This is a genomic window from Microcoleus sp. bin48.metabat.b7b8b9.023, from assembly GCF_013299185.1.
Taxonomy (GTDB): Bacteria; Cyanobacteriota; Cyanobacteriia; order Cyanobacteriales; family Microcoleaceae; genus Microcoleus.
In genome coordinates, this window is the sequence record NZ_JAAFKG010000007.1 from 1 (window position 1) to 57,671 (window position 57,671).

The 57,671-nt window shown below is 44.6% G+C and carries 58 protein-coding genes and 1 pseudogene (1 of these 59 running past the window's edge); 28 read left to right on the forward strand and 31 right to left on the reverse strand.

Translation table 11 applies throughout. From position 1 onward, the window contains the following. Positions 1–87 (reverse strand): annotated as a pseudogene (locus QZW82_RS06065) (IS1 family transposase); the annotation flags it as partial. Between the two features lie 43 nt (positions 88–130). On the opposite strand from QZW82_RS06065, the gene QZW82_RS06070 reads away from it, so the two are divergent. Continuing rightward, the gene (locus QZW82_RS06070) at positions 131–517 is read left to right on the forward strand and encodes a hypothetical protein (RefSeq protein WP_293146126.1); all 387 of its coding nucleotides are present in this window, start codon (positions 131–133) and stop codon (positions 515–517) included. 317 nt (positions 518–834) lie between these two features. Beyond that, on the forward strand, positions 835–1,320 hold the full coding sequence (locus QZW82_RS06075) for a hypothetical protein (RefSeq protein ID WP_293146128.1): 486 nt from the start codon (positions 835–837) through the stop codon (positions 1,318–1,320). Between the two features lie 243 nt (positions 1,321–1,563). Here QZW82_RS06075 and QZW82_RS06080 read toward each other — a convergent pair whose 3' ends face one another. The 8 genes from QZW82_RS06080 to QZW82_RS06115 all read right to left on the reverse strand — a co-directional run bounded on the left by QZW82_RS06080 (position 1,564) and on the right by QZW82_RS06115 (position 7,685). Continuing rightward, positions 1,564–1,779, reverse strand: a complete 216-nt coding sequence (locus QZW82_RS06080) for a hypothetical protein (protein ID WP_293146130.1) — start codon at positions 1,777–1,779, stop codon at positions 1,564–1,566. A gap of 75 nt (positions 1,780–1,854) precedes the next feature. Then, positions 1,855–3,243, reverse strand: a complete 1,389-nt coding sequence (locus QZW82_RS06085) for a UDP-glucose/GDP-mannose dehydrogenase family protein (RefSeq protein ID WP_293146132.1) — start codon at positions 3,241–3,243, stop codon at positions 1,855–1,857. A gap of 207 nt (positions 3,244–3,450) precedes the next feature. Further along, positions 3,451–4,389, reverse strand: a complete 939-nt coding sequence (locus tag QZW82_RS06090) for a UDP-glucuronic acid decarboxylase family protein (RefSeq protein WP_293146134.1) — start codon at positions 4,387–4,389, stop codon at positions 3,451–3,453. 340 nt (positions 4,390–4,729) lie between these two features. Beyond that, positions 4,730–4,966, reverse strand: a complete 237-nt coding sequence (locus QZW82_RS06095) for a DegT/DnrJ/EryC1/StrS family aminotransferase (RefSeq protein ID WP_293146136.1) — start codon at positions 4,964–4,966, stop codon at positions 4,730–4,732. Between the two features lie 7 nt (positions 4,967–4,973). Then, positions 4,974–5,387, reverse strand: a complete 414-nt coding sequence (locus tag QZW82_RS06100; protein WP_293146138.1) for an aminotransferase class I/II-fold pyridoxal phosphate-dependent enzyme — start codon at positions 5,385–5,387, stop codon at positions 4,974–4,976. A 375-nt stretch (positions 5,388–5,762) separates the two neighbouring features. Next, positions 5,763–6,710, reverse strand: coding sequence for an NAD-dependent epimerase/dehydratase family protein (locus tag QZW82_RS06105; protein WP_293146140.1), 948 nt, complete (start codon positions 6,708–6,710; stop codon positions 5,763–5,765). 177 nt (positions 6,711–6,887) lie between these two features. Further along, entirely contained in the window at positions 6,888–7,238 is a 351-nt protein-coding gene (locus tag QZW82_RS06110; RefSeq protein WP_293146390.1) for a glycosyltransferase, read from the reverse strand. A gap of 237 nt (positions 7,239–7,475) precedes the next feature. Then, positions 7,476–7,685 (reverse strand): hypothetical protein, encoded by a 210-nt coding sequence (locus QZW82_RS06115; protein ID WP_293146142.1) that lies wholly within the window; start codon positions 7,683–7,685, stop codon positions 7,476–7,478. A gap of 194 nt (positions 7,686–7,879) precedes the next feature. On the opposite strand from QZW82_RS06115, the gene QZW82_RS06120 reads away from it, so the two are divergent. The 3 genes from QZW82_RS06120 to QZW82_RS06130 all read left to right on the forward strand — a co-directional run bounded on the left by QZW82_RS06120 (position 7,880) and on the right by QZW82_RS06130 (position 8,824). Then, the gene (locus tag QZW82_RS06120; protein WP_293146144.1) at positions 7,880–8,077 is read left to right on the forward strand and encodes a helix-turn-helix transcriptional regulator; all 198 of its coding nucleotides are present in this window, start codon (positions 7,880–7,882) and stop codon (positions 8,075–8,077) included. 157 nt (positions 8,078–8,234) lie between these two features. Next, positions 8,235–8,519, forward strand: coding sequence for a type II toxin-antitoxin system ParD family antitoxin (locus QZW82_RS06125; protein ID WP_293146146.1), 285 nt, complete (start codon positions 8,235–8,237; stop codon positions 8,517–8,519). Further along, the gene (locus QZW82_RS06130; protein WP_293146148.1) at positions 8,519–8,824 is read left to right on the forward strand and encodes a type II toxin-antitoxin system RelE/ParE family toxin; all 306 of its coding nucleotides are present in this window, start codon (positions 8,519–8,521) and stop codon (positions 8,822–8,824) included. The genes QZW82_RS06125 and QZW82_RS06130 overlap by 1 nt, the downstream gene beginning before the upstream one ends. 80 nt (positions 8,825–8,904) lie before the next feature. Here QZW82_RS06130 and QZW82_RS06135 read toward each other — a convergent pair whose 3' ends face one another. Both QZW82_RS06135 and QZW82_RS06140 read right to left on the reverse strand, forming a co-directional pair. Further along, entirely contained in the window at positions 8,905–11,568 is a 2,664-nt protein-coding gene (locus QZW82_RS06135) for an ATP-binding protein (RefSeq protein ID WP_293146150.1), read from the reverse strand. Positions 11,569–11,919: 351 nt separating this feature from the next. After that, the gene (locus tag QZW82_RS06140; RefSeq protein ID WP_293146152.1) at positions 11,920–13,005 is read right to left on the reverse strand and encodes an ATP-binding protein; all 1,086 of its coding nucleotides are present in this window, start codon (positions 13,003–13,005) and stop codon (positions 11,920–11,922) included. 157 nt (positions 13,006–13,162) lie between these two features. Between QZW82_RS06140 and QZW82_RS06145 the strand changes: the two genes are divergently transcribed. Continuing rightward, entirely contained in the window at positions 13,163–13,432 is a 270-nt protein-coding gene (locus tag QZW82_RS06145) for a hypothetical protein (protein WP_293146154.1), read from the forward strand. 88 nt (positions 13,433–13,520) lie between these two features. Here the strand turns inward: QZW82_RS06145 and QZW82_RS06150 are convergent, their stop codons facing one another. From QZW82_RS06150 to QZW82_RS06165, 4 genes are all read right to left on the reverse strand, one after another. After that, positions 13,521–13,910: a type II toxin-antitoxin system VapC family toxin gene (locus QZW82_RS06150; RefSeq protein ID WP_293146156.1), complete on the reverse strand. Its 390-nt coding sequence runs from the start codon at positions 13,908–13,910 to the stop codon at positions 13,521–13,523. Positions 13,911–13,936: 26 nt separating this feature from the next. Then, on the reverse strand, positions 13,937–14,509 hold the full coding sequence (locus QZW82_RS06155; protein ID WP_293146158.1) for a hypothetical protein: 573 nt from the start codon (positions 14,507–14,509) through the stop codon (positions 13,937–13,939). A 181-nt stretch (positions 14,510–14,690) separates the two neighbouring features. Beyond that, positions 14,691–16,505 carry a translation elongation factor 4 gene (lepA, locus tag QZW82_RS06160; protein ID WP_293146160.1) on the reverse strand — a complete coding sequence of 605 codons (1,815 nt, stop codon included), beginning with the start codon at positions 16,503–16,505 and terminating at the stop codon, positions 14,691–14,693. 75 nt (positions 16,506–16,580) lie between these two features. Next, positions 16,581–17,771, reverse strand: coding sequence for a transposase (locus QZW82_RS06165; RefSeq protein WP_293146171.1), 1,191 nt, complete (start codon positions 17,769–17,771; stop codon positions 16,581–16,583). A 968-nt stretch (positions 17,772–18,739) separates the two neighbouring features. Here QZW82_RS06165 and QZW82_RS06170 point away from each other — a divergent pair. From QZW82_RS06170 to QZW82_RS06180, 3 genes are all read left to right on the forward strand, one after another. Beyond that, a complete protein-coding gene (locus QZW82_RS06170; RefSeq protein WP_293146173.1) occupies positions 18,740–20,008 on the forward strand; it encodes a transposase in 1,269 nt (422 codons plus the stop codon). Between the two features lie 25 nt (positions 20,009–20,033). Then, on the forward strand, positions 20,034–20,261 hold the full coding sequence (locus QZW82_RS06175) for a type II toxin-antitoxin system CcdA family antitoxin (RefSeq protein WP_293146178.1): 228 nt from the start codon (positions 20,034–20,036) through the stop codon (positions 20,259–20,261). 858 nt (positions 20,262–21,119) lie between these two features. Continuing rightward, positions 21,120–23,096, forward strand: coding sequence for an ATP-binding protein (locus QZW82_RS06180; RefSeq protein WP_293146180.1), 1,977 nt, complete (start codon positions 21,120–21,122; stop codon positions 23,094–23,096). Here the strand turns inward: QZW82_RS06180 and QZW82_RS06185 are convergent. Together QZW82_RS06185 and QZW82_RS32185 are read right to left on the reverse strand one after the other, a co-directional pair. Next, positions 23,021–24,157, reverse strand: coding sequence for a transposase (locus tag QZW82_RS06185; RefSeq protein ID WP_366664980.1), 1,137 nt, complete (start codon positions 24,155–24,157; stop codon positions 23,021–23,023). The genes QZW82_RS06180 and QZW82_RS06185 overlap by 76 nt on opposite strands. After that, entirely contained in the window at positions 24,123–24,221 is a 99-nt protein-coding gene (locus tag QZW82_RS32185; RefSeq protein WP_366664974.1) for a helix-turn-helix domain-containing protein, read from the reverse strand. The genes QZW82_RS06185 and QZW82_RS32185 overlap by 35 nt, the downstream gene beginning before the upstream one ends. A 1,005-nt stretch (positions 24,222–25,226) precedes the next feature. Between QZW82_RS32185 and QZW82_RS06190 the strand changes: the two genes are divergently transcribed. Beyond that, complete coding sequence (locus QZW82_RS06190) at positions 25,227–26,039, forward strand: GAF domain-containing protein (RefSeq protein WP_293146181.1); 813 nt, start codon at positions 25,227–25,229, stop codon at positions 26,037–26,039. Positions 26,040–26,668: 629 nt separating this feature from the next. On the opposite strand, the gene QZW82_RS06195 is transcribed toward QZW82_RS06190, so the two are convergent. After that, positions 26,669–28,207, reverse strand: a complete 1,539-nt coding sequence (locus QZW82_RS06195; protein WP_293146183.1) for a PAS domain S-box protein — start codon at positions 28,205–28,207, stop codon at positions 26,669–26,671. 669 nt (positions 28,208–28,876) lie between these two features. Between QZW82_RS06195 and QZW82_RS06200 the strand changes: the two genes are divergently transcribed. The 4 genes from QZW82_RS06200 to QZW82_RS06215 all read left to right on the forward strand — a co-directional run bounded on the left by QZW82_RS06200 (position 28,877) and on the right by QZW82_RS06215 (position 34,072). Beyond that, positions 28,877–29,527, forward strand: a complete 651-nt coding sequence (locus QZW82_RS06200; protein WP_293146185.1) for a DUF3386 domain-containing protein — start codon at positions 28,877–28,879, stop codon at positions 29,525–29,527. Between the two features lie 324 nt (positions 29,528–29,851). After that, on the forward strand, positions 29,852–31,063 hold the full coding sequence (gene tnpB / locus QZW82_RS06205) for an IS200/IS605 family element RNA-guided endonuclease TnpB (protein ID WP_293146187.1): 1,212 nt from the start codon (positions 29,852–29,854) through the stop codon (positions 31,061–31,063). Positions 31,064–31,128: 65 nt separating this feature from the next. Then, on the forward strand, positions 31,129–31,368 hold the full coding sequence (locus QZW82_RS06210) for a NifU family protein (RefSeq protein WP_193975189.1): 240 nt from the start codon (positions 31,129–31,131) through the stop codon (positions 31,366–31,368). 457 nt (positions 31,369–31,825) lie between these two features. Beyond that, positions 31,826–34,072 carry a glycoside hydrolase gene (locus QZW82_RS06215; protein ID WP_293146189.1) on the forward strand — a complete coding sequence of 749 codons (2,247 nt, stop codon included), beginning with the start codon at positions 31,826–31,828 and terminating at the stop codon, positions 34,070–34,072. Positions 34,073–34,302: 230 nt separating this feature from the next. Here the strand turns inward: QZW82_RS06215 and QZW82_RS06220 are convergent, their stop codons facing one another. Continuing rightward, a complete protein-coding gene (locus QZW82_RS06220; RefSeq protein WP_293146191.1) occupies positions 34,303–34,455 on the reverse strand; it encodes a hypothetical protein in 153 nt (50 codons plus the stop codon). Between the two features lie 304 nt (positions 34,456–34,759). Here QZW82_RS06220 and QZW82_RS06225 point away from each other — a divergent pair, with 304 nt between their 5' ends. The 5 genes from QZW82_RS06225 (at position 34,760) to QZW82_RS06245 (ending at position 39,491) form a co-directional block, all read left to right on the forward strand. Beyond that, complete coding sequence (locus QZW82_RS06225; RefSeq protein ID WP_293146193.1) at positions 34,760–37,378, forward strand: PAS domain S-box protein; 2,619 nt, start codon at positions 34,760–34,762, stop codon at positions 37,376–37,378. A gap of 440 nt (positions 37,379–37,818) precedes the next feature. Continuing rightward, the gene (locus QZW82_RS06230) at positions 37,819–38,244 is read left to right on the forward strand and encodes a hypothetical protein (RefSeq protein ID WP_293146195.1); all 426 of its coding nucleotides are present in this window, start codon (positions 37,819–37,821) and stop codon (positions 38,242–38,244) included. 82 nt (positions 38,245–38,326) lie between these two features. After that, positions 38,327–38,719 carry a response regulator gene (locus QZW82_RS06235; protein WP_293146197.1) on the forward strand — a complete coding sequence of 131 codons (393 nt, stop codon included), beginning with the start codon at positions 38,327–38,329 and terminating at the stop codon, positions 38,717–38,719. A gap of 233 nt (positions 38,720–38,952) precedes the next feature. Further along, positions 38,953–39,171 (forward strand): hypothetical protein, encoded by a 219-nt coding sequence (locus tag QZW82_RS06240; RefSeq protein WP_293146199.1) that lies wholly within the window; start codon positions 38,953–38,955, stop codon positions 39,169–39,171. Positions 39,172–39,278: 107 nt separating this feature from the next. After that, entirely contained in the window at positions 39,279–39,491 is a 213-nt protein-coding gene (locus tag QZW82_RS06245; RefSeq protein ID WP_293146201.1) for a hypothetical protein, read from the forward strand. A gap of 195 nt (positions 39,492–39,686) precedes the next feature. Here QZW82_RS06245 and QZW82_RS06250 read toward each other — a convergent pair whose 3' ends face one another. Next, positions 39,687–39,830, reverse strand: coding sequence for a chlorophyll a/b-binding protein (locus QZW82_RS06250; RefSeq protein ID WP_325314842.1), 144 nt, complete (start codon positions 39,828–39,830; stop codon positions 39,687–39,689). A gap of 650 nt (positions 39,831–40,480) precedes the next feature. Between QZW82_RS06250 and QZW82_RS06255 the strand changes: the two genes are divergently transcribed. Both QZW82_RS06255 and rnc read left to right on the forward strand, forming a co-directional pair. Continuing rightward, positions 40,481–41,065 (forward strand): NYN domain-containing protein, encoded by a 585-nt coding sequence (locus QZW82_RS06255; RefSeq protein WP_293146203.1) that lies wholly within the window; start codon positions 40,481–40,483, stop codon positions 41,063–41,065. A 152-nt stretch (positions 41,066–41,217) separates the two neighbouring features. Then, positions 41,218–41,931, forward strand: a complete 714-nt coding sequence (gene rnc, locus QZW82_RS06260) for a ribonuclease III (RefSeq protein WP_293146204.1) — start codon at positions 41,218–41,220, stop codon at positions 41,929–41,931. A 420-nt stretch (positions 41,932–42,351) separates the two neighbouring features. On the opposite strand, the gene QZW82_RS06265 is transcribed toward rnc, so the two are convergent. Then, complete coding sequence (locus tag QZW82_RS06265) at positions 42,352–43,287, reverse strand: polysaccharide deacetylase family protein (protein ID WP_293146205.1); 936 nt, start codon at positions 43,285–43,287, stop codon at positions 42,352–42,354. A gap of 269 nt (positions 43,288–43,556) precedes the next feature. Here QZW82_RS06265 and QZW82_RS06270 point away from each other — a divergent pair, with 269 nt between their 5' ends. Then, positions 43,557–43,985 (forward strand): DUF1824 family protein, encoded by a 429-nt coding sequence (locus QZW82_RS06270; protein WP_293146207.1) that lies wholly within the window; start codon positions 43,557–43,559, stop codon positions 43,983–43,985. Further along, positions 43,978–44,196, forward strand: coding sequence for a hypothetical protein (locus tag QZW82_RS06275; RefSeq protein ID WP_293146209.1), 219 nt, complete (start codon positions 43,978–43,980; stop codon positions 44,194–44,196). Before QZW82_RS06270 ends, QZW82_RS06275 begins: the two co-directional genes overlap by 8 nt. Before the next feature lie 56 nt (positions 44,197–44,252). On the opposite strand, the gene glgA is transcribed toward QZW82_RS06275, so the two are convergent. Continuing rightward, on the reverse strand, positions 44,253–45,686 hold the full coding sequence (glgA, locus tag QZW82_RS06280) for a glycogen synthase GlgA (protein WP_293146211.1): 1,434 nt from the start codon (positions 45,684–45,686) through the stop codon (positions 44,253–44,255). A gap of 191 nt (positions 45,687–45,877) precedes the next feature. Between glgA and QZW82_RS06285 the strand changes: the two genes are divergently transcribed. After that, positions 45,878–46,000 (forward strand): hypothetical protein, encoded by a 123-nt coding sequence (locus QZW82_RS06285; RefSeq protein ID WP_293146213.1) that lies wholly within the window; start codon positions 45,878–45,880, stop codon positions 45,998–46,000. A gap of 626 nt (positions 46,001–46,626) precedes the next feature. Here QZW82_RS06285 and QZW82_RS06290 read toward each other — a convergent pair. Further along, on the reverse strand, positions 46,627–46,842 hold the full coding sequence (locus QZW82_RS06290) for a hypothetical protein (RefSeq protein ID WP_293146215.1): 216 nt from the start codon (positions 46,840–46,842) through the stop codon (positions 46,627–46,629). Continuing rightward, positions 46,835–46,978: a hypothetical protein gene (locus QZW82_RS06295; RefSeq protein WP_293146217.1), complete on the reverse strand. Its 144-nt coding sequence runs from the start codon at positions 46,976–46,978 to the stop codon at positions 46,835–46,837. Before QZW82_RS06295 ends, QZW82_RS06290 begins: the two co-directional genes overlap by 8 nt. Positions 46,979–47,255: 277 nt before the next feature. Here QZW82_RS06295 and QZW82_RS06300 point away from each other — a divergent pair, with 277 nt between their 5' ends. Beyond that, complete coding sequence (locus QZW82_RS06300; protein ID WP_293146219.1) at positions 47,256–47,498, forward strand: DUF4926 domain-containing protein; 243 nt, start codon at positions 47,256–47,258, stop codon at positions 47,496–47,498. A 477-nt stretch (positions 47,499–47,975) separates the two neighbouring features. Here QZW82_RS06300 and QZW82_RS06305 read toward each other — a convergent pair whose 3' ends face one another. From QZW82_RS06305 to QZW82_RS06325, 5 genes are all read right to left on the reverse strand, one after another. Then, on the reverse strand, positions 47,976–48,806 hold the full coding sequence (locus QZW82_RS06305; protein ID WP_293146221.1) for a S1C family serine protease: 831 nt from the start codon (positions 48,804–48,806) through the stop codon (positions 47,976–47,978). A 350-nt stretch (positions 48,807–49,156) separates the two neighbouring features. Beyond that, on the reverse strand, positions 49,157–50,128 hold the full coding sequence (gene hemC, locus QZW82_RS06310; protein WP_293146223.1) for a hydroxymethylbilane synthase: 972 nt from the start codon (positions 50,126–50,128) through the stop codon (positions 49,157–49,159). 71 nt (positions 50,129–50,199) lie between these two features. Further along, a complete protein-coding gene (locus QZW82_RS06315) occupies positions 50,200–50,586 on the reverse strand; it encodes a hypothetical protein (RefSeq protein WP_293146225.1) in 387 nt (128 codons plus the stop codon). Positions 50,587–50,823: 237 nt separating this feature from the next. Further along, positions 50,824–51,828 (reverse strand): hypothetical protein, encoded by a 1,005-nt coding sequence (locus QZW82_RS06320; RefSeq protein ID WP_293146227.1) that lies wholly within the window; start codon positions 51,826–51,828, stop codon positions 50,824–50,826. A gap of 264 nt (positions 51,829–52,092) precedes the next feature. Further along, positions 52,093–52,653, reverse strand: a complete 561-nt coding sequence (locus QZW82_RS06325; protein WP_293146229.1) for a hypothetical protein — start codon at positions 52,651–52,653, stop codon at positions 52,093–52,095. Between the two features lie 192 nt (positions 52,654–52,845). Between QZW82_RS06325 and QZW82_RS06330 the strand changes: the two genes are divergently transcribed. From QZW82_RS06330 to QZW82_RS06340, 3 genes are all read left to right on the forward strand, one after another. Further along, complete coding sequence (locus QZW82_RS06330) at positions 52,846–53,931, forward strand: RNA ligase (RefSeq protein WP_293146231.1); 1,086 nt, start codon at positions 52,846–52,848, stop codon at positions 53,929–53,931. 389 nt (positions 53,932–54,320) lie between these two features. Further along, positions 54,321–55,169 (forward strand): AAA family ATPase, encoded by an 849-nt coding sequence (locus QZW82_RS06335; RefSeq protein ID WP_293146233.1) that lies wholly within the window; start codon positions 54,321–54,323, stop codon positions 55,167–55,169. Then, a complete protein-coding gene (locus tag QZW82_RS06340; RefSeq protein WP_293146235.1) occupies positions 55,153–55,479 on the forward strand; it encodes a hypothetical protein in 327 nt (108 codons plus the stop codon). The genes QZW82_RS06335 and QZW82_RS06340 overlap by 17 nt, the downstream gene beginning before the upstream one ends. A 282-nt stretch (positions 55,480–55,761) precedes the next feature. Here the strand turns inward: QZW82_RS06340 and QZW82_RS06345 are convergent, their stop codons facing one another. Then, positions 55,762–57,297 carry a mercuric reductase gene (locus QZW82_RS06345; RefSeq protein ID WP_293146237.1) on the reverse strand — a complete coding sequence of 512 codons (1,536 nt, stop codon included), beginning with the start codon at positions 57,295–57,297 and terminating at the stop codon, positions 55,762–55,764. 16 nt (positions 57,298–57,313) lie between these two features. Continuing rightward, positions 57,314–57,671: the end of a TVP38/TMEM64 family protein gene (locus QZW82_RS06350; protein WP_293146239.1), read on the reverse strand. 374 nt of this gene lie beyond the right edge of the window; 358 of the gene's 732 nt are visible here — the last part of the coding sequence; the start codon falls outside the window, past its right edge — the gene reads right to left on this strand; its stop codon occupies positions 57,314–57,316.

Consider the following 57,671-nt stretch of genomic DNA (forward strand, 5'->3'; position numbering starts at 1 on the left):
ACTGCATTGGACACAAATGTGATTTTGTTTTCCTTTCTTCTTGCCGTTTTTACGGATATGGGTTGATTTACATTCAGGGCATTGCATAAATTATTCCTCCTATTCATACTCTAACTCAGCAACGCCGTAAATGTTAGATGCCATTTTTGAGAGATTTGTCAAGATCAGTCCTGTCAGCGTCATGGTACGAAGTTTAATGGAACGAGTATTGAACGCAGAACAACTTGATGCAATATTTGAGAATCACGCCAGGAGCCAGTACACGAGAGAACTACTATTCTCCAGCGTCGTAGATTTAATGAGCCTGGTAGTTTGTGGCATCTATCCTTCAGTCAATGCTGCATATCGAGCCAAAGCATCGGAGCTTAATGTGAGTCGAACTGCTGTTTATAACAAACTTAATGGCATCGAACTAGATGTGAGTGCTGCACTATTAAGAGAAACGGCTGCCTCTATGACTGATGTGATGCAATTTCTGGGAGATATAGCCTTTCTCAAAAAGATGAGGTATGATTGACAGCTTATATAACCCTTAAATTAAGAGGGTTCTCTTCCCAACAACGTCCGCGAATATGAGAGCTAGATCCGCTATAGTTCACCAAAGTTACTAGCTCCTTATCAAATCATAATCATTGATGGCAATTGTTTGGCTGCTACAGATCATCGTTTAGAAGTCCTGACGCCCTATGCAGCTAAAGCTTTGCCGGCAAGTCTTTGGTGGTGCTTGACCCAGACTTGAAAATGGCGATTGATGTGTTTCCTTGTGAGGATGGTCACGCAAGGCGAACGTTCTTTATTTGAGTCGGTATTGCAGCGGGTAAAACCTGGTGAATTATGGATTGCCGCAATATGTGTACTCAAGGGTTTCTATTTGGTATCTGTAACGCCTCTGCTGATTTTTTGCTCCGAGAATATAAATCTGTGCCACAGGAAGCCATCAGTGAATTGGAATGCAAAGGCGATGTAGAAACAGGCTCTGTTTTTGAACAAACAGTTGCTCTAACTTATGAGGGTATCTGTTTAAAAGTACGACGGGTGGTATTGCGTTTGAAGAAAGTTACTTGTAATGGTGAGCGGGAAATTGCCATACTTACTAGCCTACCTCAAGCTGTTCCCAGTGCGATCGATATTACTGATTTATACCGAGGATGTTGGAGTGTTGAAACTCTCTTTCAAATCGTAAATAAGAACTTTGAGGGCGAAATACAAACCTTGGATTATCCGAAAGCTGCTTTATTTTATTTTTGCCTCGAAGAAGGTTTCTTACAATATTTTAGCCGTTGTCCGAAGAGCTATCGGCAGTGTACATGGTGTCGGTAAAATTGAGTCGAGTCTTCCGAAATTCTACGAAAGTTGATGAAATTCAGGGGACTTATCGGGGTATGACGATCGCTACTGAACCTGATAATTGGGCGTATATTCAGGCTTGGTCATTGTCTCAATTGGCCCAATTTCTATTGGATTTGGCCGGGCGAGTGAATTTAAAGTATTTCCTCAAGCAGCCACGCTCCCCCAAAAGGAATAAACCACTTTTGATCGTTGACTCAAATCACCGTCATCTTTCTACAGCAAGGCTTTTAGACCAGGATCGGCTGTCACCTTGACAGGGCTAGGGCGCCGGTTCAGTATCAGGAGTTGACACTCCTCGACATAGTATGTATGTTGATGTAGACCTTGGCCCGGAGTTGCATGAGGACAAAAAAATGGTTGGCGATCGCGATCTACTGTCGCCCTCATGCGATCGCCCCTACATAATACATATTTTGTTCTTTTTGTCAAAATATTCTACTGTACCGACGCTCTAGGTGCGCATTGCGCACCTTACAGGATAGAGGTTATCCTCCAAACTCTTTCTTATCTTCCAATCCCGACATATTGGAAACCAGCCGCTTCTAAAGCCTTCTTATCTAAGAAATTGCGGCCGTCAATCATCACCGCATGAGCCATCAATTTGCCCATTTTATCGTAATCTAAATTACGAAACTGTTCCCAGTCAGTCACCAACACCAAAGCATCGCAACCGTCAGCCAATCTTTCCGCATCGGTTTCCACCAAAACTCCCGACAAACCGTGACGCATCCCAGTTTGAGAAACAATCGGATCGTAAGCTTTAACTTTCGCTCCCAATCTGTTTAAATTCTCGATTAAATTCAGGGAAGGAGCATCCCGCAAATCATCAGTATCCGGCTTGAAAGTCAAACCCAAAAGTCCGATTGTTTTACCTTTAAGAATCTTCAAAACTTGCTGCAACTTTTCAATCGCAATCGAGCGCTGGCGTTCGTTCACTTCCACCGCCGCTTTCAGCAAATGCGCTTCATATCCGTAATCGTCAGCAGTGTGAACTAAAGCCGAGACATCTTTAGGGAAACAAGAACCGCCCCAACCAATGCCAGCCTGCAAAAACTTACTACCAATTCGCGAATCTAAACCGATACCTTTCGCTACTTGGGTAACATCTGCACCGACTCGATCGCAAATATTAGCAACTTCATTAATAAAGCTAATCTTGGTAGCCAAAAAAGCATTAGCTGCGTACTTAATCATTTCTGCGGAACTGATGTCAGTCATCACCACAGGTACCACAGGCAAAGACGGATTTTCTGCAAACTTGCGATCGACAATTGGTGTGTATAATTGTAGCATCAGATCCATCGCCCGCTGAGAGTTGCTGCCCAGAACAATGCGATCGGGATTAAACGTATCGAAAACAGCACAACCCTCGCGCAAAAACTCTGGATTGCTAACCACATCAAAATCAGCACCAATTTTTGCTGCTACTTCCTCACCCGTAGCGCCCTCACCGCTTTGAGCTTTTTGACGTTCAGCCAAACCGTCTAATACAATCCTCCGCACCCAATCTCCCGAACCGATGGGTACAGTTGATTTGTTTACGATCACTTTGTAATCGCCGTCGAGGTGAGCGCCAATGCCGCGCGCCACCGCTTCCACGTAGCGAGTATCGCTTTCCCCAGTGGGCAAAGGAGGCGTCCCCACCGCAATGAATAAAATCTGCCCATGAGCCACTCCTGCTGCTAAATCTGAAGTAAATTCTAAATTTCCCGATTGAGAAGCAGAGGACATTAATTCTGACAGTCCCGGTTCAAAAATAGGTGACTGTCCCGACTTCATTAATTTAACTTTTTCTTCGTTGTTGTCTACACAAATGACATGATGTCCGATGTGGGCCAAGCAAGTGCCGGTAACTAAGCCAACGTATCCTGTACCGATGACGCAAACACGCATAGAAATCTCCTCAAAGTTAGTTAATAGTTGACAGTTGACAGTTGACAGTTGACAGTTGATACTTGATACTTGATAGTTCTTATTAGTCAGATGGCAGATTGAGGAAGCAAAAGGGAATAGGGAATAGGGAATAGGGAATAGGGAAGAATGAAGAATGAAGAATTAAGAAGGAAAAATACTCCCCCTCTCTCCTCTCTCCCCCCTTCTCTACTTTTGGTTTCCCTCGATGCGATCGCGAAAATCTTTCACAGTTAACTCTAAACCTTTATCCAGCGGCACAGTTGGCTCCCAACCCAACCAGTTTTTAGCAAGAGTAATATCCGGTTGTCGCTGTTTTGGATCGTCTTGTGGCAGGGGTTTGAAGATGATTTCCGCCCCTGGATTAATCATATTTTGAATTTTCTGTGCTAACTCCAAGATAGTGTATTCGCCGGGATTCCCCAAATTCATCGGCCCGATTTCGTTGCTATTCATCAACCGAATAAATCCTTCTACCAAATCAGAAACGTAGCAAAAACTCCGCGTTTGAGAACCGTCGCCGTACACAGTCAGAGGTTGATTTCGCAAAGCTTGCACAATAAAATTGCTCACAACTCGGCCGTCATTTTCCAACATTCTCGGGCCGTAGGTGTTGAAAATTCGTACTACTCGAATGTCTACCCCATTCTGTCTGTGATAATCAAAAGATAGCGTTTCAGCTACTCGCTTTCCTTCATCGTAACAACTGCGAATACCTATACAATTAACGTTGCCGCGATAGTCTTCTGTTTGGGGGTGTACGTCAGGATCGCCGTAAACTTCTGATGTGGAAGCCAGAAAAAATCTGGCCTTCACCCGTTTCGCCAATCCCAACATATTCATCGTGCCGATGACGTTTGTTTTAATTGTCTTGACAGGATTGTACTGATAGTGTATGGGGGAAGCTGGACAGGCCAGATGGTAAATCTGATCTACCTCTAACCGAATGGGTTCCGTGATGTCGTGGCGGATCAGCTCAAAATAGGGGTTGTCCATCCATTTGAGGATATTGCGCTTAGTCCCGGTGTAAAAGTTATCCAGGCAGACTACCTCGTGTCCTTGGGCCATTAAGCGATCGATCAGATGGGAACCGATAAAACCCGCACCGCCTGTGACTAAAATTCTCATGGGGGAAACTGCCGTTCTGTTTAGAGGGTAAGACTGTGGTACAACAATTCAGTCGATCGAATCAAACTTGTTAATACAATAACAAAATATCGATCGACAATGTAAAGACTTATCCGCAACCTGGATCAAATCTTTAATTAACTTAGCATTGTCAGAATATATGCAACAGATTGCGATCTAGACTGGAGCTAACCTAGTTAATTTTACTTACACTTCTATAATTCCGAAAAAATACTGTTGACATTATCTGCAAAGTGATAGTATAATTGTATCTTAATTTTTAGTTAGAAAACGAAAGATCAAGTGCTTACTATAAACTTAATAAGGACTAAAGTCCTGACTACAAACCTAATATCGCGCTGGTGACTCGTTCTAAATCTTCTTCAGTTAAATTTGAGCCGGAAGGCAAGCAAAGACCGTACTCAAATAACTCTTCAGCAACTTCGCCTCCGATACATTCACAATCAGCAAATACTGGCTGCAAATGCAAAGGTTTCCAAACCGGACGTGCTTCTATTTTTTGTTTGGCAAGTGCGAGGCGAACTTGTTCTCTATCCGCTAGGGTCAATATCGGCACTTTGGCCCTAGAGGTTTACGATCGCCACAGCTTTCGGTAACTTTCCTAATTTTGCTCGTTTGTCCAGGGCTTCTCGCAATAAATCTGGATTCATGTTCCATGTAGTGCGATCGCTATCAATGAAAACAGGTTTTGCGCCTAAATAAGTAATGGGACTAGCCGTCGCAATAAACGTCAGAGTCGAGCAAAAAACTTCATCGCCTGGACTGACACCAATTAATTGTAGAGCTAAATGTAAAGCCGCAGTGCCCGAACTCAGAGCAGCCGCGTGACTAGAACCGACAATATGGCAGAATTCCCGCTCGAAAGCATCGACATGGGGGCCGACGGGGGCGATCCAGTTGGTGTCAAAGGCTTCTTGGGCAAACTTTTGTTCGAGTTCACCCATGTGCAGAGTTGAAAAGAGGATTTGTTTAGTCATATTATCTAAATTATTTTATGCTTTGCTGCCAACGGTGACTTGGTATAAGGTGCGGATCTGTGAGATTGTTGGTTTTTATTGAGGGATTGTTTATTTATTATCCACACCCTACGAATAATTTTGCAACAATTATGAAAATTGGTATAACTCCACCAAAAAAACATCACACCGAGAAACCGGGTTTCTCGGTGCGATCATATCCAGTAGTTTCATCCCTCATTGGATTTGATATAGCAATCCTAAATCATTTGCACAATTGTTGTAGGGCTCGAACCACGTTCGGTTGCCCGATAGATAGGGTAGGCAAAGAAAGGCACTACCCTACAAATTTATCTTAATTATTTAGGATTGCTATATGAGTAAGTTAAGCACACTCTAACCGTACAAAGACTGTACCCATTCCCATTCTTGCTTCAACCCTTCCTTCAAAGAAACCTGGGGCTGGTATCCCAAGATTTTCTGAGCTTTCGATGCGTCAGCGCTAGTATCTCGCGCATCTCCTTTGCTCGATTCTAGGTAATTGATGCGAATCGGGCGATCGACAATGCTTTCCATCGTCTGAATAACTTCTGCCAAAGCAACTCGACTTCCCCCTCCAATATTAAATATTTCCCCGACAGATTCCGGCACTTTAGCGGCAGTTAAATTAGCGGCAACGCAATCGCTGATAAATGTAAAATCTCGCGTTTGCAGTCCGTCTCCGTAAATTGAAATCGCTTCACCGCGCAAAATTGACTTAAAAAATATGTGAAATGCCATATCGGGACGCTGGCGAGGCCCGTAAACAGTGAAATAGCGTAGCATGGTTGCGGGAACGCCAAAATTGTGATGATAAAGCGAACACAAACGTTCAGCGGCTAATTTGGTAATTCCGTAGGGAGAAACTGGTTGAGGGCAGGCAGTTTCGGAAGTAGGAAAAGTTTCAGCATTGCCGTACACAGAAGAAGACGAAGCCAATACAAACTTTTTCAGTTGCGGTGCATCTTTTGCGGCTTCTAAGAGTACCTGAGTTGCATTAATATTGCGTTCCGTATAGCTGCGAAAACCGTCTCCCCAACTAGCACGAACTCCTGCTTGGGCTGCTTGGTGGTAAATGACTTCGGTATTGGCTAAGAGCGGTTTCCAATCCAAAGATAAGATATTGCCCTCAATTAGTTGAAAATTCGGATGTTTTTCAAAATGAGCAAGATTTTTTCTCTTCAATTCGGGATTGTAGTAATCGTTGACTTCATCCACACCGATTACTTGTTCACCTTGGTTTAAAAGAGTTTCGACTAAGTTAGAGCCGATAAAACCTGCCGCGCCTGTAACAATATTACTCATGGGTTGATTGTTGATTGTTGATTGTTGACTTCAGCATATAAAGCCTCGTATTGCTTTCAGGATATGTGGCAGGTCATAATTAACCATACATATTTTCTCGTCCGCGCTTGCTCATATGTTGAGCTTCCTCTGGATGGTCTAAAATCTATGCCATTGCTGTGCTATTCCGTTGATATCTCACAACTTTACCAGCAAACCATTGCCATTTTCTAATAAATCACGAGTGCCTCGAATTTCTATACCGATGACGGGAACTTCGATGCAGAAAGATTCCATGACGCAATTAGAAAGCCCTTCTTGAGAAGAAGCAATCAGAGTAGCTACTGAGGCACGAATCAAAATGGGGATATCTTGTCGCAAGCCCAAAAAATGTACTTGCTTTTGAATTCCTAATTCTGATGCTAGTTCTCGCATTTCCTCCAAAATTATGCCATCTCCGACCAAAGCTAAGTGTACTTGAGGTCGAGCTAGTTGGGCAAATGCCTTGAAAATATTGCCAGGGCGCTTGCGGGGAATAAATTGAACCACCGACAAGAATAAAGGGTTTTCCTACCCTAGTCATGGGCTGGAGATGAAACATCGGGGGCAACGACGGGGGATTGCCTGTAGGAAATGCTAGAAATAGAGTTGCTGAGTTTTTGCCACCTGTACCAGTTGGGTCAGTATTGTGCAAAAAGTGCGTGCGATCGCATATCTGATTTGGTTTAGGCTAAGACAGAAAGGGCGATCGATCTAATGCCTGAAGTGCGATCGCCCGATCGACCTCTAGTGGCTTTCGGTACTCCTAGGAACAGCCTCTAGATTGGCATCAGCATTAAACACAATGACAAAGTGAGCATTGGGGATTAACTGTCGGATAATCCGCAGATGGCCGTCAGCATCAGAATGCCTGAAAAACTGGGCTACAGTTATTCGCTGCATATTGGGCAGCAAACGAACTATCAGCCACCTGTTGAGGCGGTCTTTATAGGGCATAATTAACATGGTCTCCATTTAGTGTTGGATTTGTCTGCACGGAAATGGTCGCCAAAGCCAGTTCAATGCTTGTCGAGGGCGCGGACTGGCTTTTGACTTTTTTTCAGACTTTGTGTCTGTATCTAGATTAAGGCATCGACTACATATAGTCAACTGAATACATATAGTTAACTGAATTAAGTACGGGACAGATAATGACGCTGGGGCAAAAGCTAAGAGAAAGACGTGAAAGTCTAGGTTTAACTCGGATACAAGTGGCTAGGGCGTGCAATGTTGTGGAATCCACGGTAATCAACTGGGAGACTGACAGACACGTACCCAAGCTTTACCCAGTACAGATGAAGGCGCTGTGTGATTTGCTGAAATTCTCGATCGAAGATTTGGTGGAGTAGTCTGGGGAGTTGCAGCGGGTGGGTTGGGCGATCGCACTTTTGGCAGTAAGGGCGATCGCACTTCATTTTAGCTAAGCCTGCTAAAAAGTAAGGATTAAACTGTGCAACTGATATGAAAAGCGGTATCATAAAATTATCGATAGCTGAGCAAATTGTGATGAATATATCTTTGACTCCAGAACTCGAACGGTTAATCCAAGAACAGGTAAAAAAAGGTAGATATTCCTCAGTGAGTGAGATGGTAGGGGAATCTTTACGGTTGTTGTGGGAGCGCGATCGCATTCGAGAGAAACGTGTTGCTGAGTTGAGACAAAAAATTCAGGTAGGAATAGAAGAATTAAATCGCGGTGAAGGGATTGATGGCGAAGAAGTATTTGATGAAATCGAGGTAGATATCTGTCGAATAGAAGCTCAAATGCAAGCAATAGAGGAAGTTAGATAATGGCTGGGTATATTTTAGCACCTTCAGCAAAGCGTGATATGAAGGAGATTGCAGGCTATATTGCCCAGTTTAACCCCGATTCTGCTAGGAGACTCACACAAGCGATTAAGCAGCAGTGCAAATTGTTGGCTAATTTTCCAAACATGGGGCGAAATCAGGATGATTTTGAGTCGGGATTGCAGAGTTTTCCGGTAGAAAATTACTTGATATTTTATCGGGCTGTTGGTGAGGGAGTTGAAATTGTGCGGGTGTTGAGTGGCTATCAAGATTTAGAAGCAATTTTTTATGGTGATGAAGGAAAGTAAGTTGCATATTCATTCAGTGGGTGAGGGTGAGCTTATTGAACCTGTTTCGAGCTTTTAATTCTAGTTCACACTAATGTTAACTACCCGTTTTTTTCCAAAGATATCTGAACCCAGTGGCGAAATAGTTCTACAGCTATACAGTAGCAACCATTAATTTCTTTAACAACATCGTGGCGTTCCAGAGTTTTTAATGCTTCCTCTAAACTTGTCTCATCCATCCCTGTTACTTGACTCAAGCTGTCAAGATTCAATCCTGCTAAATGAGGTGCTAATGCTGTTAAAATCTCCTGTTGTCCCGGTGCACCTTCGGCTGCTTGACCCCAAACTCCTGTAAAATAGTAGCGAGCTTTGTTGAATAAATCTGGGTCATCGATGACAGTTGCTACATCTTCGATGGTAAATATTGGATCGCGGGGGCGTCCCATTTCAAATACTCGATCGTTGTAGAGGCGTACTAACAGGAATCCTACCAGTTGCGTGAGGTAGGGTTGGCCGTGAGTTAGTTCATAAATGCGATCGAGTGCTTCTGGTTTATAGTCTAGGAGAAAATCATCATCGGGATTCGCTAAAACTTGGCGAGTTGCACCTTGACTCAGGAAACCGACTTTGATCGGGATAATGCTAGCAAAAAGAGGATTGAAATAATCCTCGGTCATTTCATCCAAAGTGTGCAAGCCGGCAAAAGCTAAGGCAACTTTAGAACTCATTTGCAGTATTCCTCGCAAAAAGCCGATAAAGTCTCGATTGATTTTCCCAGCATGAATCAATTCTTCAATTTTTTCAAACTCGTCTAAAGCAACGATTAATCCACCTTCGATATTTGCTACTACTTGTTCGATGTAGCGTCCAAAGGTGAGATAGGGTAAATCGAGTAAATCTTTATCTGCTGGAGGTACAATCTTGACCGTTTTGGCGATCGCATCGGTGATGAATATTAGCAGTTCGCCGACTCCCTGAGAGCAATCTCCTACTCGCAGCAAGTTGACATAGGCCACCTGTACCTTTGCTCCTAAGCAGTTGGTAGCATTCAACAAAATCGAAGTTTTCCCCATGCGCCGATGACCGTAGAGAGCCACAGAGTGCAGGTTCTTTCCCTGTACCCACAACTCCTCTAGTCGTCCGATGATGACTTCGCGGCCGACAAACAGATTGCCTTGGACTGGATCGCCAATTACATAGGGGATACTCACAGGTTGAGTAATTGAAATATCTCCGATTTTACCCGCGATTTGCAGTAAAGATTCTTGCCATTTTTTAGCAGTTTCAATTATTAAATTTCGTTCCGCTTCTGGTATAACATCTGGAGTATCAAGGATAGTTTTAAGTTCACCTAATGCTCGGTTGAGGGCAAAGGAACGGGCAGAACGAGATACGCTATTCTGGACGAGTTGCACATCCGCAATTACCCGCCGTAGAGAGGCAATTGCTTGCCAAGTATTTTCGCGTAGCAGAGGTAGATTTGGGGAAAGTGGTAGTTTCAGAGAAGCAATTTCGGCTAGTTCTGCTGTTTGGTGAAAACCTGTGATAATTTTCGCTAAGGTAAACATCTCCTCTCCATAAAGCAAATCTCGGACTACAGCGAAAGCTGCTGTAGCTTTGTCTGGTTGTAGTGTGTGGAGATACCAGAAACCAGCGGCAGAGGCACGGGCAGGAGTATTTAAACGAATTGCCGTTTGAAAACGAGCTTGAATTTGTTGTTTCCAAGGTGCGATGATAAAAAAACCTGCTACTGCTTCTGATTTCATTACTTCGCTGAGAGAAGCTGAAGCAAATCGCACTAATTTCCAATCATAAGGATCTTCTGATAACTGAGCGACGCGATAGATGAGTTGGTCTTTTGGTGTCTCTGCTAGCACGCGATTTACAGCTTGAACAACAGGGATAAACTGAAGGGTAAATCGTAGTAATTGGTTAATGTTGTGTAATCCTGTTTCCCAATCTCGCCTCAGCCAATGAGCTATTTGAGAAGACAGGTAGGGAATGGGAAGTGGGGTAATGTGAGGAAATTGTCTATTTTGGTGTTGACGTTGGAGTAAGGTAAACGGTACTGCCAAAAGCCAATTTTCAGGACGTGCGATCGTCACGCCGGACGCTACGCTCAACGCCACGCCCGACGTCACGCCCGACGTCACGCCCGACATCACGCCCCACATCACGCCCGACGCCACGCCCGACGCCACGCCCAACATCACACTGAACGCCACGCCCGACGCCACGCCCGACATCACACTCAACGCCACGCCCACCGCCACGACCGGCGCCACACTCAACATCACGCCCGACGCCACGCCCAACATCACGCCCGACGCCACGCCCAACATCACGCCCGACGCCACGCCCGACATCACGCCCAAAATCACGCCCACCGCCACGCCCGACATCACACTCAACGCCACGCCCGACATCACACTCAACGCCACGCCTAGCCAATTGATAGGAACGCCTATCTGTTCAAAAAGTAAATTAAAACCTATAGGAATAACAATGATTAATACCAAGGCTTGTAAAATTAACTGACGGTGGAGGAGATTTTGACGCAACCATTCCCACTTTTCTCGCCAGGTTTTGGCATCTTCTAAGCTAGATTCACCGCCAAAGGTAGACTCATACCACCGCAAAGCTTGAGGAAAGTAAAACACCCAATATAATAATCGCAGGTAGTCTAAAGGATTCCACAAAGAAAGAGGACGTTTCAGTTTGGGAGCTAAATCTAAGCGAGGAATAGGGGGATGGTTTTGATTCATAAATAGGTGGGGATGAATAAAATTTAGGATTGGTTATATAAGACTTACGCGCGGGGGTTCAGAAACCGGGTTTTTGCGAAAATACTTCGCACTCACTCATAGATTCGGTAAAAACCCGGTTTCTTTGGCGGAGTGCACAATTCCTGGGGGCTCAGAAACCGGGTTTTTTGCGAAAATACTTCGTTACAACGCGAAATTTGCTAAAAACCCGGTTTCTTGCGTCGTAGCGCGTAAATCTCGACTCACATAACTTATCGTCACAACCAAAGAAACCGGGTTTTTATCGAATCTGCTGGTTACAACGAAATATTTTCGTAAAAAACCCGGTTTCTGGGCCATCATGTGTAAATCCTAGTTGATATAACGATCGTAAGTTTGATAGCACAATTGCATCAATTTCTGAGGATAGCCACCACTTTCTGCAATTAACTCTGCAATTTCTGACTCAGTAAAACTCACGGGTTGGGGAATAGGTGTTAACCAGTCAGCCTGGAGACGACTAGCAATAAATTCGCGACTGATTTTTTCATCCCATTGCTTCAAATTTTCCTCAATGCAAATCCCTTTGAAAGGAGATGTCATATTTTGGTCTTGACTGTCAGGAAACAGGCTGTCGAGAGAGGTGCAGGCGGCGACAACTAGACGCAATGGTGCGTGGGTTCCCTCCGCTAAACCCCGCAACTGGCCGCGTACTTGGTTAGTAAATCCATCCCAGGTCATTTTCTCGACTTCATCTAAAATCAATAGTAATCGATGGGATTCTAAAGCCCGTTGTAGTTTAAATCCCTTGGCTGTTTCGATACCCGCTTTGTGGCACAAAGCATCGTAAAAGTCATCTTCATCACAAACATTTTTTAAATCGAGGTATATGGGTTGGCGCGGATAACGGAGTTGATTTGGTGCTTCTCTGGAAATGGCTTGTAGGAGAGAACTTTTGCCGATCGCCCTTTCGCCAATAATTGCTACACTACTACCACTGTTCAGCGTCTCGAAAACCCGCCGGATCTCTCGTTCTCTCCCAAAGAAAAATCGCGGATCGTCTATTTTGCCATGCTGGGGAATAAACGGATTATTGCGATCGGAATCATCCACTGCGATCGAAGAAACCGGGTTTTTTACCGAATCTACGGGCTGCAACGCGTCTTTTCGTGAAAAAAACCCGGTTTCTGGGCCCCCATGCGTAGTTGTATTGGATTCTTTAATTTCTTGCCAATCTAATCCTAAAGCCTTGCAAATTCCAACAAAATTTTGGGTGGTGACACCGTTGCATCTGAAAAAAGTCTTAACTGTTTGAAGACTGATGCCTTTGAGTTCACTTTTGCCTTCCCCCGTCACAACACGATCAGCTATGTCTTGGCGACTCCAGCCTTTATCTATGCGAACCATTTCTGCTTTTTCGATTCCTGCCTTCGATGCTTTGATAGATTGCGGTGGCATAGCTGAATTACAAAACTTTTAACTATTGTAGCAAACGCTCGCCAACCAAACACATCCCAAACTCAACCAAACTCATACCAATCAAACCCATACACACCTTAGCTTTCAAGCTTTTGCCCTTTATGATTAAAACATCACCAATCAAAAGGTAGCAATTATGAAAGCTCAACCCAAATCTACTAAAATGACTCCTAAAAACACTCCTCCTCAACCTCTCTCTCCTTTCGAGTACGTCTTCGCAACTGTTGTTTGTATTACCTTTTTTTCTGGAGGGATGTCTTTCTGGATTAGCACAGAAGTTCAGCTATCTCCCCAACGAGAGCGCATTTTCGAGAATTGCAATCGCACTTGGAATATGGGCGTAGGTGCGATTTTCGGAATTTTAGGTAGTAAGGTAGTTCAAGACGATCGCGATGATGATGAGTAATCTTTGAGAGTTTATTTGCAAAAGTGCGATCGCCCTTGATGTCCAAAAGTGCGAAAGTGCGATCGTCCTTTATCCCTCACCCGACTCCTCAAATTGTCCAATCTTCAAACTTCAAACCGGGCACACGCTCAAAATCCCGCCGGTTCCGCGTCACCAGAATAGCATTTTTAGAAAGCGCGATCGCAGCAATTCTTAAATCCTGAGTGCCGATGCGAATTTTTTGACGCAACAACTCAGCGTAACAATTAGAAGCATCCAGACCAAAATCCAGCAAATTGACAGTTGCGAAATAGTTCCATGTAGCACTCAGCTTTGCATAAGCTGATATCAGTTTCTCTGGTGAGTTAGCCCGTCTAATCACATTGAGTCTGCCATAAAACTGTTCCTCCAATGTAATGACGGTGACACCAATCTTTTCGGGATTAGCTGCATTAATTCGTTGAGTTAAAACAGGATGATTTTGTTGAAAAAGTGACACATGATCTGTATCTAGTACCCAAAAACTCACTTGACTGCTTCCTCCGCATCCATTTTCCGATAATACTCTTCCATTTCCACATCTCGATCGCGCCGAAGCTGCTGTATATCCTCCAGCATCTCATCGAATTCTGGATCGTCTTTAAACATTCCAGCAAACTTCATCCAAGGATGCTCTGGTTTTGGTGGTTTTATTTTCAGAGAAATGAGTTCAGCTTTTTCGAGCCGATCGCCCACAACTAAGTTAATATTGGTAATAACTTCTTCTCGGCTATTACCCTCAGCCTTGCATCCAGCCCAACCCAAAACCATCGCTTGATATTTTCCCTCTGTTTCCTGTTCGATCAGGACTGTCAAAGCTTGGCGATCGGGTTTTTGCTCTTGGATTGCTAGCGAAATTAGTTCGGCTTTTTCTAAGCGATTTGTGACAATCTGATTGAGATTTGCGATCGCCTCTTCGCGAGTATTTCCCTCAGCTTGACATTCAGGTAAACCCAATACCATCGCTTGATATTTTCCCTCTGTTTTCTGTTCGATGACGGCTGTTAAGAAAATATCTGTTAATTTGTCCGACGGCTTCAGTAATATTTTGGCAGTCATAATAGTAAATCCAAGGAACAATTATATTCTTAATTATAACCGATACTAAACCAGGCTTAAAGACTCCGTTAATCTCTTAGTCCGCGGAGGCGGACTTCGTTTGTATAGCCGCGGTTTCAACCGCCGGGTGACTTGTACAAAAGTGCGATCGCCCTTAAAGACGATCGCACCTACAGACAAATTACGAATCGCGATCGAGCTTCAGCACAGCCATAAACGCTTCCTGCGGCACATCCACAGTACCCACAGACTTCATCCGCTTCTTACCCTTCGCCTGCTTTTGCAGCAGCTTCTTCTTCCGCGAAATATCGCCGCCGTAACACTTCGCCAACACATCCTTCCGCAAAGCCGGAATGTGCTCGGAAGCAATCACCTTCGCGCCAATAGTCGCTTGAATCGGCACCTTAAACTGGTGGCGGGGAATCAACTCCTTCAGTTTTTCCGTCAAGCCGCGGCCCACATTGTAAGCCTTATCCCGGTGCACGATCATCGCCAAAGCATCTACCGGATCGCCGTTAATTAAAATGTCCAATTTCACCAACGGATTTTCGCGATAACCGATGATGTGATACTCCATACTCGCATAACCGCGCGATCGCGATTTCATCTGATCGAAAAAGTCCGTCACCACCTCCGCCAAAGGCAACTCATAAACCAACGTAGTCCGCCCCTGACTCAGATACTTCATATCCATAAAAATGCCCCGCCGACTTTGAGACAACTCCATCAGCGCGCCCACATAGGTTTCCGGCGACAGCATTTCTACCCGCACGTAAGGTTCCTCAATCTTCTCCCGATATTGAGGATCTGGCAAGTGACTCGGATTGTCAATTGTTAACACTTCTCCTTTAATTGTTGTGACTTGATAAACCACAGAAGGAGCCGTAACAATCAAATCCAAATTGTACTCTCTCTCCAATCTTTCCTGCACAATTTCCATGTGCAGCAAACCCAAGAAACCGCAGCGGAAACCAAATCCCATCGCACTAGAAGTTTCCGGTTCATAGGAAAGCGCCGCATCGTTGAGTTCCAGTTTTTCCAAAGCTTCCCGCAAGTCAGGAAATTGGTCGGCATCGATCGGGAACAAGCCACAAAAAACCATCGGCTTAGCCTCCGTATAACCCGGCCAAGGCTCCGGTGCAGGCTTTTTGACCAAAGTAATCGTATCCCCAACGCGAGCATCAGCTACCGCCTTAATTGCCGCGCCCAGATAACCCACTTCCCCCGCGTGCAGTTCGTCTACTTGTACTTGCGTCGGTGACAAGATGCCCAATTCATCGATGACATATTCCTTCCCCGAAACCATCAACAACACTCGATCGCCCTTTTTGACACTTCCGTCCATCACCCGGAAATACACAATAACCCCGCGATAAGCATCGTAATAACTATCAAAAATTAGCGCCCGCAGCGGTTTATCAACAGTATCCTGCGGCGGCGGCACCAATTCCACGATCGCCTCCAAAATATCATCAATACCAATTCCTTCCTTAGCAGAAGCCTCAATTGCCCCGCTACAGTCCAGACCGATAATTTCTTCAATTTCCCCTTTAACCCGTTCCGGTTCCGCCCCCGGTAGGTCAATTTTATTTAGAACTGGAATAATTTCTAAATTATTTCCCAAGGCAAGGTAGACATTTGCCAGGGTTTGTGCTTCCACGCCTTGAGATGCGTCTACCACCAGCAGCGCCCCTTCACAAGCAGCGAGCGATCGCGAAACCTCATAGGAAAAGTCTACGTGTCCGGGAGTGTCGATCAGATTTAGCACGTACTCCTGACCGTCCTTGGCAGTGTAATTCATCCGAGCCGCTTGCAGCTTGATCGTAATGCCACGTTCGCGTTCGAGATCCATATTGTCTAAAAACTGCTCCTTCATTTCCCGTGCCTTCACCGTCCCAGTCGCCTGCAACAGTCGATCGGCCAAAGTCGATTTTCCGTGGTCGATGTGAGCAATAATCGAAAAATTACGAATGCGAGATACAGGAACGTTTGTCATAAAACCTATCGGCAAAAGATTGACTTTTGTTGTATTTTGACACTCCCGGGCCTAAAGGCGTGGGGATTCTTTAATCTACGAGCCAACTTGCTTAGACAGGATTTCTCCAGCCAAAGTAGAGGTCGATTCTCCCAAAGCGTTGCTTGCGTCAAGCGCAAAGGTTCCGGTATGCCCTACCGTACCCAATCCTCGACTCAGGATATTTCTAGCTGCGTTAAAATCTCTATCCATTACACAACCGCACTTACAAACATGGGTTCTCGTGGATAGTGTCTTCTTGACAATTGCACCGCAACTAGAGCATTCTTGGCTAGTATACTGCGGATTTACCGCCACCGTTACTTTCTCAAATACTTTAGCAAAGTATTCAATCCAAATACGGAACTGATACCAAGATGCGTCATTAATAGACTTAGCCAGACAATGATTTTTTACCATATTTTTAATCCTCAAGTCTTCGTAAGCTATCAAGTCGTTAGACTGAACTACGCACCTTGCAAGTTTGATTGCATGGTCTCTGCGTTGCCTACTTATTTTGAGGTGGCGTTTCCCTAAAATCTGTCTAGCTTTTCCTCTATTTTTTGAACCCTTAACTTTTCTATAAACACGACGACTAGAACGTTTGAGAACTTTCTCACTTTTTCGGAGGAATTTAGGATTTTCAACCATTACACCGTTTGAATCGGTGTAATATTCCTTCAAACCAACGTCTAATCCGATGGTATTTCCAGAAGGCTCTGTGTTTTCCTTTCGATCGACATCGACACAGAATTGGACATACACGCCGTCTGCACGTTTTACCAATCTTACCCGTTTGATTTGGGTGATTTGATAGAAATGCAAATCCCGTGTTCCCTTTAATTTGAGTTTACCAATCCCTTTTTTGTCGGTGAATTTGATTGACTTCCTGTCATCCGCAAGTTTCCATCCAGTTGATTTATAGTCAACTGAGCGACAGTTTTTCTGAAATTTGGGATACCCTTTTTTCCCGACAAGACCTTTTTTACAGTTGTCATAGAATCGGGAGATAGCAGACCAGGCTCTTTCAGCACTAGCTTGTCTAGCTTGAGAGTTAAGTTCGTCGGCAAATGGGAAATTTTTAGCCAGCACGGCACAATATTTGTTTAAGTCGTACTTATCTATTTTTCTATTGTCCATCCAATAGCGCAAACAGCTATTGCGGACAAATTGTGCTGTACGAATCGCTTCATCTACTGCTGCAATCTGACTGGATTTTCCGTAAGCTTTGAACTCAAAAACTAGCATGGCTTGGCCCCCTACCTTATGCTAGATCTTTCAGCACAAGATGGGCTGGTATTGTAACAAAGGTTTACAACTAAAGCCGTCCTAAAAGGACGGGGTTTAAAACCCAATTTCCTGATAACATAGATTACTCGCAGTCTAAAGGCTGCAACTGCGTTTCATACCGGCTTGAAAGACCGGGGTTCTCACGCGACGCGCTATAGAATTTAAATTTTTCTCGGTTGTGGGTTGACAAATACCTTGTATTTATGCTATTTTGTATCGCCTCCTCCAGCCTAGCAGCCCTCCTTAGAAAAAGTTTTGTCTCTGTTGTTTGACAGAAAACTCTGGAACAGTTGAGAAAAAGGCGATCGGCAGCATCCCGCATCAAACTTCCAGCCCAGTCCATTTGAGATTAGAGATTTTAGACTTCGGGGTGCACAACAGATTTAGATGTGAGATTTGAGACTGTGGCGTGAGACTTGAGCGAGCGCGAACTTCGAGCTCGAAAAAGGAGAACGATTTTCAACTTACTCCGCAACCGATAAATCTGGGATCTGGAGCAGGGGTCTAAAATTTTGGGCCGAGCACCACGATTGTCCGGCGCTTGTACCCATTTTTGGCGTCAAGTTACTCTACAGAGGCGGATAGCAAACTGAAAAATATTGGTGAGAAGTTGCTAGCGCTTGACAAGAAGCAGATAATTTGGTCAAATGACGGAAGCGGGGCGGCAAGGGTGTAAAAAATACAGGTTTTGAGCCGCTGTGCATCTCTACTAGGGATAAGGCATCACTTCCTTCAACTCGAACAGAAAGAGTCCCCCGATCTACCTGTACCGGGAGTGAGCGCTGGGAGGAATTCGTGTCAGAAGACGATTGCACCGCCGACTGTTTCGACTCTTGGCAGCTCTCGACACTCCTAGGCGGTGCATGAGAAAGCGAACAAATCCCTTGTTCTTGCCAAAATTTCACGCATTGAAATATAATGGAATCATGAAACAAGTCCTGACAGTATCTTGCAAGCTCGAAGTAGCACCAGAGCAATCGACAAAAATCGATTCTACACTCTTGGCGTTTGCTGCTGCTTGCGAATACGTGAACCAGACTGTCCCTCCAACTTTGACAAACGAGTTGGCGATGCAGTCCTTGGTTTATCACGATGTCAGAGCTAGATTCGGCTTGTCTGCTCAGTTGGCTATTCATGCAATTAGACGAGTTTCTGGTAATAGGAAGACAGCTAAAAAAGATGGCAAGCCAGTTAAAAACTTTGCCCCAACCAGTGCAACTTACGACCCCCGTACTTTCTCTTTTAGGGAGAAAGATTGGACTGTAAGCTTGACCACTATTGACGGTAGAGAGCGGTTTAAGCTGGCGATCGGCAACTATCAGCTTGGATTGTTGAAAGGACAAGTTCCTAAAACAGCCACGTTGGTAAAACGCAAAGATGGTACTTACTATCTGAATATTCAGCTTGAATCTGTCCCCCCAGAACCAATCGAAACCGACAAGGTTTTGGGGTGTGATTTGGGTCGAACTGACATTGTTGTTACCTCTGAAGGGGGTAAATTTAGCGGTAAAGAAATTACTAGAATTAGGAATCATTACGCCAAACTTAGAGCGGATATCCAACAAAAAGCTACGAGAGGCACGCGCAGTTCTCGACGCAGATGTCGGGCATTGTTGAAACGGTTATCGGGAAAGGAAAAACGCTTCCAAGAATTGGTAAATCACACCATCAGCCACCGATTGATATCTAGAGCTACATCGAGTAGCCAAGCTATTGCGTTGGAAGACTTGACCGGAATCAGAGAACGAACTAATAGCCTTAATCGCAGCAAAAAAGAGCGGAGACTTAGCAATAGTTGGGCGTTTTTCCAGTTACGGCAATTTTTGATCTACAAAGCGATAAAGTATGGCGTAAAAATCTTGTTTATCGATCCGAGACACACCTCGCAAACTTGCCACAATTGCAACCATATCCACCCTGTTCGAGGTGAATCTTATCGGAAAGGCAAGAAGTTTGCTTGTGGACACTGTGGCTATGTTGGTGATGCTGACTATAACGGGGCGAAAAATATTTCGGCTCTTGGGGCTGTTGTAAACCAGCCTAAAGGTTCGGGGCTTTGCTGTTCTTTGAGCAGTGATGTCGAGCGGGCTATTGAAAGCCCCCACCATACCGCTATACGCGGTATGGTGGGGGTAGTTTACAACACTTCCTTCAAAACAAAAAGGCGTAAATTCCTAGAAGGAATTGAAACTTAAGAATTAAAACTAGGATTTTTTAAGTATGAGCGAGTCAAGTATACACTCCCACAGTTCGTCAGAAAAAGTGGAACTGTCTATCCATATCGATTCTGAACTGCTAGACCAAATTAAGCACTTGACAAATGACCCCAGCAAAGTCATTGAAACCGCAATCAAGCAGTGGCTCAGAGGCGAGCGTCGCGAAGACGATCAGGCTATGAGTTTGCGTCGCACCCCCCCAGTCCCGCCCCGCGGCGAGTGGAACGACTGAGGTTGTCTCCTGTCTCGCCCTCCTACGGCGCGCGCAAATCTGCTGGGCATAAAATTTCTGGGTGTGAAATTTAGATCGTCCGAGCTCCGGCGAGATAACTCCGGCAGATTTCCGGGCGAAATACAGGTGGTTCGGAGCAATATTGGTTAAGTAGAAGCAGCTTTTCTATTGTGACGGCAAAAATGCGATCGCCAGTCCCCGACTTGAGTTTTTGGCAGCCTCAACTTTTGGCGGAATTTTTAAACTCGATCGTTAATATGTGCAGACTACTAATTCCTACATCTTAAGTTGTATTTTTAAATTACCGAAAACTGCTGACAACAAATAGTTTTGAGTTTTGAGTTATAAAATAATTTTTGGGGAAATTATTGATAACTAAAAATGCTGTGGTAGAAGTCTAAAAGAGTTCTGAGTTTCGAGTCTCGACCTGTGAATCATTCAATAAAAAGCCAACTACTTTGCAGTCAATTAATATAGCCACCGTATCCGATGGTGGGGAATTTATTAATTGCTAAAACTAATGCGCTCGATTGCATCTTGCTTGTTCAATCTTGGATCTTCCATCTTTTTAGCTTGAGCGACTTATACGGCTTAGCTGAAAAAAACCGAAAGGGATTATTCCTTCTTCCTTCTTCCTTCTGTTAACCCTTGTCTTGCGCGATCGGGCTCTTCTGTCAACCTAACGACCGGCTTTTCGGGCTCTTCTGCCAACCATCAAATGTCCACTCTCAACTCTTCCTTATTGCTTCTACCATAGCTGACATCTTAATTATCGCAACCCAAAACAATTTTGAGTTTTAAATTTTAAATCAAAAACTCAATACTCAAAATCAGAATTACTTTTATCCCCCTAATCTGATGGACTCTAACACAGATTTCCGGCGATCGAGCCTCGCCTCTACAGCATTTTTTCAAGAGTTAGGGGCAGAATTAGTATTTACCCAAGATGCAAGGGGTCGATATCTGTCTTTTTACTGGCAAAAAGCCGAGGAGTACAACCTCACGGCAGAAGAAATTGTCGATCGCCCCCTCAGCGAAACCCTGCAACCCATTGCCCCTGCACCTTATCTCGAACGCCTGCGGCGGGCGCTCGAAACCCTTGTCCCCCAAAGGTTTAGCTATCCATTTTGCCACGCAGAACAATATTTTCTCTTCGATTTGACAGTCACTCCGGCGATCGACTCCAACGGTAAAGCTACAAAAGTCTTAGTTATGGGCAGGCTGCTGTCGGACAAACCCGTACAATTGTCGGCAGATTCCCCAGAATTCATGGCATATCCAGCTTTGCCATCTTCCTCCGACGCCAGCCAACAAATGCTGTATCCAGCCAGCCTCATCGGTAGACCGCTCACTACCTACTCGGAAATCGATCGCAAAATCATCTCCCAAATCGCTCAAAACCTGCACAGAACCCTCGATTTACAGACAATTTGGCAGCAAACAGTTAACAGTTTGGGTGAAGTTTTGAACGCGAGCCGCTGTATCATCTGTTCCTCCAAAAAAGACAGCGAAAACCTCGAAATTTCCCCCTTCCCGATCTCAGAAAATCAGCAAAACTATCCAGATCTAGCAGCAGAATTGCAACACTCAATTGCCAGCGATGGATCGCCCCCGCTGTCTGCCGATCAAATCGAAAATCTCCAATCTAAAACTTTTAAAGTAGTAGCTGAGTACCGCCAAGAACCTTACTCTTCGATGCTGGGATTACAACTGCGCGCAGCCGAACAGCCGGGCTGGATTCAAACTTTAGCCACGTTAAAACCCGTAGCAGTCGATTACGCCTCCCCCATTGTCGATCGCTTCGATCGCCATTCCGTACTCGTAGCAGCTACCTTCTATGAAGACCAACCCAATGCCCTGATATGTTTGCACCGCTGCGGCAATTCCCCGAAATGGAGTCCTGTCGAACTCGAATTTGCCCGCGAGTTAGTCGCTCAAGTCGGCAGCGCGATCGCCCACGCTACACTTTACCAAGAATTAGAACAAGCCCGTGCCGAAGCCGTCGCTCTTTCCCAACTTAAAAGTCAATTTCTTGCCAATACTTCCCACGAACTCCGCACCCCCCTCAACGGCATCCTCGGCTTCCTGAAACTGGTGATGGATGGCATGGCAGATGACCCCGAAGAAGCGGGCCAATTTATCGAAGAAGCTTATCAATCGGCATTACACTTGTTCAATGTAATTAACGATATTTTAGATATCGCTAAAATCGAAGCTGGCAAAATGGAGTTAGACCTCACTCCAGTCAAACTCGGCGAACTTTTGCAGCAAGTGGAGAATTTTACACGGTTTCAAGTGCAGGAAAAGCGATTGAAATTTCAAATCCAAACACCAGCCGCCGAAGATGAGATTATTTTGTATGCCAACTACCAACGCCTGCTTCAGGTAATTTTGAACCTCACCGGCAATGCGATTAAATTTACCAAGGAAGGCGGAATTCGCATCAGTGCCGAAGTTATTAAGAAAAAAGTAACTGTTAACAACCAGGAGTTACCCGGAATTGTCAAAATCCGAGTTGCGGATACTGGCATTGGGGTTTCTCTAGACAAGCAATATAAATTATTTGAGTCATTTTTTCAGGTGGACGGCGCTCGTACCAGGCAATACGGCGGCACTGGTTTGGGATTGGCTATTTCTCAAAAACTGGTAGAAGCCATGGGTGGTACAGTAAATTTTTACAGTATGGGGGAAGGACTCGGATCGACAGTTACTTTTACTGTGCCGCTTTATCAAGAACCGCTCTGTGAATTACCCAACTCTCACCTTGCGGTAGAGAGTGGGCTTCCAGCTTCAACCGCAACAGCATCCGAGAGAACCGAGATTCTTCCGGGTTGACTTACATTGCGTCCACTGGCAGTAGCGCTGATTCCCAACGCCAAAAACCGCAAGCCTTCGTCTCTAATGTTTAGCGCTGCGTTGATATCTCTATCATTCACAGCATCACACTTAGGACATTTCCATTGGCGTATTTTCAAATTCATTTCAGAAACTTTGAACAAGCAATGGTTACAAGTTTTGGAGCTAGGAAAGAATCGGTCAATCTCTAAATAGACCTTGCCTTCTGCCTCGGCTTTATACTTAAGCATTGTTCCAAACATGGACCAGCCAGCATCAGAGATAGCTTTGGCTAGGCAATGGTTTCTTACCATTCCTTTGATATTTAGATCTTCTACTACAATTACTTGGTTTTCGTTGACTATCTTGCGGGATAGCTTGTGCAGAAAATCCTCACGCACTCTTTTGATTTTAGAATTCACCTTGGCTACTAACTTCCGGGCTTTATTCCGTCGGTTACTGCCTTTGACTTTTCGGTTTAGCTTCTGTTGCTTGCGCTTCAGATTTTTACGATGTTTAGCGGTTGCTCTAGGATGCTTATACTTAGAGCCATCAGACGTTACCAAGAAATCAGTTAGCCCAACATCTAAGCCAATTGCTTTTCCTTCGATATTAGCATCTGGAGTGCCAATTTTATCATCAACAAGTACCGATGCAAAATACGAACCATCTCGGTTTTGGGATACCGTTACAGTTTTGATCGTGCCATCATACTGGCGATGAATCTTGGCTTTGACTTCACCAATAATCGGAAATTTTATAGTGCTCTCCAGAATTTTCACATTCTGGGGATAGCTGACAGATTGCCTGTTGTGCTTGGATTTGAAGCTAGGAAACCCAGCACGTTTCTCAAAGAAGTTTTTGTAAGCAGTTGATAGATTCAGTGCTACTACTTGCAAGCTTTGTGAGTATGCCCCATCTTTCAACCAAGGGTATTCCTTCTTGAGCGCTGGTAGCATACCTTGAATAGCCAATCTGCTCAATCCCTTACCAGTTTCCTTGTAGGTTACTTGGCTCTTATTCAAACTATAGTTCCAAAACCATCGACAACAGCCTCTCATCACCAGCAAAATACTGTTGCTGGTGGGCGCTGGGATAGATTCGGAACTTGTAAGCTTTCGGCATTTATCGGCTATCGGTGTTTCTGATAAAAGACTAACACAAGGATTTTGCGGTTGTCAATAAGTTGGCTCGTTTTCTCATCCAGCCTCAAACCTCAAACGCTGCGCGTTATGCGGCTCGGCTGTAATCGTCAACTCGCTCGCCTTTGATCCCGACGCTCACGGATTTTACAGGTAGGGCGCTGGACTTCCCGGCTGTGGCGTTGCTGAATTTAGGTATGATTCACTAAAAAGTGAGGTATGCCCCATGCCCTGTTTGGCCGGGAGCATCTCATTTTTGCAACAAACATTTCTTTTTACAGTGCGAGCATTGTAAAAAGCAAAACTGAGATGCTCCCGTTTGGCCCATCCCTCCGTTTCGCTTCGCCTAATGCTACAAACCAATGGCCGTGAGTACCTCATATGGGAGCTAGAAAGGCTATATATCACTCACTTCATAATATCGGGATCGGTGTATCCCTAATTACAAATTAGCGCATAAAAATCATTGATAATTGGCTATTTCCCTAAAAACACAGTTATATTGCCCGCCGCAGTATCAAATTTTACCTTGTCCGCCACCAATCTCCCTCCTTCGGTGTTTTCCACTCAGACCGATCGCCCCACCGCTACCGAACCCACGCAGAATTCGCATCAATGGCATTGGGGGGGGTAGGACAACAGATCGTCTCGCTCTGTCTCTTCGCGGCTCACACCTGCGAATAAACCCCCGCAAAAATCCCTAACCTTACCAGAACTGAATGCCCACCCATAGGACTGATTTAACTTCCGCAGCCCTATTGTAAAGTTTTGTTAAGAAGACTTGACGCTTCTAGTTTTATGTGAGAATCATAAAGAGATTGTAAAGATACTAAAAAGATATACTATTTTTTGACTAACTGTGGGAACATTTAAGTGTAATTACGCAAGCCTCTGTTTGGACAGTTTGCGTCTGGTAAATTAAGTAAATTTCTGCTGTGTTAGTGGAGTGGTAGACTTTTGCCAGTTTAGTAGTAGAACAAGGGTTGCTATGAATCAGCAAGTATCAGCTCAATCGCAAAAACTTTTGCTCCAAATTGGCAGAAAGATTCGTCGAACTTTGGATCTCGATACCATTTGGCAACAAACAGTTAACTCTCTCGGACAAACATTAGGTGTCAGCCGTTGCGTCATTTGTCCCTATCAAAGTTCTAGCCAGCAAGTCAAAGTGGCTGCTGAATACTGCCAAGAACCATTTATACCTATGCTGGGAGTGGAAATCTCGCTCACGTCAGCACCTCATATCACTCAAGCTCTAGAGACCCTAAAACCGGTGGTCGTGGAGCCCTTCGCAGCCGATGACCCTTTTGAGCGACATTCGGTGCTAGTGGTCGCTACCGCTTATCAACAGCAACCTAATGGCATAATTAAGTTGCACCGGTGCCAGGGCAACTTGTCGGAGAATGATGGTAATGCCGATCGATCTTGGACTCAAGCCCAGATCGAATTCGCAGAAGAAGTTGCGGATCAAGTCGGAAGTGCGATCGCCCTAGCCACCCTCTACCAAGAGCGCAGCCAGCGAACAAAAGAGCTGTCCCAGTTTAAAAAAGAGTTTTTGTCAACCGCATCCCACGAGCTGCGAACTCCACTAAATCACATCATCGGCTATCTACAACTAACTGTAGATGATATGGCCGACGATCCAATAGAGGAAAGAGCTTTTATCCAAGAAGCTCACCGTTCGGCTCTCCATCTTTCCAAGGTAATTGGTAATGTATTAGATTCCATTCAGTCAAGTAAAGCTTGTCAGGCTCACATAGAGTTAGACGCTTTGAGGAGTCAAAAAAAATCTCTAAACAAGTAAAGATGCAATTCCCGCATTCAAAAACTAGAGTATTGATCGGGCACACAAGTCTTCTGCCTGGAAAATGTGACACTTGCATCTATATAGCAATATAGCAATACTAATTTATTTGCTAGTTCTAGAAAAATTTAAATCCTTGTTCAACAAGGAGTCTAGCCAGACAAAAAGGTTTTTATCTTGTGCCAATCCGCTCTGATTGCTATAGATTTTTTCAAGAACTTCGATAGCTGGTTACTAAATTATTTTTAGGTCATTAGGGTTGTGTCTAACACAGCATAGCAAATAATAAAGGTAGAATCAGGGTGTATTTATTATGATATTATGTGGGATAGATAGACCGATCGCATAGCTTTGTAGTGAGGAAGTCCGTCCTCAAAAAACTCAGAATACGGACTTCGTGACTACAAATCTGCAACGGATATTTTACCAGAAAAAATTGGTTGAATGCCGGAACCCTTTGAGGGAGAAATTAAAATCAGACTATTCATTACTCCAATCCTCTTCCTTCTAGGTAGAGGTCGCTCTCAAACTGTCAAGCGGTCAACTGTCAACTGTTGAACGGAGATGATATCGCCAGCAGAAGATTGCAGCTTCGCAATTTTAATATTTTTTACTTGTGCTTGATAGAATTAGTTATCCCCATTTTTTTTCTTGGTTTTTGCAGGGCTGACATAGCGGGCCCAAAAAGGTTCTTCCATATTTTTCAGGGATGCTAGTTTTTGGCGCTCATCCTCTATGCGCTTGCGTTCTGAAAGGTCAGAAAATATGTTGATACTGCCGACTGTCTCGCCGCCTGCATCTTGTACGGGTGCGGCAAACAGCCAAAGGTCGATCGAACTACCGTCTTTTTTGGGCAAAGACACTTCCAAACCGTTTTCCGGCTTGCCATTACCCGCAGATTTCAGCAGCGCGTAAAAATCTTGCTTTTGTCCTTCAGGAATATTCGGCAATGGTTGGCCCAAAACCTCAGCAGCAGTCCAGCCAAAAAGTTCTTCGGCGGCGCGGTTCCAGACAAGGGTGCGGCCGTCATTGCCGGTACAGTTAATCGCCAGCGGCGCCGATGCAATCTGGGCTTGCCAAACTTTGTTAACGAGTTGCAGTTTCAATTCTACTTGTTTGCGATCGGTAATTTCCTGACAAGCGCCCCACAAACGAACAACCCGCCCTTCAGTTTTGTCCCACACCGCTTGCCAGCAGTCTCGCACCCAGCGCACACCACCATTTTTGTTAACAATTCGATACTCATTGACCCCCATACCTCTAGAAGTACAGCCTTCTAATTGTTTAATTAACATTTCCCTGTCATCAGGGTGAACGATATCTGAACTCCACCAGCCCGAGGCAGTTAATTCTTCAGGAAGATGACCGCTCACGCGCGCCAAAGCTTCCGTTACCCACTCACAAACAAAGTTACCGTTGGGAAGTGCCTTGAAAGAATAGGCAAAATCCGAAGTAATTTGTGACATAATTTTGTAGTGCTGTTGCGACTCCAAGACTGCGCTTTCTGCTTGCTTGCGTCCCTCAATTTCCCGGGAAGCAATCAGAATTCCCTGTACGCTAGAATCGTGAAGCAAACTATTGCCGATCGACTCCAAGTAGATCCAAGAACCGTCAGCGTGGCGTGTGCGATATTCAATTGTCGCCCCAACTCCAGGAAATTCTAGCAACTTGCCAAAATATGCCTTCCAACTCAGCAAATCGTCTGGATGGATCAACTCGCCATGAAACTTGCCAATTCTCTCTTCTGGCTTGTAACCCAAAACTCTCTCTAGCGCTGCGCTGTGATATCGGACTCGCCCGTCGGAGCCAACAATAGTAATTATATCTGGAGAATTACGGAGCGCAGCCTGAAGTTTGGCTTCGCTTTTAGTTAATGCTTTATTATCCCGGCGGTGCTGGTTGATTTCTTCGTTCAACTGCTCCTGTAGCTTTCTGAGTTGCGCCGCTTGCTGGGCGACAGTGCGTTCCAAAAGACGATTTAAATTTTCCGCCTCAACTAACTTTGCCGCGTTATTTGTCGCACTTTCAAACTGGCGGCTGGTTGCCATTTCCTGCAAAGAAGTTGACAGAGTTTCCACAGTTTTTATTAAAATTGCCTGTTGGGGAGGTGGTAAATGCTTAACTTGTTCCTGCAACGTTTCTAGGTATTTGTAAATTGTTTCTAGCATTTTATTAATTAGGGAATCTAATAGTTGCCACAGGTGAAAACTCTAAAAAGCGGACAGAAGTTTTTTTTAAGATAACCCATAACTAAGAGTGATGTATGGCGATCGATCGCGATCTTAATCACCCGCCATCAGAAAAATGCGTTTAAACCCCGTCCTTTTAGGACGGCTTTACAGTTTTACTACCGCCTTGGGACTGCTTGACTCGGTGTACTCTTGTAATATACTTTCGACGGGACAATTGCCGTTTCAAGACTTGCAGCCCGCGATCGCATAGTATTTGGCGGTAAGCCTAGTTGTGTAAATCCCTTCGACATTCAGTAACCAAGAGGTAGTGGATTAGGGAGGCGTCTACTACGTTGTTCGGGATGCCATTCCCAGTTACCTAATTAGGCTTCTCAACCTGTGTCTAGTCCTACTTGCGCTTGTGTTTCACCTATGGCTTGGCTTCCCTACAAGCCCCGTCCCTTTTAGGCCGGGGTTAGTGACTGCGTGACTTTATTTTGACATCATAGCAACTGAGACCGAAAGTGAATTTTTGTGGCGGTAAAGTTAATAGCCTAGCGTCAGCAGCCCATTCGGGAACCTGCGAGAGTCGGCAACCCGCCCATGCCGTGCGGGGCTTGGAGCGGTTACGCTAAACTAGATGGGTGTAAATAGAAAGAGAGATTTATGACAGAGCCAGCCAACGCTCGCGATTTGTTTCGCGCTGCTTACGAACACCGTTACACCTGGGATGCCAACTTTCCCGGTTACAGCGCCGATATTGAACTCAAACAAGGCGACGAAGTATATACGGGTCATGTTTCCATTAAACCAGACATGACAGTGGAAGTCAGTGGCATTGCGGATGAGGAAGTAAAGCAGAGCGTTTACACCCAAATGCGCGACATTGTTACCCACCGCAAGCGATCGACATTTGAAAAATCCCACGGCAAAAACAGCTTCACCCTCGGCGAGAAGGACAGTACCGACGCTGTGGATATTTTAGTGCAAGGCGACTCGATGGGCTCGAATTATAAAATCCGAGGTCTGTCAATTTGTCAAGTCAGCCGGGTGATGGGCCGTATGGCTTTCGTCATTGACACGCACAAAAGCTTAGAGACACCCGAAGGTTCTTTGGCGAGCCACTACGACGCCGTTTTCCGCAACCCCGAAACCAACGAAATCATCAGAGAACTGGAATTTGAAGATACCTTTGACAAAGTAGGCGACTATTATGTCATGACCAAGCAAGTAGTGCGATCGAAAGAAAAAGGTCAACAAACGACAACCGAGTTTAACTACTCCAACGTCAAACTGCTAGAACCAGCAGTAGTCTAGGGTTATACCCTTTTCGATTTGCGCGTTGAAGATTCCAGAGTTGATAATCACGGATGACAACTGGAGTGAGAATCTCTCCTAAAGTTGAATTAATTCTGGCAACGGGTATTAATTGCAAAATCCGTTTTGTTGGAGAAAGCGGGTTTTGCGATTAGTGTCTCGGACGCAACTTGATTTAACTAACGCGAACGGGAAGTCCCGCACTCTATCCGTTTACAAGGATGAGTGACGGGATGAAAGCGAGCCAGAAAACAAATTGAGCGACAGCGAATCAATATCAATTCTATCTGCTATAATATTATCAGTATTCTACATTATTGATAAATGTATAAAGCGTATAAATACAGAATCTATCCCACAAGTGAGCAAGAAAGCTTGCTTGCAAAGTCATTTGGCTGTGCGAGATGGTTTTGGAACTATGCGCTAAACCTGTGTCAAGAAACCTATAAAAATACTGGTAAGGGATTGACTAGAGGATACATACAAGGTTTACTTCCTGCTCTCAAGAAAGAGTATGAATGGTTGAAATATCCATATTCTCAATGTTTGCAAGTTGTAGCTTTGAACTTGTCCACTGCTTACAAAAACTTCTTTGATAAGAGGGCAATGTTGCCTAAATTTAAATCAAAGCATGGTAGGCAGTCGATTAGCTATCCCCAAAACGTCAAGTTTGATGGTGACAAGATTAATCTGCCTAAGATTGGATTAGTTCATTGTCAGCGCCATCGTGATTTTGATGGCGATATCAAAACGGTCACAGTATCTCGCAATCCTGACGGTAAATACTTCGTATCTGTCTTGGTTGATGATGGCAAAGCTAATCCTGAATTAGTACCAGTGGATAAATCTATTGGTATTGATGTTGGACTAACTCATTTTGCGATTACCAGTGATGGCTCTAAGTTTGATAATCCTAAATTCTTTGTCAAGCATCAGCAGAACTTAAAGCGCAAACAGCAAAGACTTTCTCGTAAAAATAAAGGTAGTCAGAACCGTAAAAAGGCAAGATTGGCAGTGGCAAAAGTTCACTCCAAAATTGCGAGATGTCGCGAAAATTTTCTGCACAAACTATCCCGCAAGATAGTCAACGAAAACCAAGTTATTGCAGTAGAAAATCTCAACATCAAAGGCATGGTTAAAAATCCTAATCTAGCTTCATCGATTAGTGATGTTGGCTGGGGTATGTTCTGCACAATGCTGAAATACAAAGCTGAAAGTGAAGGAAAACAATATATCGAAATTGATCGATGGTTCCCTAGCTCAAAGACTTGCCATGTTTGCCTGAATCGAGTTGATAATCTCAGCCTTGATGTCAGAGCATGGACTTGCAAGTATTGTGGTACTCACCATGACCGTGATGTAAATGCAGCAATCAATATTAGAAATGAAGCCTTGCGGATTTTGGCGTTAGGAACTAGCGCTTCTGCCTGTGGAGGGGATGTAAGTCGAAGAGGCAAAACTTCGGTTTTGTTGGACGCTATCCCCGTTGAATCAGGAAGCCAGCACTGTACCGCCGTATCGGTCAGCGTCTGGTAGTTCACCGGCAAGTAACGGTACGATCGAACTAAGTCAATTGTACGAATAATTTTTGAGGCAAAAATATGACGACACTAGCACTAACCAGAGATAACGTCGAAACAGTTCTCGATGAAATGCGCCCTTACCTGATATCCGACGGCGGCAACGTCGAACTGGTAGAAATCGACGGCCCAGTCGTACACCTGAGACTGCAAGGAGCTTGCGGTTCTTGCCCCAGTTCCACAATGACTCTGAGAATGGGCATTGAACGCCGCCTGCGCGAAGCAATCCCAGAAATCTCCGAAGTTGAACAGGTAATGTAATTAGTCAATAGTCAGCAGTCATTAGTCATTAGTTAGTTTAATCTTGACTATTGAATGTTGGCTATTGACTTTTACTTACTATTTATCAATTGCCAGAAAGAATTGGTTGAAAGCCTCTCCCTTGTAAGGAAAAATTAAAATCAGACTATTCATTACTCCAATCCTCTTCCTTCCAGTTAGAGGTCGCCCTCAAGCGGTTAACTATCAATTGAATGAAAGCCCTAGATACAAAAAGTAGTTTCATGTGCTACTCGCTGGTGGTAATGCGTGCAGCATCAACCTGCAATTGAGAGGTTGGAAGCGCTATTTAATAGGGACAAGGTGCGCTGTGCATCACCCTAAAGATAGAAGTTATGCCTCCCAGACAAAATTACAAAATACCAATTACAATTACCAATTACCAATTACAATTTCCAATTATAATGACCCATTGCCCATTACCCATTACCAAAATTTTATGTCTCATCCACTTTACGTAGCCTTCATTTGGCACCAACACCAACCCCTCTACAAATCCAGATCGCTCACTAGCGCCGGAGCATCCGAGTATCGACTGCCTTGGGTGCGATTGCACGGAGTCAAAGACTACTTGGATTTAGTGCTGATTCTGGCAAAATATCCCAAGCTGCATCAAACTGTAAACCTGGTTCCGTCCTTAATTTTGCAGATAGAAGACTGCATCGCCGACAAAGCATTAGACCCTTACTTGGCGGTAACTCTCAAGGCAGCAGAAACTTTAAACATCGCAGAACAAGAGTTCATTTTAGAACACTTCTTTGATGCCAACTACCACACCCTGATTCAGCCGCATCCCCGGTACGCTCAACTCTACACTCAGCGGCAGGAAAAAGGCATTCAGTGGTGCTTGGAAAACTGGAAAGTGCAGGATTTTGGTGACTTGCTGGCGTGGCACAATTTAGCTTGGATCGATCCGCTGTTTTGGGATGACCCCGAGATTGCAGGGTGGCTGAAACAAGGACAAAATTTCAATCTGGCCGATCGCAAAAAGATCTATTCAAAACAAAAAGAAATTCTCGCCAGAATCATTCCCCAGCACCGTAAAATGCAAGCTGAGGGACAGTTGGAAGTGTCCACAACCCCCTACACTCACCCGATTTTGCCGCTGCTTGCTGACACAAATGGCGGCCGCATAGCGATTCCTAACATGACTCTGCCAGAACACAGGTTCCAGTGGGCTGAAGATATTCCGAGACATTTGAGAAAATCCTGGGATATGTATCAAGACAGATTTGATTGTAAACCGCGGGGTTTGTGGCCGTCGGAACAGGCAGTTAGCCCGGAAATTTTGCCCTACATTGCTAAACAAGGGTTTAAATGGATTGTCTCGGATGAGGCGGTATTGGGGTGGACAATTAAACACTTTTTTCACCGCGATGGGGCGGGGAATGTTTGCGAACCAGAATTGTTATATCGCCCTTATCGTTTAGAAACTCCTGATGGCGATTTGGCGATCGTATTTAGAGACCACAGGTTGTCTGATTTGATTGGTTTTACCTACGGTTCGATGGAACCGAATAAGGCAGCGTCGGATTTGGTGGGACACTTGGAGGCGATCGGCAGAACTCTCAAACACCGACAACCCGACGGCCACACATCTTTAGAAAATCCGTGGTTGGTGACGATCGCCCTAGACGGCGAAAATTGCTGGGAATTCTATCCTCAAGATGGCAAACCGTTCTTAGAATCACTCTATCAAACTCTCAGCGACAATCCCGATATCCAATTAGTCACAGTGTCGGAATTTCTCGAAAAATTCCCCGCCACCGAAACAATACCCGCCGCCCAACTGCATACCGGTTCCTGGGTAGACGGTTCCCTGACAACTTGGATCGGCGATCCTGCCAAAAATCGCGCTTGGGATTTGTTAGGCCCAGCCAGACAAATGCTGGCAAACCATCCAGAAGCCACAGAAGAGAGCAATCCCGAAGCTTGGGAAGCGCTATATGCGGCCGAAGGTTCCGATTGGTTTTGGTGGTTTGGCGAAGGCCACACGTCCAATCAAGATGCTATGTTCGATCGGCTGTTCCGCGAACACGTAGCAGCAATCTACGAAGCTCTCGGCGAGCCTGTACCCCCGTCCGTGCTGCAACAAGTAGAGGCACACGAGGTTCAAGGCGACCACCAACCGCTGAGCTTTATTCACCCGATTATCGACGGTATCGGCAACGAACAGGATTGGGACAAAGCCGGCCGGATTGAAGTTGGGGGAGCAAGGGGTACCATGCACCGGAGTTCGGCAATTCAGCGGCTTTGGTACGGGGTAGATCACTTGAATTTTTACCTTCGCGCCGACTTCAATGCTGGGGTGCGGCCGGGCATTGATTGCCCGCCGGAGTTAAACTTGTTCTGGTTTTATCCCGATCGCACCATGCACAACAGTCTGATTCCGCTGTCAGGTGTACCCGATGAAGCACCCATAAACTATCGCTTCCACCATCAGTTAGAGATTAATTTGCTCACCAAATCGATTTGGTTTCAGGAAGCAGGAGAGCGCGATGAGTGGCAGCCCCGCATCAGCCGCGCTCAAGTCGGACTGGATAAATGTTTGGAGGTAGCAGTACCCTGGGCGGATTTGCACATTATGCCAGACTGGCAAATGAGGCTGATTGCGGTTTTATCGGAAGGCGAGCGCTACTCTAGCTGTATGCCGTTCGATTCTTTGATTGGAATTGGAATGCCGTAAAAAGTGATTAGTGATTAGTCAGTAGTCAGTAGTCAGTAGTTAGTAGTGCTGTCCCCGCTCGCGAACCTTATCAGTAGTCAGTAGTAAGTAGTGCTGTCCCCGCTCGCGAACCTTATCATTAGTCATCATAGGGTTTCCATTTGCATCAGCCTAAAATTTTCGCCTGCTTGCGTCCTGCGGGCGATCGATACCGAACTCGCAGGGCGATCGCTTGCAGCATATAATTCCGTTTACATCGGCATCATATTTTTCCCTGCTCCCGTATTGCCGTCCCCCTGCAAGCGATCGACAGAGATCTGCTGGGACGGCTTGCAGGGTATAATTCCGATGTTGCCGTATTTGATATCAGTGATTGTTTCACCTAGCAAACAATTAAAATTCAAGAATTATCAGTTTTTCTTGATTTCAGCCTTCAGATCCGGCTGCCTTTTACCTCGATCGGTCGGATCGCCTCCGGTCGATCCTGCTAGAAAATTGGTTCGTAGTGAGGACTTTAGTCCTCTGTTTGATCGGGACACAACTCCTGACTACAAACCTGCTAGAAAATTGGTTCGTAGTGAGGAATTCATTCCTCTGTTTTATGAGGACTGAAGTCCTCACTACAAACCTGCGCTAGAAAATTGGTTCGTAGTGAGGAATTTATTCCTCTGTTTTATGAGGACTGAAGTCCTGACTACAAACCTGATAATGGGTGAATTTACCGGACATCAAATCATTAGTCATTGGGAAATAATCAAACTAATGAGCCGCATTTTGCTCTCGATCGATCGCTACCAACAACCCTTGCCGATCGCACACCTCAACACTGAGCATGAGGTGATGCTACTCGATTGGACTTCCGAACCAAACTCAGAATTTATTATTCCAAAAATAGCTTTTGACTTGTGCATTCTCGACGAGGCAAACTTCGATCGTATCGGGCACATGATTGAAACATTGAAAACTGCGGCGGAGCCTAGTTTTTTACCGTTTTTGCTATTGATAAAATCCCAAACTCCGACTCTTTCCGAGCAGCAGTTTTTTCTGAGTTCCAAACAACTCGAAGGCAGAATTGATGATTTGATAGTAAGTCCCATAGATGCCAGCCAACTGCACTTGCGCGTAGAAAATTTGTTAGCTCGCAGGCAGCTATCGTTAGAACTCCACAGACTTCAACAAGTAATTAAAGAACGCACTTTTACAGAAAGTTTGTTGATCGACTCGCTGCAAACGGCAAACGAAAATTTGCAACGGGAAATCGCCAAGCGGGGAGAGGTAGAAGCTGCACTCCAAGAAAACTCCTATCTCGAATCGCTGATGAATGCCATGCCAGATATTGTCTGCTTTAAAGATGGCGAGGGCAGGTGGCAGGAGGCAAATCAAGCAATATTGGAATTGTTTGAGCTATCAGCAGATAACTACCGGAGCCTCACAGATACTCAGTTAGGAAAACTCAGCAGTTTTTACGGGGAGGCTCTACAGGCTTGCGAGGTGAGCGATCGAGCAGCGTGGGAAAAAGGTACTCTTTGTAGGGGAGAAGAAGTGGTTCCCCGATCGAACGGTACTGTAAAAATCTACGATGTAATTAAAGTACCCGTATTTCATGCCGACGGCAGACGTAAAAGTATCGTGATTTTGGGCCGCGACATTACTGAATACAAGCAAGCTAGAGATGAACTCGTGCGCTTGGCGTCGATTGTCGAGTCTTCCGACGACGGCATCGTGGGCAAAACCCTCGCTGGGACTATTCAGAGCTGGAATGCAGGAGCCGAGAAGATTTACGGCTACTGCGCGCAGGAAGTCAAGGGGCAGTCGATCGAGATTTTAGCAATTCCCGAACGCCCCAAGGAAATCCCCCAAATTCTGGAAAATATTCGGGCTGGAACTACCATCGACCATTACGAAACCGTACACTTGCGTAAAGACGGCGAACAGATAGATGTGTCTCTGACAATTTCTCCGATTAAAGACGCCACAGGAGCAGTAACGGGCATTTCAACTATCGCTCGCGACATCACCGATAGCAAGCGAGTTCAAAAAGCTCTCGAACAACTCCGCCACCAAACAGAAATGATTTTGTTCTCCGCAGCAGAAGGAATTTGCGGGTTGGACAAACAGGGAAAAGTAACTTTTGTCAATCCGGCGGCGGTGAGAATGGCTGGTTGCGAATTGAAGCATTTGCTCGATCGACCGCTGTATGAAAGCTTACACCGTTCTCCGGCAGAATGCTCGAAGGCGATCCTCTTCGAGGGCTGCGCTAACGAGCAAATGTCACCTGCAACAGATATCAATTCCGGCTCTCAACTTGCCCCAGACTGCGCCACACCAACCACGGGAAAACTCTCGAACCCAGTATGTTCTCAAATTTTAGACACCTTGAGAGACGGAGAGGTTCGGCGTGTCACGGATGAGGTTTTTTGTCGGCAAGACGGCAGCAGTTTTCCAGTTGAGTACGTTGTCGCTCCGATGCGAGAACAAGGCGAAATTATTGGCGCTGTGGTGACTTTTAAAGATATCACCGATCAGCTTGCGATCGAGCACATGAAAGATGAATTCATATCTGTTATCAGCCACGAACTGCGGACGCCCATGACTTCGATTCACGGGGCACTCGGTCTCCTCAACAGCGGCCTGCTTGAGGCTCACCCCCAGAAAGCCAAGCGGATGCTGGAGATTGCGATAGCTAACACTGACCGGTTGGTGCGCTTGATCAACGACATCCTGGATTTAGAGCGCATGGATTCTAATTACAGCACTGCCATCAAACAAACTTGCAATGTCGCGGATCTGATGTTGCAGGCGGCTGACGAGATGCAGGGAATGGCCCAGCAGGCTGGAGTTACTCTGTCTGTGAGGCCTGTGAGGGCGCAATTGCTCGCTGTTCCCGATCGGCTAATTCAGGCATTGACAAATTTACTCAGCAATGCTATAAAATTTTCGCCCGCAGGTGCTACGATTTGGCTGAGCGGTGAGTCGATCGAGCATCCGGATTTGGCAGAAAAAGCTGAGTTGAAGTCAGTGTCGTCTCCTTGTTTGTTGTCTCCCGAGACTGCCACCAATCCGCACTTACCCGTGAGTTCGGAAATCCTGATTGCGGTTAAAGACCAAGGACGTGGCATTCCGGCGGACAAGCTAGAGATGGTCTTTGAGCGCTTTCAACAGGTTGATGCTTCTGATTGTCGCCAAAAGGGAGGTACTGGTTTGGGGCTGGCTATTTGTCGCAGTATCGTGCAGCAGCACGGGGGCCGGATTTGGGTGGAGAGCGTTTTGGGCGAGGGCAGCACTTTTTTCTTACGTCTGCCAGTTATGTGCGAGAGAGAAGGTTGACGAAAGGTAGTTAATGTATTCCGCAGATGATATTCCCCATTAGGTAGATTGCATTCGCCTTGACATCCTCACCGAGCTGAAGGCACGGTGATTCCCAAACCTCACGATTTGAGTTTCTGTTTCATAGCAACTGCCTCTACCCACAAGGAGTTTTATGGCCTTACATTCGCTCCACAGACTAACCCCGCTAGCCCAGCGGTTTTATGTGTCGAAAACCTCAAAGGAATTCTGTCTACTGTGCGTGATTCTAGGGATGTTTGCCATTGCCCCGTCCTCTTTTCCCGGTCTACCGATTTTTCTGCCCCGTTGCGATTGTTCGCAAACTTTGGTGTTAGGGTTTATGTCTCCATCGTCGCGGGTGGGTCGTAACCATTTTAATTATACCAAAAATATTGATGTAAAGCCGTCCTAAAAGGACGGGGTTTCTACCCAAATTTCTGATGACTCATGGAAAAATATTAATGCAAAAATTTTCAATCCATCCTGGATGCAGAAACCAGGCTTTTTTAGCAAAAGACTGGGTTGCAGCAGCACAAACGCTAAAAAACCAGGTTTCGAGGCATCTGAAGTGCTTCTGGGACTGTCAATTTTGGCAAAGAGGGACTATACACGCAGGGACGGGCAAAATCGCGATTTTCGATCGAACAGCGGATTTTTGGCGACTCCGTTGTGTAGCAACGACCAAAGCGGTTAGGACGTTCTTAATTGCTGAAACCCTTGCGGCCGATTGCTTCTCTCGCGAGGAAGAAGAAAAGCTTTCCTTTTTCCGACTTCCATTTCTCTTCCATCCGTTACATCCATTACATCCGTTACACAATCCGTTGCCGAACTTCTTCCTTCTGTACAGTGTTGCAGCTTTACAGTAAAGTCCGATCGGTAAAAAAGTTTGCTTTACAAAACATTCACATTTCGCCCTTAGTCTGTGATCAGTTCTGATTCTTAAAAAAGATGTTAATTTTGACTGCCAAACGCATCTTGGTTATTGACGATGCCGAAGATATTCGGGAAGTGGCTCAAGTCAGTCTTGAGGTGGTGGGGGGCTGGGAAGTCCTCACCGCAAGTTCTGGTCGCGAGGGTATGGCTAAGGCTCTTGCCGAACAGCCTGATGCTATTCTCCTGGACGTGATGATGCCCGACCAAGACGGGCCTACTACTTTTAAACAGTTACAAGCTAATCATGCTACCCAGCACATTCCGGTAATTTTATTGACGGCTAAGGCTCTCGCTAGCGACAGGCGGATGTTCGCAGATTTGGGGGTGGTGAGTGTGATTGCTAAGCCTTTTGAACCGATGTCTTTGGCTGCTCAGGTGGCTGAAGCTCTGGGCTGGCAGGAAGCATAGGTCGTTAGCGCAGCCCTCGAAGAGGATTTTGCGCCTGGAAATCTGTGAAATCTCTAACCAAAAAAACAAATTATTTCTGCTCGGTTTTTATGCTGAATATAATCGGGCAGAATTATATTTTTTTTTGTAACAACTTGCTTATCTTCATAAGTTCTTCAGGTTTAAGTTTTAATTTAAGCACATCGTCAGGGATCGCTCCTGACTGTTTGCCGAAACCTTGGGAGAAGACGACTATGCCCTCAGCTTACATTTTGCTACTGATAGTTTCTCTGGCAGCCGTCTGGATTTACTGGCAAACCTCTCAAGATATTTTTGTTCTTGTGGCTTTGGCCGGACTGGGTTGTTTTATTTGGGGTTTCTCTTGGGCTCCTTGGGGCGTTCAGCTTCTAATTGTGGTGTTGCTGTTGGGCATCCAAAAGTGCTACTTGTCAGACGCTCAAAGTTTGGAGTGAAAAGAGCTTTTTTATTGTTGTGCCTGGAGTAGAGATACAGCGGCATTCATCAATCTCTGTAATCAATTGGTTTATCGATCCATATCTTAAAGAAGGTTTAAAATATCATGAATAGTTGCCCTTGTTGCTCCTCTCAATTGTTACGCCACGCTCGCCACAATCGCGTTTATTGGTTCTGCTCGCGCTGCTGGCAGGAAATGCCGGATCTGTCGGAGATGATTTTAGGTAACAGCCTGCGGACTCACAAACAAGAAGGTTTGGTGAAGCTTACTGGTTTGACTCCTAAAGCGAGAATTTTGGATTCAGTAGGAATTGCTTAGGAAAGATCGAGTTTGACTGACGATAAATATTGAGACGAAAAAGTTTTTTGATTGTGCCATTGGTTTGAATTTTTAATAAAAAATGCAAAAGTCCCTTCACTGTGAGTGAAGGGACTTATTTGCGTGCGGGCGATCGCACTTGTAAGGGGGTCGATCGCCCCCACAAATTACAGCTCTTGTATGGAGTTAAGCTGATTACATCAAACCGATTTGAGAAAGAATGCCTTGACCGGTGAGGAATTCGGTAGCTAAGCCGATCGCAAAGCCTAGCATTGCCAAACGACCGTTCCAGGTTTCAGCGAACTCGGTGAAGCCTACTTTTGCGTCTTTGTTTTCCATGACCATAAACCTCGTTGTATTTCAACCTTATGTAACTAAACTTAACACAGCAGTACAAACTTTGCAACATATTTTTACATTTATTTTTGAAGGCGGGGGCTCAGAAACCGGGTTTTTGCGACAATACAAAGGTTACAGCCCACAGATTCTGCAAAAAACCCACTTTCTTTGGTTGACGGGAGCCCCAGAAACCGGGTTTTTGCGACAAGACTTCGTTACAATCCACAGATTCGGTAAAAAACCCGGTTTCTTTGTTTGTGATGCGTAATACCATGTCCGAACAAAATCAGGTAAATAGACCACTAGCCCTTGACATCTGATACTTACAAATGCTATGACTGAAAAATACAGCTCAGATAGACACCCGCATTCAAAAGCAAAAGTGTCGGTTAAGTCGTCTCAGCGGTAGGATGTGCAGATTTCGGGTAAGCGTCCTAAAGTCCCGTTGATATAGACATTCAAATTAATGTCGTTTCAACTGGAATAAAGAGGTCAGTTAGCACGACATTTGTAGGAATTTCTATATCAACGGGTTTTTACGACGCCTGTCCGAAATCTGCACATCCTATCGCTGAGACGCTAACCAAGCAAGTACACACTCAATTAATAGTGTGTAGGTCAAAATTTTTGTTAAATGGAAAACCTCAATTTTGAGCGAAGCCACAGACAATCTTTCCTTGACTAGATGCGTAATTTATCGATGCTGTCCTCCAAACCTAGTTTTAGGGCACACAAAAATGAAGGACAATCATTCAATCATTGGCAAAGAAATCAGCCAGCAACAGTCTTTAGTTTCGGCTTATTGGGATTATCAGAATATCCCAGATGTAAAGCAAGCCAACAACTTATTGCTTTTTGCTGCTTCATTGGGATATGTAGTTACCAGAAAGGTGTACGACAAAAATTGGCAGCAGGAAAATAAGGGTTCTAAAAAAAGACAACAAATTTTCGTTAATCTTGGTTATGAGTGTGTTAATGTATCGCAACAAATCGAGAATGCTGTTGATTTTAGTTTGTTTTTTGACTGTTCTGGTGAAGCAGCAATTAGTCTATATCCACACACATTTATTATTGTGTCTGGAGACGGCAATGGCGAAATCTTGATTCCTAAGCTGCAAGACAAGGGTAAAAAGGTGATAATCTTTGCTCGACCAGGTAATGAAAATAAAACTCTGAAAAGGCTTGCAGATGGATTCTACTTTGTTGATGAATTACCGAAGTTGCTTGAAAGCTAAAAAACTAGCAGCATAAATTTCCCTGAAATTCACGTAACCGCAGATAGCAAAAATCCAGTTTATTTGATAAACTAGATTCTCCAAACCAACCGCCATCTGCGGCTCTTTCATGTTCGCATAATAATAACAACACCAACCATTACTAAATTTTCATGCCATTAACTAACCATACACAAGAACTCCAAATAACGATTCCCCAATTCAACAATGAAAAACTGCTGCGCCAAGCACTAACCCACCGTTCCTACGTCAACGAAAACCCCACATTCCGCGAAGCAGACAACGAACGCTTAGAATTTCTCGGCGATGCTTTGCTGACATTTCTCAGCGGCGAATATCTCTATCAGCGTCACCCAGAAATGGGAGAAGATCAAATGACTCGCCGCCGTTCTGCATTGGTAGATGAAAAACAATTAGCCAGATTTGCTACTGAAATCAGCTTAGACTTAAAAATGCGGCTCGGCAAAGGAGCTTATCGAGAAGGTGGAATTACTAATCCAAATTTGCTCAGCAGCACCTTTGAAGCATTCATTGGCGCTTACTATCTCGACACCGAAGATATGGACAAAGTTCGCGAGTTTGTGTGGCAAATGTTTGATTCTGTTCCCGACAATGTGGTGGAAACGCGATCGACTGTAGACTCAAAAAACCGCTTTCAAGAATGGGTACAAGCCAGCGGTGACACCACTCCGCCCAAATACGTGACAGTCCAAGCAGGAGGAACGCCCCATCAGCCAGAATTTCTTGCTAAAGTTTATGTTGGAGACAAATCCTATGGAGAAGGTAAAGGTAAAAGCAAGAAAGATGCTGAGAAAAATGCGGCTGAAGATGCGCTAGCAAAGCTGAAAAAACGCGGACTGATCTAAACGTGAAAACACCAGTAAAAACTACTATAGCCTTTCTCAGAAAGATGAGGTACTCATGGGCATGGGGCATCGGGCATGGGGCATACCTCACCACGCTTGAGAAAGGCTATAGCTTATTTGCCCGATGACACAATAGGCGCGCGTCTGTGTCACTCTGGGGATAAATTAACTCGCTCAATCAAGGAGATATATAGCCTTTCTCAAAAAGATTAGGTATAATTGACAGCTTATATAACCAATTAAATCAAGAGGGCTGAAGCCCAACAACGTCCGCGAATCTTTATGAGAACCGCTATAGCGCTTCTCAGAAAAGTGAGGTATGCCCTATGCCCGGTTTGGCCTATGCCCGGTTTGGCCTATGCCCTATCCCCATGAGTACCTCATCTTTATGAGAACCGCTATACAAAACCGAAATGCTGCCTAAAGCCACTCTTTCTTTCTCAAAGTAGAAGCTCTTTTGGCTATCCTAATTAAATCTGTAGGCGACGTATTTTTATCGACAGTGATGCGAGAGATGCGGTAGTTATTTTCCAGTCGGTTTACTCTAAATAAATGGTCATTGTACAAAAAGCCACTTAAATGATATTTAGGCAAAATATCTTCCACTTCCGAGTCTGATGCGCCGTAGGGATAGGCGATGTGAGCGCCGATAACTTTATTTTTGTCTAAATCCCCCAGACATTTTCTCAACTCTAACTTAGATTTTGCAATTTCAAATTCTAATTCTTTTCCGCTCACCTTAGTTAAGTCTTTGTGAGTAAAGCCGTGTGACTGAATGTCATAAAAACCTTTTTGATATCCATCTCTTAAATCGTTGCAAGTAGTGTGTGCTAAAAAATCTTTGCCCATATCAATACCTAAAAAGTGAGGGTTGACAAATAACACAAATTTACCCTTTTCTTTGTTGGTTACAGACAATTTTTCTAATATTGGAAGTGCATTTTCATGAACGCCTTTGTAGCCGTCGTCAAAGGTTATCATGATTGGTTTTTGACCGAGATTTTTAGCTGGTATTGGCTGCGACTTGTCAATAAAGTATACGTACAAGTCTTGAGATGATAAAAACCAATAGTTTTCTTTAATTAGATATTCTAAAAATACTGACAAGTCTTGTTTGGTGTAGTTAGTGGGAAAAGCGAGCCTCCGAGGTGGTAAGTCGGCGGGATTGCGAGTGTCTACAATGTTGTGAAAACCGATTATAGGGATTCTGGTGAAGTTAGATTCTACTGTCCAGCCAGAAATACCTATACTGATGGCAAATATCACCAATAAGTAAATCAGTTTGACTTTGTGTAGCAGTCTAAAAAGAAAATTTTCCAGGAATTTTATGTTTTCTAACAATTGCTCGAAGCTCATACTTTCTTTACCAAGTTGTGTGCTTTTTACCTCTACCATTAATAGAGGCAAATTCAGCTAACTTGACATTTTTTTTGGTATTTCTTTGGAATCTAGGTAGAGTGTGAATGCCGTAAGCCGATCGCCCAAAATGCTTCCGAGAACCCACAATGCGCTATAATCGGGGCTGGCGCGAGTGTTACGGCTGTCGATCGAGGGTTGCAATGGCAGAAATCCGTTGACGAGTACCTGAGTGTCGATCGTACTTTTTGGAAATATCAGAGCAATTGATGTCTACTCACAACCCGACTACCCTAACTGTAGAAGCAGCACAGCAAATTCTCAAGGATTTTACTTGTCTGGATATGCAATCTGTAGCATCGCTGCTGGAAAAACAGGCGCTGCGCGAAGCGATTTTGCTGGTAGCAAGTTTGTCGGATTACCAAATGCTTGGAGTTTGCGCGACTTCGACGGATGAGGGTTTTGCAGCTTTAGCAACTTATTTGAAGGCTTTGGGATATGATGCTGTTTTAGATCCCAGTGCTTTTGCTGCATTTACTGGTTCGGTTTATATTAAATTCAATACTTTGAAGGGTTCCTATTATGTTGATGGCTATCCTGGAACTTATCGAGGCGTGTTAGTATCGTGCCAATTTTCATCGGAAGATGGAGTTAGCGGGACTTACGGTCATTTACCTCTCGATTTATTTGTTGATTAATTGGGAATTGGGAATTGGGCATTGGGAATTGGGAATGGGGCATTGGGCATTGGGCAAACAGGGCATTGGGCATTGGGCATTGGGAATGGGGCATTGGGAATTGGGAATTGGGAATTGGGAAGAAGGCCAAACAGGGCATTGGCCAAACAGGGCATTGGCCAAACAGGGCATTGGGCATTGGAACCAAAAACTAACAAGAGTTAACAGTTAACAGTCAACAGTCAACAGTCAACAGTCAACTGTCAACTGTCAACTGTCAACTGTCAATTAACCTTTACCAACGATCAATTCTGGTTCTGGTTCGGCTTCCGGTGCGATTTCTTCTGGTGAGATTCCCAAAATTTCGCTGTACAAGTTGACATATTTTTTGGCAGAAATATCCCAGCCAAAATCTTCTTTCATGCCGCGCTGTTGCAGTTCTTTCCACTTATCTTTGTAGCGGAAACCTTCCCAAGTTCGGATCATGCAGGTGAACAAGTCTAGGGGTTCGTAGCGATCGAAACAGTAACCTGTGCCGGTATTATTAATCGGGTCGTTGTGAGATACGGTATCGACTAAACCGCCGGTGCGGCGCACCATTGGGACGCAACCGTAGCGGAGGGCAAGCATTTGGCTGATGCCGCAGGGCTCGAAACGGCTGGGCATCAAGAAGGTGTCGCAGCCTGCGTAAATGCGCCGGGAGAGGGCGTCGTTGTAGAGTAATTGGGTGGACATCCGGCCGGGATAGCGGGCGGTCATTTGCCAGAGTTGGGTTTCGTAGTAGCGATCGCCCGTTCCGAGTACAATAAACTGAGCGTCGGTATAGGCCATGAAGCGATCGAGCATTTGAATGATCAAATCCAATCCCTTCTGTTCTACTAGCCGCGTCACCATGCCGATTAACAGGGCATTTTTATTCACTTCCAAGCCGACTTCTTCTTGCAGCGCAATTTTGTTAACTGGGCGCTTGTCAATAGTATCAACACTGAATTGTTGGTGGAGGTACTTGTCAGTTTCTGGGTTGTAAGATTCTGTATCAATTCCGTTCAAAATCCCCGACATCTTGCCGCCGACGTAAGACAGCAAACCTTCTAAGGTTTCCCCATAAGCTGGGGTTTTGATTTGTTCGGCGTAGGTAGGCGAAACTGTATTTACACGATCGGCAAACTGCACTGCGGCAGCCATTGTATTGTGACCTTGCATATACCAAGGGCACCAAGTCATCTGCTCCAAACGCCAGCGCCACGGCCCTTGATAAGCTAGATTGTGAATAGTAAAAACCGTGCTGATATCGGGGTCTTGGCTCATCCAAACAGGTATCATTCCCGTATGCCAATCATGACAGTGCATAATTTGGGGTTTCCAGTGATTCCAGGCAAATTCAGCAGCAGTATTAGCAAAGAAAGTGAACCTCCAATCTTCATCGACACCGCCGTAAACGCGGCGGGGTAAGAAAGATGGATGTTGCATTAAGTATAAAGGTACATCGGTTCCCGGCAAAACACTTTCAAAGACAGAGAAGCTTTGGAACATGGCCTCCCCATTCCAAACGGGTTTTTTGGGAACGTCCATTTTGTCGGGGATGAAGCCGTAGTAGGGCATGAAGATGCGGACATCGTGACCCATGCGGCGCAGAAATTTAGGCAAAGCGCCGACGACATCGCCCATACCGCCCACTTTGGCTAGGGGTGCTGCTTCGGCGGATACAAATAAAATACGCATTATTTTTTTGTGTTCCTTGGGATAGTTAGTCTAGATTAAGTTTAAATGGCGATCGGCACAATATTAACGCGGCCGTGGCAAACCAATAATTTTCGATCGCCATTCTCGGATCTGCGTCGCGTCTATCTGCGGTCAAAAAGAGACCTATCGTTTTTTGGGATGAGAGGGCGTTGGGATGACAGCGCGGCCCCATGTGTGCATCACCCAATGAACCAATTACCATTGCTGGAAATGATGGCGATGATGGGAAACTGTATTTAGAGAAAGAAGTTAACCAAAAGCTGGGAATATTGAAAGCAATTGAAGAAGAGTAATCTGAATTATGAAATTACTTTATATAATTGTGATTCAATGGTCTGATGAAAGCCCAACGAGCCGATCGCCCTTTTCACCTATTTTCACAAAAAGTGCGATCGCCCCTAAAGATATTATGAGGCGATCGCTCTTTTGTGTGGAAGGGCGACCCCTTATAACCCAATACGGTTTACTTAAGGCGGATCCCCCCTAACCCCCCTTAAAAAGGGAGGGACAAGAAAGCTCTTAAGTCCCCCTACAACCAGGGGGATGCGAGGGGGATCTCCGGGGCATAAAAAGTGTTAAGTAAACCGTATTGCCTTATAACCACCTATTAGTGAGATTGCTTATAGCCTTTCTCAAAAAGATGAGGTATAACTGACAGCTCGATAACCGCTTAAACTAAAAGGGCCCAAGCCCAACAACGTCCGCGAATCTTTGTGAGAACCGCTATAGGTGCAATTTCAAATTCTAGTTCAGATACATAAAAACAAACATCAAACTCTACCAAAAAATTTAACCTTCCTAAAATGAGCGGCATATTTCTTTGTCTAGTCCAAGCAAAAGCCAAGTTAACTGGTGCAAACCTGCTGACTGTCCCTGACAACAACAAAGCCCTAGCCTCGATATTTGCCAGATTTCCAGATCAAGAAATAACAAAGGTTTGTTCGTCCCAAACAGCCCCTAATTGTAAACCAATTTCATAAGGCAAAACATTCATGCTTGCCCCTGTATCCAGCAACCCCATCACTTCAATTGACTGGTTTCGATAGCTTAATATTATCGGTAAATAAGGCGCATAAGATACCTCGCCAAAGCGATCGAATTTAGAGGCAAAAGAGTATTTTTCACCATTAAGCATTTTGCAGTTGCTTTTGTTCCTCTAAAAACTGTGCCAATTGACGTGCTCCTTCATCGGAATTATGCAACATCTCAAAATAATTATCTTTAGACTCTAAGTTAGCAAAATTTTCTTCTTTTGCTAACTCAGAAACCAAAATTCTATTACTCTTAATTTATCCACACGGGATAAATTACTAAGCAGAGGAAATAATTGTGCAATTGGCATAATTAAAATTTCCATTTTTTATATTCATCTTATTCAGATTACCACCTGTTTTACGCTTTTGTCAAGCTCATCGCTTTTTTGGGGGAAGTGCGATCGCTATTGTCAAGCGTAAAATTTACTTTACTCGCTAGTAACTATTTGGATGACTGAGTTTCCATCCCAAAAAACCAAGTTTATTACCCTATATCCCAATAAGGAGGTATAAAATGAAATTTCCCTTGTTTAAAAGAGTAGCATTACGAGTAGATGTACCCAAGTACAAACTCTGTCGGGGAGATATTGCTACTATTGTTGAGCATCATCCCCACCCCGATGAGGATGGTTACAGTCTCGAAGTTTTTAATGCTTTAGGTGAAACTATAGCTGTAATTACTTTAGCTGAGTCGCAAATTGAACCGTTAATGTGTAATGAAGTTTTGAGTGTCAGAACCTTGACTGAGGCCGCATAATAAATAATATCCAATACTCATTGCTAGAAGGACGGCTTTTTTGTGTGGAAGGGCGATCGCTTTGCTTTGTGAATAGATAAAAAACAGGCGATCGCCCCTCCTAAAAGCTTGTCAAGAAAAAGAACGCTATAACTCAATACAGTTTACTTAAGAAAAATCTGACTTGCCCAAAATGGCTGTATTGCCAGAAAATCGTCAGATGAAATTCATCAAAAGCGTTAAGTAAACCGTATTAAATTATAATCCACTCCATCAAGAGAAGAGTTTTGAACCACAGAGGGCGCAGAGGGCGCAGAGGGAAGAGTATTGCGAGGGTTTTGGATGTCGTAAAAAAACCTTTTGTCCCTCCCCTCTCTGTGTTCTCTGCGTTCTCTGCGGTAAAATCTTCTTAAGATCTATTTCACCTCTTTATAATCCAAAAATCGTCAGATGAAATTTATCAAAAGCGTTAAGTAAACCGTATTGCGCTATAACTGACTATTCCTCATCAGGTTCACCCTCAAAAGTTTCTTCAAATCCAGCCAAAAAGTCATCCAATGCAACGGAGGCGATCGCCAAATTAATAGTATCAGCATCTTCCAATCCCCACGTGTTCACCCCAACCACTTGACCGGCCATATTAATCAACGGGCCGCCCGAATTTGCCGGATTAATCGCCGCATCCGTTTGCAACACCTTCACCTCGGCAACCTCATCTTCATCATCCTCGCCCACCTCATACTCTTCCGGTTCGCGAATTTCAGTAATAATACCTTGAGTTACAGTTGCAGCAAACTGTCCCATAGGATTGCCCACAGCAATTACCCGATCGCCCACTTTGACATCAAAACACAATTCTAGGGGAGGATATTCTTCGGGAGACTCCACTTGTTCCCCTGTTGCCGGATCGATGATAAAACCAGTAATCAACAGCAATGCTAAATCCTCTTCCGCATTACCTGTAAATACCACCTCTGCCATTCTCAACTTTCCGTCGTAAGTTTCCACTAAAACTTGTTCGACTTCATCTTCTTCGTAGAAGTAATCTTCATCGGCAATATCTTCGATAACGTGATAGTTAGTGACAATTATGTCAGGAGATACAAAAAAACCGCTCCCGGAAGAAATTTCTTCTCCTGTATCCCAATCCATCACGTAAACTGAAACTACGGAGGGCAAAACTTGCTCGACGACATCGGAAGAGTTTGCCACCTGAGTTTTCAACTCTTTCAATTGCTGCTGCAAAGCTTTCCGATCTGCCTGCATTTTGCGATAAAGTTGCTGAACTTTTGCCAATTCTAGTTTTAATTGAGTTTCCTGAGCGCTCATATTTTGCATTTCCCTGAAGTTGCTGATTTATTGTCGATGTTTGATTGGAGATTTTGGATTGGTATATTGACAATTATAGGGCTGATGCAAAGAAACCCGGTTTCCACGAAAAATCTTGGGCTTTACAGCAAGGTATCTATCCATAAACCTGGTTTCTCAACATCCTGCGGAGCATCCTAAATTAGTCAGATATTTGTGAATTTGGCAATTTTATTTAAAATCACCATCTAAAATCTACAATCAGACTGCTATTGTACCTGTCAAAACAAAAGCGAACCGCCAGTTATTTTTATTTTACCAACTGCGATAAATCGCGTCTCAAAGCCGTGAAAAACAGATGCCGATCGCATTTATGAACCGCGTTGAACTTCGACAAAGATTTCCTCTAAAATAGCACTCGCTCCCTGGGCGCGGAGGCGGTGGGCGAGGTCTATTCCCAGCATTTCCGCAGTCTCGGCTGCGCCGGATACAGTATCTTTGACGAATCGCTGGCCGTCGAGACTGGATACCATTCCGGTTAAGGTTAATTGACCGTTTTCTATATTGGTATTGACGCCAATGGGTACTTGACAGCCGCCTTCTAATTCCCGCAGAAATGCGCGTTCAGCATAACATCTTTGGGCGGTTTCGGAGTGTTCGAGAGCTTTAATAACTTCCAGGATTTCTGGATCTCCGGCGCGGCATTCGATGCCCAAAGCACCTTGTCCGACGGCGTGGAGGGAGATTTCAGGATCGATAACTTGGTGGATGCGATCGCCCATTCCCAATCTTTCGAGTCCGGCAACTGCTAAAATAATCGCGTCGTAACCGCCATCATCTAATTTTGCGAGTCGAGTATTGAGATTGCCGCGAATGTCTTTGAATACAAAATGAGGGAAATGGTGCCGCAGTTGAGCCAGCCTGCGGAGGGAAGAAGTGCCGATTACTGCACCTTCGGGGAGGGTGTCAAGTTGCTTGTCTTTGTGCTTGGAGTGAACTACCAGGGCGTCAGCGGGATTTTCCCGTTCGGTGACACATCCTAATATTAAACCTTCGGGTAAGTTGGTCGGTAAATCTTTGAGGGAATGCACGGCAAAGTCCGTTTCGTTGTTCAGCATTCCCGTTTCTAATTCTTTGGTGAAAAGTCCTTTGTCGCCAATTTTAGCGAGGGCGACATCAAGAATTATGTCCCCTTGGGTGGACATGGTGTGGACTTCAAAAGTGTGTTGCGGGAAGCGTTTCTGTAATTCTGCTTGCACCCAATGGGTTTGAACGAGGGCGAGTTGGCTTTTGCGGGAACCGATGCGGACGGTTCGGGAAGGGGCAGATGTGGTTGGGGACATAAGATCGATCGCAGGATAGCTTGAAATGAGCCAGTATATTCACCTGATCTAGCGTACCGCAGGTGGGGACTTTAATTGCTGGTTGGGACAATTCGGGCGATAAAATAGTAATACCAGATATTGACCGGCAGCAGCAGCGAGCTTTGAGGGTGTTTCCAATTTTGCGTTGGCTTGGGTGGCTTGAGCCGATCGGCATTTCGAGCCAAAGGCAGCCGAGGATGTATGATTTTCCTAGAGTTAATGCGGATGAACGCGGTAGAAGTCGGCGGCAGAGTTAGCTCAAAGGTGGCGGGATTTGGAGAGAGAAATATAGACAGGAGTGGAAAAGGGCGATTTGAACAGTTGACAGTTGACAGTTGACAGTTGACAGTTTGAGAGCTACCTCTACCTAGAAGGAAGAGGATTGAAGTAATGAATAGTCTGATTTTAATTTCTCCCTCAAAGGGAGAGGCTTTCAACCAATTTTTTCTGGTAATTGCGATCGAACTTCTGAACCGGGCTAATAGAGTACCATCAAAAGTTAATTTATCAAATTACTAAAGTCATAAAACCATGAAAAATGCTCTTGATGTAGCCCGTTACTTTTTATGTCGAGTCGATCGCGAAACAAATGTAGATTATTAAGGTACGTTGTTGCGCTTTAGCGCTCTTTCCCATAGACAAGAGAAGAGCGCTAAAGCGCAACAACGTACCTATTAACGTTGTCCTGCTTGAATTGCAGAATTTACAATCGCAACAACATCTGATTGTCGTCCATTTTTGATACTTACTCGGTACAGCACCCCCAACCTTTGCCACTCAACAGAAGCAATGCAATAATTGCCACAACTATTGAAATAAGTTCCCTTCATTCCGCCTGCTAATTCAATACTTCTGTAAGTATCTCTCGGCAATTGCGAAGGAGGCGAAATCGGTTCATCTCTTTTCGCTTCTATTGTGCCGAAAGTACAGGCTCCCCCGCGACATCCTTTGCCGAAATACATTTCAATAATGTAGCCGTGGGAGCCAGCTTTGATATCAAAATCAAGTTGCTGAGTATCCGATAGAGGAAGCATACTCGGCAGAAAAACTGGTACTCGCGTCTTGCCTTTGATTTGCCCAAAGATGTTACTTACAGGAAAACGAGTTCTAGCTTGATTTGCACCTGAATTGTTGGGGATTGGGGGAAACTTTTGGACAAAATCTCTCCACTGTAAAACTCTATTTTTAGCAACGTTCAGAGTGGGAATTGAATATTTTACAACGGCAAGAGAAGGGCGGCCGTCTTTTTGATTAAAGTTGCGGCGAATGACTGTATTTTCGGGTTTGCCCAATCCGTAAGTTGTGGCGGTGGAACGGGCTATCTCGCAGCTAATTTTGAAGATTCCCATGTCAATGTTGCCATTTTCGGCTTGGTAAGACCAATTGTAACCTTCAGAAGTGCGATCGCGATCGCACAAAAAACGCGAAATTTCAAACATCTTGGCAAGATGAACGTCGTAGGGGCGCAGCTTGCGGCTGCTGGTAGATTGTGCAGTATTGCGATCGGGCACAATGAATTGGATGGATTGCCAGCCATCTTTGGAGGTATAATTAAACCAGCGAATTTCTGTCACAGACACTTCTGGACGTGCTAGCGCGGAGTTGGGCGTCAAAAGTGCGATCGTCAAAGCACTCACCACACCAGCAAAAATCGCCCAAAATAGTCCTTTTCCCCTCATCCTGATTTCCCTGTAGACATCACAACCATTCTCTCTTGCTTCCCCAGCTTAACTGGTTTCAAGGCTCCCAAAATATATATAGCGGTTTTCACAAAGATTCGCGGACGTTGTTGGGCTTGGGCCCTCTTGATTTCAGCGGTTATGTAAGCTGTCAGCCATACCTGATCTTTTTGAGAAAGGCTATAATATTCTCTGTCATTGCGAGGAACGAAGCAATCGCCAAGACTAAAATTGCTTCGTTTCTCTACAAAATCGCAAATTATCCTAGCGTTTACCAGCTTGAATAGCAGAATTGGCAATCTTAATTAAATCTGCTTCCGCTCCATTTCTAATCGCTACAGTATACATAAAACCCTGAGTTTTCCACTCAAGATTAGCCGTGCAGTAAGCCCCGCAACCATTGTGGAAATTTCCTTTCACTCCGCCCGCAAGTTGAACAGTTTTTAACGTCTTAGTTACCCCTTCAATTTTAGTAGAAAACTCACCACCTTTTTGACCTCTAATTTCCCCTAAAGTGCAAGCACCCGTACCTTTGCAATCTGCTGTAAACTCCATAGAAACAATATAGCTGTCGGGTTTACTTTGGGTTTGATAGTAAAGTTTCTGCGAAACCGGAACCAAGCTGGGGATAAAAATAGGTACTTGCGTTTTGCCTTTTAACTTTGGCAAAATTTCACTTACAGGCACAGCAGCATCAGCTTTAGCAACAGGCTTTGTTTCCGCCAGCATCTGCGGCAATTTGGCCGCACCGAAAACTTGCGATACAGGCACTAAAGCAGTCAATACGCACGCAGAAGTCGCCAAAAGTAATAATTTATTGTTCACTATTTTTGTCCTCAATGTCGAAACAGTCTAGTTTTGCACTGAACCGCGTTCATTTAATTTACAACACAACTCCCAAATACAAAAGCCACAACAGGCATTCAGGAAAAAAGCAAGTTTAAATTTTCTTTACAAATGCACGGAAATATGAAGTAACAGATAAAATAGAGAAGGCGAGTAATTTAGGAGTCGAACGTGGAACTGCAAGAGTATTTACGCCAGCACGGATTAGAAACTTTGTGCGAAACTTATCATATCAAAGTTACCCGCCACCGCCAATATCCCGATTTAGTCTGTCTCAAATACTCGCAGATAGAATCCCCGCTGGGCGAAAAAATAGTCCAGCAATGCCGGGGCATTATTTTAGATGCGTCTCAAGATTGGCAGATTGTTTCTTATCCCTACGACAAATTTTTTAACTACGGGGAAGGCCACGCCGCAGCAATTGATTGGAGTAGCGCCAAGGTTTACGAAAAACTAGACGGTTCGCTGACTGTACTGTATTTTTATCAGGGAGAATGGAGAGTGCAATCTAGCGGCACTCCCGATGCAGCGGGTGAAGTTAACGGTTTTGGATTTAGCTTTGCCGAACTTTTTTGGAAAGTATGGCAAGAATTGGGATATAAATTGCCCGAAGAAACCGATAATTGTTTTATCTTTGAGTTGATGACTCCTTACAATCGAATAGTTGTCCAGCAAACCAACAATCAAATCGTCCTCCACGGCGTTCGCAACACTCAAACGCTGGTAGAAAGCGACCCCAGTATTTCGGCCGACAAATACGGCTGGGAATTGGTAGCATCTTATCCTTTAACTAGCTGGAAAGAAGTTATTGAAGCGGCTCAGCATTTAGATCCGATGGATTCGGAAGGGTATATTATTTGCGATGCTAATTTCAACCGAGTTAAAGTCAAGTCTCCTCAATATGTAGCGATTTCGCATCTGCGCGAAGGGTTTTCTACGCGCCGGATGATCGAAATTGTTTTGACGAATGAAGGAGAAGAGTTTTTAACTTATTTTCCCGAGTGGATTGACTTGTATCAAAAAGTTAAGAGTAAATATGAATTGTTAGTTCAAGAAATCGAGGAGGTTTACCGACAGCACGAATTTATCGAAGTGCAGAAAGATTTTGCCTTGGCTGTGAAGCATTTGCCATATTCTGGGATTTTGTTTTCCTTGCGGGCTCGCAGGGTTGCGGGAGTGAAAGAAGCTCTCCGTGATGTTACGATTCATAAGATAGAGGAGTTATTGGGTTTGGATTATATCAATTTAGGACTTTAGTCCTTCTCCAAGTTCGTAGTAAGGACTTTAGTCCTTCTCCAAGTTCGTAGTAAGGACTTTAGTCCTTCTCCAAGTTCGTAGTAAGGACTTTAGTCCTTCTCCAAGTTCGTAGTAAGGACTTTAGTCCTTCTCCAAGTTCGTAGTAAGGACTTTAGTCCTTCTCCAAGTTCGTAGTAAGGACTTTAGTCCTTCTCCAAGTTCGTAGTAAGGACTTTAGTCCTTCTCCAAGTTCGTAGTAAGGACTTTAGTCCTTCTCCAGGTTCGTAGTAAGGACTTTAGTCCTTCTTAGGCTTAATAAGGACTGAAGTCCTCACTACGAACCGGGGATGAATGAGGACTGAAGTCCTCACTACGAACCTGAGATTTTTTTAATAGCAAGGATATACAGAATGAAAAGAGTTATTGTACTTGTCGGCTTACCTGCATCTGGAAAATCTCAATTTGCGAGAGAATTGCTGCTGTCTGAACCTGCAAGATGGGTGCGTAGCAATAAAGATTTACTTCGAGAAATGGCCCATGCTTCTCATTGGTCTCCGGCGAATGAAAAGTTTATTGTGCAGTTGAGAGATACGATTATTCTGATGGCTTTGGAAAATGGCAAGCACGTGATTGTGGATGATACTAATTTCGGGCCGCATATCGAACACATTAAAGAGTTGGTGAAAGGTAAAGCGGTTGTGGAAGTTAATGATTCTTTCCTGCAAGTTCCGGTGGAGGAGTGTATTAAACGGGATTTGAAAAGACTTAATTCGGTGGGCAAAGATGTGATAATGAAGATGTACAATAAGTACGTGCGGGTTCCGGTTGCGCCGCCGGAATATAACCCGGATTTGCCGGATGCAATTCTTGTAGATATGGACGGTACATTGGCGCTTCTCAATGGTAGAAATCCTTTTGATGCTTCAAAGTGCGATCGCGATTTACCGAATCAGCCAGTCTTAGATACCGTCCGCAAGTGGCAGTCCAGCGTTAATATTATCGTAGTATCGGGCAGAACCGATGACTGTAAACCTCAAACTGAACAATGGTTGCGGCAATACGAGGTCAATTATGCAGGCCTTTATATGCGGAAAACTGGGGATATGAGGAAGGATGCGATTATGAAAGAGGAAATCTACCGGCAGCATATTGCAGGACAATATAATGTTAAGTTTGTATTGGACGATCGCCAGCAGGTGGTTGATATGTGGCGGTCGTTGGGATTGACTGTATTTCAAGTAGATGAAGGGGATTTCTGATCTGGGTTGTTGTGTTATTTTGGTGATAGTTATGATTTCAAATCGCGAAATGGTTGAGGCTTTTGGTAGCTCAATCATGAAAAACGAAATCAAAAAAGAAATTTTACAGTTAATAACTCAACATGATGGTAAGTGGTATTGGTATCAAATTGACCGCTACCTTAGCATCTCTCATCCAGAAATGCCTGGTTCGTACATTGACGAAATCAAGGCACTTAAAGAACAGGGATTGATTGAGGAGCGGAAATATTCTAGTTCTGAATTTACACGATACTGGATGACTGATGAAGGAAGAGCGCGATTACAATAGTTTGCTTAATTGCAAGGGAATCAAGTATCTTTATGGCAATGCTAGTCGGTTTTACTTTTTACCAGGTCGATTATAAATGTTTGTTGAGTGTCGGTGAATTTCAAACTATCCCTAATGCTACAATCAAAGATCAGACGGCGGTTGAAACCGCGTCTACACAAACGATGTCCGCCTCCGCGGACTGAAGGCAATATCTAATTTTAACCCCTCGTTCTTCAACCCGCGCACCATCCGGGTTTTGTTTTTATAGACGCGGTTTTAACCGCCGGGTGTTCTAAAAGTTTACCGAGTCCAAGCCAGCCAGCGATTAAACAAATTCTTGACAAACGGTGTCAAACGAGTGCGATTGTAGGCATCCCCGGCTTTACGAATCGCATCGGCTTGTGTGGGATACGGGTGAATTACACTAGCAATTTTTCCCAAACCAATATTGTTAACCATTGCTAAAGTAATCTCGCTAATCATATCTCCCGCGTGTCGTGCGACAATCGTTGCACCTAATATTTTGTCGCTGCCTTTCTTGACATGAATTTTCACAAAACCCTCGTCTTCGCCGTCTATAATTGCTCTATCGACTGTATCGAAAGGAATTAAAAATGTATCGACATCAATTCCTTGGGCTTGCAATTCGCGATCGCCCATTCCGACGCGCGCCACCTCTGGGCTAGTATAAGTACACCAAGGTATCGTCAAAGTGCTGAGCTTTTTGCGCCCGAAAAACAGCGTATTTTGGATGACCATTCTGGCGGCAAAATCAGCAGCATGGGTAAATTTATCCTTCATGCAAATGTCACCGGCGGCATAAATGCGGGGATTGGTAGTTTGCAAATTGTCGTTGACAAATACACCTCTTCGTGTGTCGTACTCCACGCCGACAGCTTCTAGGTTCAATCCTTCCACGTTTGGCGATCGCCCTACGCTGACAATAATCTCATCTACCGTTACCGATGCTTCCTTACCTTGAGATTGATAATAAACTATTTTGCCTGCATTTGTGTGCTCAACGCGGTCTATTTTTGAATCTAAAATTAATTGAATATCTTCCCTGACAAAAGCTTCCTGCACGATTTTAGCAGCATCGACATCTTCCTTGTCCAAAATCTGAGCATTTTTGTGCAGCAACACGACTTCGCAACCCAAGCGCCGAAAAGCTTGGGCTAATTCGCAGCCGATCGGCCCACCGCCAATTACCGCCAAACGCTGAGGTTTTTGGGTGAGGTTAAATACAGTTTCATTTGTCAAATATCCAGCTTCTTTCAAACCTGGAATTTTCGGTTCTAGCGCCCTTGCGCCTGTGGTAATTACTGCTTTTTTGAATTTAAGAGTTTGACCTGCAACTTCTATGGTATAATTGCTAGTAAAGCGACCGGAACCTAGGAAAACATCGACTCCTAATTTGTGCTGGTAGCGATCGACAGAATCAACATCGCTAATTCCCGCCCTAATCCGCCGCAGCCGTTGCATCACAGCAGGAAAATCCACTTCTGCACTGTTAGAAACATTAACCCCAAATTTACTTGCTTCCCCGATATCGGCGACAGTACGAGACGATCGAATCAGCAATTTTGAAGGCACGCAACCGACGTTCAAACAATCGCCGCCCATCAAATGTTTTTCAATCAAAGCAACTTTTGCACCCAAACCTGCGGCGCCCGCAGCCACAATTAATCCGGCGGGGCCCGCGCCAATTACTACTAAGTTGTAGCTGGTAGCGGGCTGCGGGTTTACCCAATCTGGCGGATGCAAGTAGGAGACTAATTTTTGGTTGTATTCGTCCATCGGGGGGACTGTTACGCGATCGACTTTTGACTGCGACATTAGCCAATTCTCCTAATTAAACAGTTTCATCTAAAGCTTTGCGAGCAATCCTAGTTATATAGACGGTGACAGCGACAGCAGCCGTAAAACTGATAATATTAATCAACCATTTTACAAGTTCGGCTTGAGGATTTGCAGGCTGATTTGCCGTACATATAGCTGCAATATTTCCCACCAAAGAACCTGAGTAGACGTACATCACGGTTCCCGGAATCATTCCGGAAGAACCTAATACATAATCTTTCAAAGAAACCTGAGTAATTCCCAAAGCGTAATTCAATAAATTGAACGGAAATAAAGGACAAAGACGAGTCAAAAAAACTATTTTTAATCCTTCTTTAGCAACGGCGCGATCGAGGGCTTGAAACTTTGGG

Excerpts from the sequence above, each read along its gene's own strand:
- QZW82_RS06175 (WP_293146178.1), top strand. The coding sequence starts at position 20,034 with ATGAGCGAGTCAAGTATACACTCCCACAGTTCGTCAGAAAAAGTGGAA.
- QZW82_RS06210 (WP_193975189.1), top strand. The coding sequence starts at position 31,129 with ATGACGACACTAGCACTAACCAGAGATAACGTCGAAACAGTTCTCGAT.
- QZW82_RS06230 (WP_293146195.1), top strand. The coding sequence starts at position 37,819 with ATGACTCATGGAAAAATATTAATGCAAAAATTTTCAATCCATCCTGGA.
- QZW82_RS06190 (WP_293146181.1), top strand. The coding sequence starts at position 25,227 with ATGAATCAGCAAGTATCAGCTCAATCGCAAAAACTTTTGCTCCAAATT.
- QZW82_RS06140 (WP_293146152.1), bottom strand. The coding sequence starts at position 13,005 with ATGCCACCGCAATCTATCAAAGCATCGAAGGCAGGAATCGAAAAAGCA.
- QZW82_RS06070 (WP_293146126.1), top strand. The coding sequence starts at position 131 with ATGTTAGATGCCATTTTTGAGAGATTTGTCAAGATCAGTCCTGTCAGC.
- QZW82_RS06340 (WP_293146235.1), top strand. The coding sequence starts at position 55,153 with ATGAAGGGGATTTCTGATCTGGGTTGTTGTGTTATTTTGGTGATAGTT.
- QZW82_RS06245 (WP_293146201.1), top strand. The coding sequence starts at position 39,279 with ATGAATAGTTGCCCTTGTTGCTCCTCTCAATTGTTACGCCACGCTCGC.
- QZW82_RS06120 (WP_293146144.1), top strand. The coding sequence starts at position 7,880 with ATGACGCTGGGGCAAAAGCTAAGAGAAAGACGTGAAAGTCTAGGTTTA.
- QZW82_RS06105 (WP_293146140.1), bottom strand. The coding sequence starts at position 6,710 with ATGAGTAATATTGTTACAGGCGCGGCAGGTTTTATCGGCTCTAACTTA.
- QZW82_RS06165 (WP_293146171.1), bottom strand. The coding sequence starts at position 17,771 with ATGCTAGTTTTTGAGTTCAAAGCTTACGGAAAATCCAGTCAGATTGCA.
- QZW82_RS06135 (WP_293146150.1), bottom strand. The coding sequence starts at position 11,568 with ATGAATCAAAACCATCCCCCTATTCCTCGCTTAGATTTAGCTCCCAAA.
- QZW82_RS06225 (WP_293146193.1), top strand. The coding sequence starts at position 34,760 with ATGGGTGAATTTACCGGACATCAAATCATTAGTCATTGGGAAATAATC.
- QZW82_RS06285 (WP_293146213.1), top strand. The coding sequence starts at position 45,878 with ATGTGTGCATCACCCAATGAACCAATTACCATTGCTGGAAATGATGGC.
- QZW82_RS06090 (WP_293146134.1), bottom strand. The coding sequence starts at position 4,389 with ATGAGAATTTTAGTCACAGGCGGTGCGGGTTTTATCGGTTCCCATCTG.
- QZW82_RS06235 (WP_293146197.1), top strand. The coding sequence starts at position 38,327 with ATGTTAATTTTGACTGCCAAACGCATCTTGGTTATTGACGATGCCGAA.
- QZW82_RS06115 (WP_293146142.1), bottom strand. The coding sequence starts at position 7,685 with ATGCCCTATAAAGACCGCCTCAACAGGTGGCTGATAGTTCGTTTGCTG.
- QZW82_RS06345 (WP_293146237.1), bottom strand. The coding sequence starts at position 57,297 with ATGTCGCAGTCAAAAGTCGATCGCGTAACAGTCCCCCCGATGGACGAA.
- QZW82_RS06265 (WP_293146205.1), bottom strand. The coding sequence starts at position 43,287 with ATGAGCTTCGAGCAATTGTTAGAAAACATAAAATTCCTGGAAAATTTT.
- QZW82_RS06290 (WP_293146215.1), bottom strand. The coding sequence starts at position 46,842 with ATGCTTAATGGTGAAAAATACTCTTTTGCCTCTAAATTCGATCGCTTT.
- QZW82_RS06130 (WP_293146148.1), top strand. The coding sequence starts at position 8,519 with ATGGCTGGGTATATTTTAGCACCTTCAGCAAAGCGTGATATGAAGGAG.
- QZW82_RS06125 (WP_293146146.1), top strand. The coding sequence starts at position 8,235 with ATGAATATATCTTTGACTCCAGAACTCGAACGGTTAATCCAAGAACAG.
- QZW82_RS06195 (WP_293146183.1), bottom strand. The coding sequence starts at position 28,207 with ATGCTAGAAACAATTTACAAATACCTAGAAACGTTGCAGGAACAAGTT.
- QZW82_RS06155 (WP_293146158.1), bottom strand. The coding sequence starts at position 14,509 with ATGACTGCCAAAATATTACTGAAGCCGTCGGACAAATTAACAGATATT.
- QZW82_RS06240 (WP_293146199.1), top strand. The coding sequence starts at position 38,953 with ATGCCCTCAGCTTACATTTTGCTACTGATAGTTTCTCTGGCAGCCGTC.
- QZW82_RS06320 (WP_293146227.1), bottom strand. The coding sequence starts at position 51,828 with ATGAGGGGAAAAGGACTATTTTGGGCGATTTTTGCTGGTGTGGTGAGT.
- QZW82_RS32185 (WP_366664974.1), bottom strand. The coding sequence starts at position 24,221 with ATGCCGAAAGCTTACAAGTTCCGAATCTATCCCAGCGCCCACCAGCAA.
- hemC (WP_293146223.1), bottom strand. The coding sequence starts at position 50,128 with ATGTCCCCAACCACATCTGCCCCTTCCCGAACCGTCCGCATCGGTTCC.
- QZW82_RS06200 (WP_293146185.1), top strand. The coding sequence starts at position 28,877 with ATGACAGAGCCAGCCAACGCTCGCGATTTGTTTCGCGCTGCTTACGAA.
- QZW82_RS06250 (WP_325314842.1), bottom strand. The coding sequence starts at position 39,830 with ATGGAAAACAAAGACGCAAAAGTAGGCTTCACCGAGTTCGCTGAAACC.
- tnpB (WP_293146187.1), top strand. The coding sequence starts at position 29,852 with ATGTATAAAGCGTATAAATACAGAATCTATCCCACAAGTGAGCAAGAA.
- QZW82_RS06300 (WP_293146219.1), top strand. The coding sequence starts at position 47,256 with ATGAAATTTCCCTTGTTTAAAAGAGTAGCATTACGAGTAGATGTACCC.
- QZW82_RS06100 (WP_293146138.1), bottom strand. The coding sequence starts at position 5,387 with ATGACTAAACAAATCCTCTTTTCAACTCTGCACATGGGTGAACTCGAA.
- QZW82_RS06185 (WP_366664980.1), bottom strand. The coding sequence starts at position 24,157 with ATGAGAGGCTGTTGTCGATGGTTTTGGAACTATAGTTTGAATAAGAGC.
- QZW82_RS06305 (WP_293146221.1), bottom strand. The coding sequence starts at position 48,806 with ATGAGCGCTCAGGAAACTCAATTAAAACTAGAATTGGCAAAAGTTCAG.
- QZW82_RS06270 (WP_293146207.1), top strand. The coding sequence starts at position 43,557 with ATGTCTACTCACAACCCGACTACCCTAACTGTAGAAGCAGCACAGCAA.
- QZW82_RS06145 (WP_293146154.1), top strand. The coding sequence starts at position 13,163 with ATGAAAGCTCAACCCAAATCTACTAAAATGACTCCTAAAAACACTCCT.
- rnc (WP_293146204.1), top strand. The coding sequence starts at position 41,218 with ATGCCATTAACTAACCATACACAAGAACTCCAAATAACGATTCCCCAA.
- QZW82_RS06335 (WP_293146233.1), top strand. The coding sequence starts at position 54,321 with ATGAAAAGAGTTATTGTACTTGTCGGCTTACCTGCATCTGGAAAATCT.
- lepA (WP_293146160.1), bottom strand. The coding sequence starts at position 16,505 with ATGACAAACGTTCCTGTATCTCGCATTCGTAATTTTTCGATTATTGCT.
- QZW82_RS06180 (WP_293146180.1), top strand. The coding sequence starts at position 21,120 with ATGGACTCTAACACAGATTTCCGGCGATCGAGCCTCGCCTCTACAGCA.
- QZW82_RS06215 (WP_293146189.1), top strand. The coding sequence starts at position 31,826 with ATGTCTCATCCACTTTACGTAGCCTTCATTTGGCACCAACACCAACCC.
- QZW82_RS06170 (WP_293146173.1), top strand. The coding sequence starts at position 18,740 with ATGAAACAAGTCCTGACAGTATCTTGCAAGCTCGAAGTAGCACCAGAG.
- QZW82_RS06085 (WP_293146132.1), bottom strand. The coding sequence starts at position 3,243 with ATGCGTGTTTGCGTCATCGGTACAGGATACGTTGGCTTAGTTACCGGC.
- glgA (WP_293146211.1), bottom strand. The coding sequence starts at position 45,686 with ATGCGTATTTTATTTGTATCCGCCGAAGCAGCACCCCTAGCCAAAGTG.
- QZW82_RS06075 (WP_293146128.1), top strand. The coding sequence starts at position 835 with ATGGATTGCCGCAATATGTGTACTCAAGGGTTTCTATTTGGTATCTGT.